Source organism: Gottfriedia sp. NPDC056225 (assembly GCF_042267765.1).
Taxonomy (GTDB): Bacteria; Bacillota; Bacilli; order Bacillales; family Bacillaceae_G; genus Gottfriedia.
Genome location: NZ_JBHJTJ010000002.1, coordinates 230,686 through 276,635, shown reverse-complemented (window position 1 = coordinate 276,635; position 45,950 = coordinate 230,686). Strand labels below are relative to the sequence as shown.

The following is a 45,950-nucleotide window of genomic DNA, read 5'->3' as shown; positions in this document are numbered from 1 at the left end:
ATTTGGAATATATTAACTAGCTTTTTTCTATTTAAATGAATAAAATGATAGATACTATACATAGTTAGGAAGATGAGTTTGAAGAAAGTTATTATGAATGTTAAACATTCAGAGAAGAGAATTGCTGTAATTGAAGATGACCAGCTAGTAGAATGGTTTTCATCAGCAGATAAAAATACGCATGTAGGAAATATATATGTAGGACAAGTTCAGGAAGTAATGCCAAAATTGAATGCCATTTTTGTAAATATAGGCTTAAATAAAAACGGTTTTTTGCGATTTGAAGATACAATTGAAGGTAAGGAATCTGACATAAAGATCGAATCCGTTATTAGACAAAAATTCCACAAAGGTCAATATATTTTAGTTCAAGTCATTAAGGATGCATTTGATGAGAAGGGTCCAAAGTTAACTAATAATATAGAGATTTCAGGTGATTATGTAGTTTATTTTCCACTTACAAAACAAGTAGCAGTTTCAAATAAGATCAAAAAAGAATCAAAACGAAATAAATTATATTCGTTAGGTAGAGAGTATACAAATGAACATGACGGAGTGATTTTTAGATCATCTTGTGAAAATGTAATTACGGATGAAATAATAAGCGAACTGAAAGCTTTTCAATCATTATATGAGTCACTAAAAAGCCAAGATTATAAAAAAATTTCTTGTGTATGGGAAGCAAATTCGCTATTTACAAAATTTTTTAAACTGCATCCTAAAGATACGATAAGTGAATTGATAATAGATGATCTAGTCTCTTACCAAAATTATTTGCCAGCCGAAATACAAGTTACAAGTTATAGAGGGGTCGAAAATATATTCGAGGCATTCAAAATTGAGGATCAAATCGAAAAATCCTTTAAACAAATAGTCTGGTTAAAGAATGGCTCATTTCTAATAATAGAACAAACAGAAGCAATGACAGTTATTGATGTTAATACTGGTAAGTTTGGTGGGAAAAATGATCGGGAAGATACTGTATACAAAACGAATCAGCTTGCTGCGATTGAAATTGCCCGCCAATTAAGACTTCGCGATATCGGCGGAATGATTATTATTGATTTTATAAATATGAAAACTAATGAGAAACAAAAAAGTATTTTTGATCTACTAAAGGAATCGTTCAAAAGTGATCGAGCATATACGAAGTTATTTGGATTTACTGACCTTGGCTTATTTGAGTTGACTCGAAAGAGAACGGCACATTCACATATTGAAGCAACACATCAGAAATGTCCTGTGTGTAACGGAAGTGGACTTGTGAAAAATACAGTACAGACTGTTTTTGAACTAGAAAGAGCACTTTGGGAACTTTCAGCAAACGATGTAGAGGCAATACTTGTTGAATGTAACGAAGAAGTTGCAAATGCGTTGAATGGAGAGCAAAATAATCATATTCAAAGACTAGAAAAAGCAATGTTTCTAAAGATATTTTTAAAGATTAGTTCTTCAAAAACACCATTTTACGAAATTGTTAGAACAGGTACGACCAATGAACTGAAGCTTTATTTAGAAGCAGCTAATAGTTAAAGAAGTTATTGACATTCGATATTCATCATGGTAACATCATAATGTTATTGTTTGTAGCGCACCCGTGCTACAACCGCTCATTGTGGGTATTAAATTGCTTTATAGCATGCCTACTTTTGGCGAGTCTTAGACTATTGAGGAGGTGCAATTATGTACGCAATTATTGAAACTGGTGGTAAACAAATCAAAGTTGAAGAAGGTCAAGTAATCTACATTGAGAAACTTGATACTAACGCAGGTGAAACTGTAACATTCGACAAAGTTTTATTCGTAGGTGGCGAAAACATCAAAGTTGGTAGCCCAACTGTTGAAGGAGCTACTGTAACTGCAAAAGTTGAAAAGAACGGTAAAGCTAAAAAGATTCTTGTATTCAAATACAAATCTAAAAAGAACTACCGTCGTAAGCAAGGTCATCGTCAACCTTACACTAAAGTTGTTATCGAAAAAATCAACGCTTAATTTTAAGTGATGACTAAAATAACAATTGAACGTTTAAAAGATGGACGTATAGGGTCCTTTAAAATAAGTGGACATGCATTTTTTGCTGATTCTGGTACTGACATTGTCTGTGCGGGTATTTCAGCAGTTTCAATCGGAACGATTAATGCATTGGAAGCAATTTGTCATATAGCTTCTGAATTAAATACGGTTATTGATGAAAAGAGAGCAATCTTGAAGTATCAGTTACCAATTGATTTAAATGATGAAAATATGCAAAAAGCGCAGCTTATCCTTGAAGCGATGATCGTATCTTTACAAACTATCGCTGCAAGTTACGGTGACTTTGTCACTATAAACGAGTAAAACAGGAGGTGTAACCATGTTAAAATTAAATCTTCAGTTATTTGCTTCTAAAAAGGGAGTAGGTTCTACAAAAAACGGTCGTGACTCAATGTCAAAACGTCTTGGCGCTAAACGTGCTGATGGACAATTCGTAACTGGTGGTTCAATTCTTTACCGTCAACGCGGCACTAAGATTTATCCAGGTGTAAACGTTGGTCGTGGTGGAGATGACACATTATTTGCGAAGGTTGATGGCGTAGTTAAATTCGAACGTTTAGGCCGTGACCGCAAACAAGTAAGTGTATACCCTGTAGCTCAAGAAGCTTAAGAAACTAACTTAGAAACTCTAACCTTTTAGGTTAGAGTTTTTCTTTACACAAGAAATTTTAATTTCTTAATTTCTAATAAATTGCTTTTCAACTTCAAAAAGAGTTGATCACAGCAACCTCTCAAACAATATGCTCCGAGACTCGGCATTTTACTGGTTAAACACTAGTTTGGGACGTTCAAAATGATTTACCAAAATGCCGAGTCTATTTAATAATTTTACCTTCATAAATACCAAAAATGTAAACCTATAGGAGAAATACAATGCAGGAGAAATGGGACGTTCTAGAGGTATTAAGACATTCACGTCATGATTGGTTAAATCGAATTCAATTAATAAAAGGATATATGGCCACTGGTCAAGCCGAACAATTAGAAGAAACGATGACGAAAATAGTCGCTGATTCTTTAAATGAAGCAAAAATTTGTTCGTTACAAATTCCAGAGTTTGCAGAATTTATTATTACGTATAACTGGAAGCCTCGTACAATTGTGCTAGATTATGAAATTTTAGGTGAACCATGTTCGCTAAAAAATTTGGATCAAGTGATGACAGAATGGATTCAAATTTTTTTAGAAAAGTTAGAATCTTGGGTACATATTTATGAGGAAAATTTTGTTAGTTTAACAATTGAAATAAATGATAAAACAGTTAGTTTCTTTTTTGACTTCAGAGGTAAACTAACAAAGAAAGAAGATATGTTGAAGTGGATTGTTTCATCATCAAATGACAGCTCGAAAATTAGAATGATGTCATATTTTTGTGAAACAGATGAGTGCAGTATCGAATTTAAAATGGAAAAATAAAGAGTGGTGGATTTATGTTTATTGATCAAGTCAAGATATATGTAAAAGGTGGTGACGGCGGAAATGGTATGGTAGCCTTCCGTCGTGAGAAGTATGTTCCAAAAGGTGGCCCAGCTGGTGGTGACGGTGGTAAAGGTGCTAATGTTGTTTTTAGAGTAGATGAAGGATTAAGAACATTAATGGATTTCCGTTATAAACGTCATTTTAAAGCAGACCGTGGTCAACACGGTATGTCAAAAAGTCAACATGGTAAAGGCGCAGATGACATGATTGTAAAGGTACCACCTGGAACAATCGTAACAGACGCTGATACTGGCGAATTAATAGCCGACCTTACAATGGATGGTCAAACAGCTATTATTGCAAGAGGAGGCCGTGGAGGCCGTGGGAATAGTCGATTTGCTACTCCTGCAAATCCAGCTCCAGAAATTGCTGAAAATGGTGAGCCAGGTAAAGAAAGAAACATTCAACTAGAACTGAAAGTTTTAGCTGATGTTGGATTAGTTGGTTTCCCAAGCGTTGGTAAATCAACATTATTATCTGTTGTAAGTTCGGCTAGACCAAAAATCGCTGAATATCATTTTACGACAATTGTTCCGAACTTAGGTGTAGTAGAAACTGAAGATAGCCGCAGTTTCGTAATGGCTGATTTACCAGGATTAATCGAAGGGGCCCATCAAGGTGTAGGACTTGGACATCAATTCCTACGTCATATCGAAAGAACGCGTGTAATTGTTCATGTTATTGATATGTCAGGTCTCGAAGGTAGAGATCCTTATGAAGATTACTTAACAATCAATCAAGAGCTTAAAGAATACAATCTACGTTTAACTGAACGACCTCAAGTAGTCGTTGCAAATAAAATGGATATTCCAGAATCTGAAGAAAACTTAGCTAAATTTAAAGAACAAGTTGGGGATGAGGTTCAAATTTTCCCAATTTCAGCAGTAACACGCCAAGGATTACGTGACTTATTATTTACTGTAGCAGATTTAGTTGAAACAACTCCAGAATTCCCACTTCATGATGAAGAGGAAGACAAACCATTACGTGTTCTTTATAAATACCAAAAAGAAGCACCATCTTTCGAAATTACTCGTGAAAGTGATGGAACGTTTGTCGTTAAAGGTGAAGAACTTGAGAAGGTATTCAAAATGACTAACTTTGAACGTGAAGAATCGATTCGTCGATTTGCTCGTCAAATGCGTGGTATGGGTATCGATGAAGCATTACGTGAGCGCGGTGCGAAAAATGGAGATATCGTTAAAATTTCTGAATATGAATTCGAGTTTATCGATTAATTATTTCAATATTAAAGAGGGTGTCTTAAAAGATACCTTCTTTTTTTTAGTTACAAATAAGAAACTGCAAATGGAATTTTTAGTAACATAGAAAAGTGAAGTATAGTGGAATAGAAAATCGAGCATGAAATATGAGGAAGTGGACTGCAAATAATTGTGGATTTGGTGCAATTAAATGATGATCAATCGCAAATAAACTGTGAACTGCAAACTAAATTGGAAAATCGCAATTAAAATAGGCATAATCGCAAGTATAATTATTGAATCGCAATTAAAACCACAAAATCTGCCTTGTAATCATAAAAAATCAAAAATATTAACTTTAAATTAAAATGCCAAGCAGAAATACCCCCACCCAAGCTACTATTACAATTAAAAAAGGACGCTCGTAGTCAATGACTCTGATTTACAAGACGCCCTATTTTAAATGAACTAAAATTCCTAAAGTGATCAGAACTCGTCGTGCTAAGTAGCAGCTAGGCAATAAGAAGCAGAATTTCCTAAGAACCTGCTACTTAGTACAACTACGCCTAAATGCCTCTAAGGCATATCTACCAAAAAACCTGCATTTTTCAATTGTAAGATCGCACTTTCTATCTGATTTTCACTCTCTGCCTCAATTGTATGAAGATGCGTTCCGTTTGTTAAGTTAGACAGAGGGACGGACCTAGTCTCTGCCATTTTTTGAAGAAATAAGTTAATATCATAACGATTTGTAATTTGTAATTGGGCTGTGATGTATCCGTAGACAGGATGTTCAACCATTACGTCTTTAACAGTTACGCCGTGATCGACTAAAATTTCTAGTTCTCTTTGGGTATCTTCAGATGTATGGTGACAAATAATCACTTTTGTAATTTTGTGAGTTTCTTTATTAGGATGAATATAAATATATCCTTGAGCAGTTGCTAATATAGGCTCATTTTTCGCTTTTAATAGTGTAATATCACCTACAACTACTTGCCGGCTGACATTCGCTCTTTTAGCTAAAGAATTGCCTGATAAGGGTGCCTCAGATTCCTTTAGCCATTGTAGTACTTTGTTTCTTCTTTCTTCTCCTAAAAGTTTCTTATTCATTTTTAAATTCCTCGATTAAAGATTTTGGTTAATAATTAATTTTAATACAGACGAAAATTGCTTTAAATCTTCTTCTGCTGTGAGTTTTCCGATTGAAATTCTGAAAAATTGTTTAGCCTCATGTTGATTTCTTCCTATAGCAAGCATTGTTTCTGAAGGTTTTTGCATACCTATTGCACAAGCACTTCCAGTTGAAATGGCAAATTGATGTCGATTACATTCTAACATAACAAATTGTCCTTCAAGTCCAATGATCCTCATTCCAATTATATTTGGGATACATTCTTCATCTGAGCCTTCAAATTTTACAAGATGTTGAACGTCTTGCAATTGAGATTTTAATAATTTCTTTAATTGGTGATATCTCGCTTGCTCTTCTGATCGATTGTTTATTAAATGACCGGCTGCAGTGACAAATGAAGCGATCGCCGGTACGTTAACTGTACCTGGACGGATTCCGCTCTCATGAGATGTACCAGGATAAATTGGTTGGCACGTAAGTTTAGGATTTAAATAAAGAGCTCCTACACCTTTTGGGCCATATAATTTATGGCTTGAAATACTTAAACTAGAAATTTCTGAATTTGATACATCAATTTCTAGTTTTCCAAATGATTGTACACAGTCACAATGAAGTAAAATATTTGAGCGTTTAAATAAATTAGCGATTTCGTCTATAGGTTGAATTGCACCTATTTCAGAATTTACATGTTGGAAAATGCCTAAAATAGTATCTTCACGAATTGCGTCTGAAATTTGTTCTAATGAAATATTACCATTATTTGTAACTGGTAAATAAGTTATTTCATATCCTTGTTCTTTCAAAACTTGTAAATAATTACTAATTGAAGAATGCTCTAATGTTGTTGTTAAAATATGTTTTCCGACTTTTTTTGTACTTTTGAGCAGTGTTTGGATTGCAATTAAATTTGATTCAGTTCCGCCACTTGTGAAGTATATTGATGCAGGGCTAGCCTTTATAAATTCCGCTAATTGTTTGCGGCAAGCTTCGAGTAGTAGTGATGCATTTGAGCCAATATCATGCAAGCTTCGCTCATTTCCAAAGTAATTTTTAGAGGCAGTTACAAATGTCTCCAGTGCTTCATCACTCATTGGAGTTGTAGCAGCATAGTCTAAATAAATCAATTTGAAGCCTCCTTTTATTTACATTAAAAAAATATTTCTTGTCATTAGTTTAAATATATGTAAATATAGGTGTCAAGACAGCTTTTTAATCTGTATGATAAAAAGTTAAATTGATGTACTGAAAATGGAGGAGGGCAACTATGCGAAATGCAGATGTTGTCATTATTGGCAGTGGAATAGCTGCTTTAATGGCTGCTGAGGAAATTTGTCAGTCTAAAAATGTGATTCTATTCACAAAGAAGAAAGTTTGGGACAGTAATTCTATGCTCGCACAAGGTGGAATTGCTGCAGTCATGTCAGAAGACGATTCATGGGAAATTCATAAACAAGATACACTCATTGCTGGTTGTAATGTAAATAATATAGAAGCTGTAGAAGAGCTTGTTAAAAATGGAACAATGTCTATGAAAGATCTTGTTTCTATTGGTATGGAATTTGATAAAGATGAGACTGGCCAGTTTCATCTCGGTAGAGAAGGAGCGCATCGTAAAAATAGAATTTTACATGCTGGTGGAGATGCTACAGGAAAGCACCTAGTAGAAACGGTTTATGAGCGGATAAAAGATAAAATAACGATCATTGAAGATGAAATGGCAATTGATTTAATGATTCAAGATGGAAAATGCAAAGGCGTCTTTACTCTTAACGAAGCTGGTGAAATAATTTCTTACGTTGCTAGCACGACTTTACTTGCTACAGGTGGTATTGGGGCAATGTATCAATTTAGTTCTAATAATAAGTCCATAACAGGGGATGGAATTGCGATGGCTTATCGAGCTGGATGCGAGATGGCAGATCTTGAATTTATTCAATTCCACCCTACGATGCTTTATATTCACGGGGCATGTAAAGGACTTGTGTCAGAAGCTGTTAGAGGAGAAGGAGCTTACTTAGTCACTAAATCTGGCCGTCGCATTATGAAAGGATTACATCCTTTTGAAGATTTAGCACCTAGAGATGTTGTTAGTAGGGCGATATTTAACGAAATGCAAAATGGAGAAGAAATTTATTTATCAATCGAAATGATTAATGGATTTGAAAAACGTTTCCCGACAATTACATCAAATCTTATTAATAATGGAATTGATTTGAGAAAAGGTTTAATTCCCGTTGTTCCAGGTGCACATTTCCATATGGGTGGAGTAAAGACATCTACAAACGGAGAAACAACAATTCCTGGATTGTATGCGGTGGGTGAAGTGGCTTGTACAGGTGTACACGGTGCAAATCGACTTGCTAGTAACTCCTTATTAGAAGGGATTGTGTTTGGGAAAAAAGTTGCTAAGTTTATTGCTAACCTTCCTACTACTTTTACTAATGCGAATGAACAAAAATACATGATTCCACGACATAGATCCTTACCAACAAAGGACGAAATTAAAGAAAAAATGATGAAATACATCGGTATAGTAAGAAATGAAGTAGATTTAGAGAAGGCAATCTCGTACTTTTCTTATTACTTAGAATCTGAAACATTAGATTCTCGACCAATGAGCAAAGATGAGTTAGAAAGATACAATATGTTAACTACTGGAAAATTAATTGCAGAAGCGGCTTTGGGGAGAAAAGAAAGCATCGGCTCACATTTTATAGAATATATAGATCAACCAGCTACTATTTGAGGAGAGAATATAATGAATACATTAAAAGCTAAAAAAATGATTGAGCAATTTTTATTAGAAGATATCGGAGAAGGCGATTTATCTTCCATTCATATTTTTCCTATGCATGAACGAACAACTGGGAAAGTTCTTGCAAAAGCAGATGGGGTAATTGCTGGAACAGAATTAATCGAGATCACTTATAAACTACTTCATGATAATGTTTCAGTTAATCTACATGTACAAGATGGTGAGTTAGTTAAAGCAGGCCAACTGCTTGCTGAAGTAGAAGGACCAGTTCAAGTTTTATTATCTGGGGAACGAGTTATGCTAAATCTTTTACAAAGAATGAGTGGAATTGCAACACTTACTTCCCAAGCTGTAGAAACACTCAACGATGAAAAAATAAAATTAGTAGATACAAGAAAAACGATGCCTGGTTTACGTTTATTTGATAAATATGCAGTTACTTGTGGTGGAGGAGCAAATCACCGATTCGGTCTTTACGATGCTGTAATGCTAAAAGATAATCATATTGCGTATGCAGGTTCTATAAAAAATGCAGTTGACGCATTGCGAAATAAATTAGGTCACATGGTCAAAATTGAAGTTGAGACTGAAAATAAAGATCAAGTACTTCAAGCAATTGAAGCTGGCGCGGATGTAATTATGTTTGATAATCGAACTCCTGATGAAATTAAAGAATTTGTTAAGCTTGTACCAGAGTCAATTGTAACAGAAGCATCAGGTGGAATAACGTTAGAAAATTTAGCTAGTTTTCAAAATTGTGGTGTAAATGTTATTTCTTTAGGTTGTTTAACACATTCAGCAAAAGCATTAGATATAAGCTTCTATTTATAATAGAAAAGGGATTGGAGTGGGGATAATGAACGTTTTAGATATGATTCAAAAAAATGAGGGATATCAAATTCCTGATGAGTACTATAAATTATCAACAGAGGAAATGGAAAAAAGAGTAAGAGCAATTAAAGAGAGATTAGGTGAAGAACTTTTCATTCCTGGTCATCATTATCAAAAAGAAGAAGTTGTCGTTTTTTCAGATTCAACTGGTGACTCTCTTCAATTAGCACAAGTGGCAGCTAATAATAAAAAAGCAAAATATATTGTTTTCTGTGGTGTTCATTTTATGGCAGAGACAGCAGATATTTTAACTGAAGAAGAACAAGTTGTTATCTTACCGGATATGAGAGCGGGCTGTTCAATGGCAGATATGGCCGATCATCATCAAACTGATCGTGCATGGGTAGAATTACAAAAGCTGTTCGGAGACACAATTTTACCGCTAACATATGTTAATTCAACTGCTGCAATTAAAGCGTTTGTTGGCCGAAATGATGGTGCAACTGTAACATCTTCTAATGCTAAAAAGGTTGTTTCTTGGGCATTTACTCAAAAAGAGCGTATATTATTTTTACCTGATCAACATTTAGGCCGAAATACTGCGTTTGAATTAGGCATACCATTAGAGCATATGGCGATTTGGAATCCGATAAATGACACTTTAGAATATGAGGGTGATATTAATAACATCAAAGTTATCTTATGGAAAGGTCACTGCTCGGTTCATGAGAACTTTACCGTTAAAAATATTGAGAATGTGCGAAAGAATCATCCTGATATGAGAATTATTGTGCATCCTGAGTGCTCTAGAGAAGTAGTAGCAGCAAGTGATGATAATGGATCAACAAAATATATTATTGACCAAATTGAGGCAGCTCCTGCTGGAAGTAAATGGGCGATTGGAACTGAAATGAATTTAGTACAAAGAATAATAAAAAATCATCCAGATAAAGAAATTATTTCTTTAAATCCATTTATGTGTCCTTGCTTAACGATGAATCGAATTGACTTACCACATTTATTATGGTCATTAGAAAATATCGAAAAAGGTACGATTCAAAATATTATTAAAGTAGATAAACAAACTGCTAAAGATGCAATTAAAGCATTAGATAAAATGCTTGAGCTTGCTTAAATAATAATTAGTTTCAATCAAGTAAAGATCATTTAGTTCATTTGAGCTAAATGATCTTTTTTTGCAAATTAAAAAAGTTAAATAAATAGCGGTAAAGAAAAATCGACGTTTTACCAATTGTATGCTTAAGTATTTGGGCAACTAAACCGCTATCTTCGCCTAAAGGCTCGCCAATTGGCGATTTTTCTTTATAAAAAAAGCAAGAAAAAAGTAAATATTTATACGAGCATACTCATGCAATTTACATTTCCTCCTATCATAAATATAAATATTCAGACATACATTGTTGTGAGGTACTAATGTACAATCCAACGTAGAGGCAATTGGTCAGGAGGGGAAAAGGTGAGAATTCACATAGTTCTAAAGGGCGATACCCTTAAGAGCATTGCTCAAAAATATAATATTGACTATGAAGAGTTAGTTAAATTAAATGCCCAACTAAGTAATCCAGATATGATCTATCCTGGCATGAAAATAAAAGTGCCAGAAAGGAGCGAAAAACCAGCTCCTTTAGGTTCTCAAAAGGAGGTAAAGCTTTCTAAAGAACCTAAACAAAGTGTTAATTTGGAGGTAGAAGCAGAACAAACTCAAAATGTAACTCAGCCTGCTGTTGTGCAACCTACAGTTGAACAACCAAAACCTGCTGTCCAACCGAATGCTAAGCCAGCTGAAAATAATTATAATATTAATGTAGAGGTATCAAAGGCAGTAAAACCTGTCATTCAGGTACCGATTCCACCTGCAAAACCGACTGTATCACCTGTGACAAATAATGCGAATCAACAAGTATCTCCTGTTCAAACTGGGAAATCAAATGCGAACATACCGCAAGTTGTTTCGCCAGTGGCAGTTAAAAATCCTATAAATGTAAATAAATCAAATGTGAATACCAAGGGAGGACAAAGCATGTCAGAGAAAAAGAACTACTTCCCAGGATCATTGGTTTCTCCAACAACACCAAATCCGAATTCGCAAGTATCGCCTGTGGAAACAGGAAAACCAAATCAACAAGTGTCACCAGTAGCAACAGGAAAACCAAATCAACAAGTATCGCCTGTAACAATTGGGAAGCCGAATCAACAAGTATCACCAGTAGCAACAGGAAAACCTAATGTTCAAGTATCACCAGTAGCAACAGGAAAGCCTAACCAACAAGTATCACCAATAGCGACTGGAAAACCGAATATGCAAGTATCACCAGCAGCAACAGGAAAACCGAATATGCAAGTATCACCAGCGGCAACAGGAAAGCCAAATGTTCAAGTATCGCCAGTGGCAACAGGAAAACCAAATATGCAAGTATCGCCAGTGGCAACAGGAAAACCAAATATGCAAGTATCACCAGTAGCAACAGGAAAGCCGAATGCGCAAGTTTCACCGGTAGCTACGAATAAAGCTCAAACATTGCCAGCATATATGGGACCAAATGCACCGCAAACATTGCCAGCATATATGGGACCAAATGCACCACAAACATTACCAGCGTATATGGGACCAAATGCACCACAAACATTGCCAGCATATATGGGACCAAATGCGGCACAAACATTACCGGCATATATGGGACCAAATCCAAATGCGGCACAAACATTACCGGCGTATATGGGACCAAATCCAAACGCAGCACAAACATTACCAGCGTATATGGGACCAAATGCACCACAAACATTACCGGCATATATGGGACCGAACGAAAATTTCCCACAAACAATGCCAGCATATATGGGACCAAATGAAAATTTCCCGCAAACACTACCAGCATACATGGGACCAAATGCGCCGCAAACATTACCAGCGTACATGGGACCAAATGCACCGCAAACATTACCAGCATACATGGGGCCAAATTCAAACTATCCATATTATCCAGGTAGAGGAGAAGGAGGAGCATTACCAACATTGCCGAGCTTTGGTTCTATGCCGATGTTGACAGGAGTGACTGGAGAAGCTCCTGGCGCAACAGGTGGGGTACCAGTTCCACCAACAGCTACGCCAATGCCATTACCAGCACCAGTTCCTACACCACTACCAGCGCCAATGCCAATGCCTGCACCGTTCCCAGTAAATAATGCGCAAACATTACCAGCATACATGGGGCCGAATCCGAATTTCCCACAAACAATGCCAGCATATATGGGACCGAATGAAAACTTCCCAGCAACAATGCCAGCATACATGGGACCGAATGAAAACTTCCCAGCAACAATGCCAGCATATATGGGACCAAACGCAAACTTCCCAGCAACAATGCCAGCGTATATGGGACCAAATGAAAACTTCCCAGCAACAATGCCAGCATATATGGGACCAAACGCAAACTTCCCAGCAACAATGCCAGCGTATATGGGACCAAACGCAAACTTCCCAGCAACAATGCCAGCATATATGGGACCAAACGCAAACTTCCCAGCAACAATGCCAGCATATATGGGACCAAACTCGAACTTCCCAGCAACACTACCAGCTATGGACTATCCAAAATTCCAAGGTAATGGGCCAGTTGTTTCACCGTATGCTACTGGACCAAATACACCTATGTATCGTGATTCATCAGAGCCTTATTTTGATCCAAATTCGCAATTATTTACTCCTTATGCTCATAATCAGTCTTCATACGGAGTTCCATATTTTGAGGAAGATGAAAATTAAAAAAGTTACCTTGAAAAGACGATTTATTTTTAATCGTCTTTTTTTACATATTAAGAAGAATCATGGTAGTAGGATATGCCTCTTTTTTTATTTTCCCAATAATTCAGTAGCTAAATACAATGAAGCAGTTTTTTACTTATTATGAGTTTCATCCCATCAATTAACAATTTAAAAACTCCCTAAAAAGGTCATCCTAACTTTGTAATACAATTTTAGTATTACAATTAGCTGTAATTAAAGGGAGGGTTTTATATTGAATAAAAAGGGTCTTATCGTTGCTACAGGTACCGTGTTAACAGCTTTATCATTAGCTGCTTGTGGAACAAACAATAATGCCATGAATGACCACAAAAGAAACGTTGGTTATGAAAAAGTTGATTTCAATAGACCGACTAACCCTTATGCGGTTAATTATCGTTATGAAAACGTTAACTATCCAAATAACAAAGATTATTTCAATAAGAAAAACGTTCACTATGGAAATGATCGAATAAATGAAGGCTTAAGTAGTGAATATTCGAATGATGGTTTAATCCATAATGGAACTTATGGAAGAAATGTCAATTATACGAATAGAAACTACAATATGGATCAAGTACGTTATAATAACGATTTAAATACAGCTCCTGTTGTACCTTATACAAATATTAGTACAAACGCTAATATGACAACTGGTGAGCGAAAGTTTGCAGACCAGATTTCTAAACGAGTAGAACAAATGTCAAATGTAGCCGACGCAAACACGGTTGCTGTTGGTGACCAGGTACTTGTCGCAGTAGATTTAGTAAATGAAAATGTTGATGAGAGCGCAACTCGCTCAAAAATTAAAGACGCATTATCACCATATACAAGTGGTAAAAAAGTCTATATAACTTTCGATGGGACAATTAGAAACAATTTAAATAACGTCCCGAATGCTACAAAGAATGTATTATACGATACAAAAGAAAATGTTAAACATATGTATCGTAATGTAAAAAATGATGTAAAAGATGCGACAAAACCTAACCGTTAATCTACTTACTAAAAGGAAGAAGCTTTTGCTTCTTCTTTTTAGTTCTATTTTGAATTGTTTAACAACTCGATTGATATAGAATAAACATTATGATAAAGTGATTTTTATATTGACCAAAAAACCGTATTGGCCATTGGTTTAAAATAGAATTTGAGGTGAGTTTTTTTGAAAAAGCAAAATATTTTAGAAGCTGCCACAAAGTCATTTACCATATTTGGGTATAAAGCAACGACAATGAGTCAGATTGCAAAACAAGCAAATGTAGGAAAAGGAACGATCTATACTTTTTTCAAAAATAAAGAAGAATTGTTTGATGAAATCATCAATAACTTGATTAATGAAATGAAATTTTTAGCTGAACAATCAATTCGTGATGAAGATTCATTCATTGAAAAGGCTCATAAAGGAATTGAAGTTTTCATTGCATTTCATAATGAACATGAATTAACAATAAAATTACTTCAAGAACAAAAAGAATTTGGAACAATTGCTGTGTATGACGCTTTAAAACGCTTGAATAATTCAATTATATTATACATACAAAAGAAAATTGAAGAAGCAATCACCAAGAAAGAAATCGTTGAATGTGATCCTGAAATAACTGCTATGGTAATGTTTCGACTTTATACAACATTAAAAATTGATTGGGAGAAGGAACATGATGCACTTACTCCTAAAAAAATCACTGAACTATTTAATTTTTATATTTTAAATGGTTTGTCAAAAGGGCTGTAATAGAACTCATTTGGGGAGAAATTTTTTGATCACTAAATTAAATAATAAACACAGTAAGATAGCAAATTTAATTTTAAAGGTACAACTACCGGCATATAAAGTAGAGGCAAAGTTAATTAATTTTGAAGGAATCCCTCAATTAAAAGATAATGCACTGAGCATTATAGACTCAAACGAGATCTTTATTGGTTATATGGATCAGAATGAATTAATGGGATTCTTAGCTTATTCAGAAAACGAGGATGAATATCAAATATGCAGATTGGTCGTACATCCTAATTACTTTAAGCAAGGTATTGCTAAAAAATTAGTAGGTAATTTTTTAAATAATATTGCCAAAACAAAAAAAGTAATCGTTTCAACGGGATCAGAGAATTATCCAGCAATTAACTTATATAAAAATTTTGGCTTTAAATATAAAAACAAAATTGAAGTTGCCCCAGATTTCTTTATCACTCTTTTTGAAATTTGAGTAGCTATTTAATTTTCATATATTTTTAACTATCCTAAAGAATCTTTAGGTTTTTTTTATTAGGTCTGTTAGATATATTGTTGATTTTCTTATGCAGCCAATTGGCAATTTAATTGCATAAGGACTGTAAATTTAAAGTTACCTTTGCTACTCTAATTTAAAAGAGGATTTAAGTAATAGTAATTATTGGGGGATGATTATGTGTCAAAGATATCTAAGTTAAGTATAGAAAAAAAAATACACGAGGGTTATCCTGGTAAAATAGTTTTTGCTAATTTTTTAATTGATGGAATACCATTAATTAATTTCAAGGAATTTAAAGATAAGGAATATGTTTCTTGCTTAGGATGGGGTCCAAAAGAGTTTCAACAAAAACAAATAGATAGATTATTATTAAAAGTAAAATCAGATTTTGATAAGAATAATCGAAATTCAATATATATTTGTCCTTGTTCTGACTTAGGCTGTGGTGCTGTTTCGTTAAAAATTAAACGGAGTTCGAAAGATGACAATATAATTATTTGGTATAAATTAGGTTATGAAAATACTCTTGAAGATTGGAGTAGTAAATTAGAAAATTATTACGGAATAGGACCTTTTTATTTTGATTGGGACCAGTATAAAGAAACTATTGAAAGTTCATTGCTTTTTGGAAAGCCAGATTATTGGCATTCTGATAAGTGGAGATAACTTTTTCCTTATGCAACTAAAGCAGTGCGTTAGTTGCATAATCTTTAAAAATAAAAAAAGAGAGAACTCTAGGAAAAGAGTTTCTCTTAGGTGGCATTTGGCGAAAAAGATAACTTAGTACAATATATTAAATTAAAAAACCAATGTATATTTTTTTCGCCTAATACGAAAATATATAGAACCATCGTATGCTTTAGTTCAATATCGTTGAATAAGGATTTATCACAATACCCCTATATACAATGAACGCCTCGTATATACAAAGATACGAGGCGTTATTATTATTAAAAATATTGTTTTAGCTTGATCAGATCAAAGTCAGTAACGTCCACCTTGAACCGAGTTCTCAGGGCTAACTTCTTCAAGGTGGTTTAAATCCTCTTCAGTAAGCTCTATATTAAGTGCCTCAACATTTTCTTCCAGATATTTTACTCGTTTAGTACCTGGAATTGGCAACGCACCTTTTGTAATTGTCCAAGCGATTGCTAGTTGGGAAACTGTTACGTTCTTTTCGCTTGCAACCTCACTAAGTTTATCAACGATATCAACGTTTTTTTGGAAGTTTTCTCCCTGGAATCGAGGTAAATTTCTGCGGATATCATTAGGTTCAAGATCCTCAAATTTTCTTAATTCTCCTGAAATAAAACCTCTGCTTAAAGGACTGTATGCAACGTGAGTTATCCCAAGTTCTCTAACAGTTGGAAGTATCTCATCTTCAATATCACGGCTCCAAAGCGAGTATTCCGTTTGTAATGCAGCAATTGGATGAACTGCATTTGCACGACGAATGATGTCTGCTCCTGCTTCTGAAAGACCAAGATAACGAACTTTCCCTGCCTTGACTAAATCAGCCATTGCGCCAACTGTTTCTTCAATTGGTACATTCGGATCAACTCGGTGTTGATAATACAAGTCAATATAGTCAAGACCCAAACGTCGAAGGCTCTCATCAATTGCTTTTTTTACGTAATCTGGATGTCCACCAATGAACTCCCAATTAGGTCCGAACGTAAATTTGGTTGCGACAATTGCCTTATCACGTCGACCTACTAATGCTTTACCAAGCAATTCTTCATTATGTCCATTTCCATAAGTGTCGGCACTGTCAAATAAAGTGACACCAAGATCCATCGCACGATGAATCGTTTTAATTGACTCATCGTCATTTATCGTACCGTAAATTCCTGGAGACATTCCCATTAGACCAAGTCCAATCGATGAAACCTCTAAATCACTATTTCCTAATTTTCTAGTTTTCATTTTTGTATCCTCTCTTTCAAATGAGATTAACTTCTATGTAAGAGTATCACACCCTATTTACAAAGTATACAAAAAATATGTTTTTTGTCTATTTTATCTTTATCGTATTACTTGTATATGATTTTTGATATAATACTCACAACGAGGTGGAAACAAGGTGACCGATGAAAATAAAGTAACTGATAAATTCAAACAAAAACAAGGAGACATTATCTTAAAGCTGATGCCTACTATTCGAACTAATGGGTTTCAGACATTAAAAATGGATGAAATTGCGAAAATCGTTGGGATTAGCAGAGCAACATTGTATAAATATTTTCCTACAAAGGAAGATTTATTCCATAGAGTTTCTGACGGTTTCGTGCAGTACATTAAAGATATGACAACAGTTATGCCGAAAGAGGACAATTTATTTGCCTCAAAATTTCAAGAAATTTTTGAGCAGTCTGTTTCACTTGCACTTTTTATCACTGATGATTTTCTAAAAGAACTTCAGAACACATATCCCTTAATGTACGATAAACTATGGGAGATGGTACAATTCCGTGAAAAACAATTACTTAGTTTTTATAACGAAGGAATGGCAAAGGGTGTCTTTAATCAAATCAATGGTAGACTTTTGATATTACAGGATCAGATGTTGTTTTCAATACTTGATCTTAAATATTTAATGAAAAACCAATTAACGATTGAACAAGTTCTTTTCGATTTTTATGAACTAAGGAAATTACAACTGTTTAATTCGGAAAGACTTTCAACCGTAGATGATTCCCTTATAATGCCTAGAATCGAATATTTATCCCAAAAAATATCAAAGGTTTTATACTAATAAAATGAAAATATCATCAAAAAAGTCAGATTCTAAGTTAAAAAGTACCCTATAGAGTAGACACTTGAAAAAGGTCACTTCTATGGGGTACTTTTTATATAATGAAGAAAAATAGAAAATCGGGGAAAATATCATATGTCAAAAAAGCTCTTTTCTAATAAGGAAATAAATATATTAAGTAAAACTCCAAACGTTAAAGCTGTAAGTTCAAAAAGTATTACATACTCAGATGAGTTTAAAAGGATTTTTGTAACTGAAAATAAAAATGGAAAATTGCCGAGACAGATCTTTGAGGAAAATGGATTTGACGTTGAAATCAGTGGTATTACTAGAATTAATAGGGCTGCCAATAGATGGCGTACATCTTATAATGATTCGGGAGTTCTTGGACTTCGTGATTCACGTAAAGACAACTCTGAGAGACCAACTAATAAAGAGCTCACTTTAGAAGAAAAAAACGCTAAATTAGAAGCTCAAATCCAACTGTTAAAAGCTGAAAATGAATTACTAAAAAAGCTAGACATGCTGGAAAGGGGGATGAAGGTAATAGAGTAAAAGTACCTGCTGAACAAAAATTTCTTTTAATTCGCTCAGTGATCGAAAAATTTAAGTTTAAAAATATGATAAATCAAGGCTTACATTATACCAGCCCTACTTTTCAGAAAAAAGTTAAAAAATTAGGGTTAAAACAATCAATGTCTAGGAGAGGAAATCGTTGGGATAACACTCTTCAAGAGTCTTTTTTTGGTCATTTCAAAGATGAGGTAAATATAAAACGGTGTAATACTTTAGAAGAACTAAAGAAGGAAATAAGAAGTTATATGACCTACTATAACAATTGTAGATATCAATGGAATTTAAAGAAGATGAGCCCTGTAGAATACAGAAATCATCTTCTTTGTGTGGCATAACCTTTTTTATCGTCCTTTATAAAGGGTACATTTTAAAAACTGGATGAGCTTATAATGCGAACACATGCTCTGGTTTAACAATCTTTTTTGAATTAAAAGGATTTTCAACTAGTAATATATGTTTTCCTATGTGAGTATCTTATTGCAGAGACCAACTTTACTAATCGGAGGAATCTGTGTGGGATACTATATTACTGTAGAACCAGGTGTAAATATTTATGTAGAGGATGTAAATCCGAAGGGGAATAAAACAATTCTCTTTATACATGGGTGGCCTTTAAACCATAAGCAGTTTGAATATCAGTTTAATGTTCTTCCAGCAATGGGATATCGATGTATAGGCGTTGACTGGAGGGGATACGGTAATTCGGATAAACCTTTTGGTGGCTACAATTTTGACAGATTGGCAGATGATATAAGTATAGTAATAGCGTCGTTGCAGTTAAAAGATTTCACATTAGCAGGACACTCAACTGGAGGAGCAATTTCGATTCGATATATGGCTCGGTATCAAGGTTATGGAGTTTCCAAACTTGTTCTTATAGGCGCTGCATCTCCGACTAGTGTTGAGAAAGAAATTGCAAATAATTTCATTACAGAATCCCTTAATGATCGCCCTAAAATGTTGCAGGGGGTAACAGATCTCTTTTTCTTCCAGAAAATATCCGGCCCATTCTCGGACTGGATATTTCAGTTGGGATTACAAGCAGCTAGTTGGTCGACCACTGCAATCATGAGTACATTAAGAGATGAGAACGTGTACAATGATCTTGATAAAATATTAGTGCCTACACTAATTATTCATGGCATACATGATAAAATCGTTCCGTTTACTAAAGCACAGGAAACAAATAATTTAATAAAAAATTCACAACTTGTACCATTTCAATACAGCGGTCATGGTTCATTTTGGGAAGAACGTGACAAGTTTAACCAGCTATTGATACAATTTATTGACTAATATAACATTTTAGGTAACGAATAATTAAATAGGGGTTGTTCCATCAGCTCCTACGTTTTGTTCAACTAACGCATGCATTAGTTGAACAACTTAATCGGCTATTTAGTCGATTTTTTTAATCAACAAAATGGCAGTTTAGTTGAACAAAAAATTAGATAGTTATGCTATATTAGGCTTAAGTTAGGGGAGAAGTATGGATGATGAATTAATGAAAATTTCCTTTCCAGAACTTTTCTCTAAATTAGCAGTGGCACCTTTATTTATAGTAGTGGTAATTATGGCTATTTTAAATGTAATACTGAATAGAAAAGATAAAGTATGTTTTAATTTCTTTTGATAATAGGAACTTGGGTATACATATGTATATATCCTTTAGCTTTGTTTTTCTATTTCTTTGGGGAATAAGTAGTTGTATATCGAGTAAAAAAAATCTAAATAGATTCTTAGAGGTAAAATATGTTGCATCATTCTTATATTAACTTAATTCTTGCATTAGTATTTTTTATTTTTGGTTGTTTTATATTTTGTTTAATAACTATTAATTTATGGAAGGAATATAAAAGTAATTATTATAATAATAAACTTGGCTTTGTTTTTAAATTTATAGGTGATATTTTTCTGCCACAATCTCTATTTCCACTAAAAGTATTAGCTGTTTTTTTGTTGATACTAACCTCATTAATATTTCTAATTAAATTTTTAGATTGATCTTATAAATTAGTTAGTCTTATGTAATTAGCTGAATAATGATCGACTGCTTCAACGTTCGTTTTTATTGGACTAAATGGCAGTATAGTTGAATAAGAAATGATATAATTTTGATATGAAATTGCTTCTAAGGAGAAATAAATTATGAGCGATTGTTGTATAACAAATAATACGGTATCTGAGAAGATTCAAACTTGTTCGGCTTGTGGTGTAGCTGGTAAAAAGATTAAAAAAATTACACTAAAATCACTGTTAAAACCATCATCCTTAGAGTTATTAAATGCAGATTTAGATCATTATTTTTGTCCAACTGCTTATTGTGAAATCGTTTATTATGATTCGGAACAAAAATCATACGCTACATCTGAAATATAGGTGCCTGTTTTTCAAAAAGAGTCTTCATCTGAAGCTCCTGTTTGCTACTGTTTTGATTGGACAAAAGAAAAAATTCAACAATTTGTTGAAAACAAAGAAACACAGAATCCAATTGAGCACATTCGAGAAAATATAAAGGCAAATCGTTGTGGTTGTGAAGTCAATAATCCTCAAGGTAGTTGTTGTTTAGCGAACGTTACGAAGTTTATTACCCAAATTGGAGGCTAATATGAATTATTGTGATGCGATGAGAGAGAAGATTGGGAATGATCCTTTAATTATTGTCCGACCAAGTGTAGCAATTCTGAATCAAAACGGAGAGATTTTACTTTATCGATACATAGGAGGAATTTGGAATATTCCAGGTGATATCTTACAGTTAAACGAATCAGTTGAAGAATGTCTTAAACGCAACGTCCTTCGTGATATTGGGCTAACAATTAAGAAGTTAACTTTATTTGGTGTTTATTCGGGAACAGAATTAATTAATCGTGTAGAGGAAAGTGGAGATGAGTATCAAACTGTTGCGATTGGTTATTTGTGTACGGAATTTGAAGGACATATAACCCCTGACCAAAATCAAGGAATCGAAGCACAAATTTTTGCTTTAAACGAACTGCCTGAAGATACAAATCCATTTATCAAAATCAAGTTAGAAGAATTAAAAAATCAACTAATAAAATAGAATTTTCTTATACAACTATTAGCTGGTCTAGTTAAACAACAAATAGAGGATGATCACAGGATCATCCTCTATTTTATTTAAATTGCTGTATAGTCGAATAAGCTTAACGTACACATAATTACCTAATTAATTCTAAAAAACCAGAGTAAATAAACCTAATAAAATATTCTTAAATAAGGGGTGCAGTCTAGAACTTCCCTTTGCTTTTTTAAAAATATTTGAACTAACTTCTATACTTATGCATTAAAAGCTTTATTCAATGCTTCCAATCCATCTTTATATATACCATGGAATAAATCGATGACCTCTTCATCACTTACACTCACAGGTGTAAAACTACCTGACCACTCAACAATTGATTTATTTTTATCTGAGTGTTCAAAAACTTGTATAGTTGATAGATAGTTAGTCACTGGGAATGGTGCCTTCATAATCGAGTAGGTATATAAACGCTCTTTTTCATTGAATGCTTCTAGGCGTTCAATAATTGCATTGCCATCTGGGTTCGCTAAACTACGAACACGACCACCTTCACTTAGTTCACTAGTTGGGATATATGGTAACCAATCTGGTAATGCATTAAATCCGCCAATTAAATTCCAAACTTGTGTTGCTGAAGCAGGGATTTCCATAGTAACTTTTGTATTTGTCATTGTAATCACTCCTGTTGTAGTTATTTAAGTGTTAATTCTTGCGTTATTTAACGTCAATTGGTAGTGGAGCATTTTCAGCCACTAATTTTTGTTCGCGCATTTCATGCCAGAATGCAGCTGGAATTACTTCATTTAATGCAGCTTTGTCTTCAGCTATACGTTCTGGTTTACTTGCACCTGGGATTACTGATGCAACTGCTGGATTTGCTAGTGAAAATTGAAGGGCTGCAGCTTTTATACTAATACCATGTCGTTGTGCAATGCCTTTAATTTTCTCAACCTTTGCGATAATTTCAGGAGATGCTTTTTGATATTCGAAGTGAGTTCCACCAGCTAAAATACCTGAGCTGTAAGGACCACCAACGATAATATCAACATTTTGTTTAGCAGCTTCTGGCATTAATCGATGAAGTGCACGATCATGATCAAGAAGTGTATAACGTCCAGCCAATAAACTAACATCAGGTTTGTGTTCACCTAATTCTAATGCAATTTCGATAGGTTCTACTTTATTTACGCCAAGTCCCCAAGCTTTAATAACACCTTCTTCTCGTAATTGAGAAAGGACGCGGAATGCTCCAGTACGAGCAATTTCAAACTGCGCTAACCACTCGTCACCATAAAAGTCTTGAGCAATATCATGAACATAGACAATGTCTAAACGATCAGTTTTCAAACGATTTAAACTATCTTCGATTGATCGTAATGTTGCGTCAGCACTATAATCGTTCACGAGCTTATTCTTACGTCCGAATTCAAATAGACCGCCTTTTTCTCCTAAGTCACGTGCAGTAGGATCTTCTAGTTCATCAAGAATTAAACGACCAATTTTCGTACTTAGTACAAATTCATCACGATTGTATTTTGATAATGCTTCTCCTAAACGGATTTCAGCAAGACCAGCACCATAAAATGGAGCAGAGTCAAAGTAACGTATGCCATTATTCCATGCAGCATCAACCGTTGCGATTGCTTCTTCTTCTGGGATGTTACGGAACATATTTCCTAATGGAGCAGTACCAAAACCTAATTTTCCTTGAAACAAGTTTTTCTCTTTCATGAAAATCCTCCTATATATACAGGTCTTCATGAATAACATGAAGATAAGTAATTAATTTTTTTAAAGAAAAGAGCCTCGCTTATAATTTGATGTTTATAAGTAACCTCTTCTCTACAATTGCTATTATTAAATAAAGTAAAAATAAAAAAAAGAACGTACTTTTAAGTACGATAGAAACCTATAGGTACCTTAGGTACCTATAGGTACCTTAGGTACCTATAGGTAACATAAGAACCAAACATATATAAATGTAAAAATAGAGAGTTAAAATATAATTTGAAGTTGATAGAGACGAACCAATAAATATGGATTCGTCTTATTAAGTTATTTTTGTTTACTTTTTTATTTTTTAACTGTTTTAGTTTTTAATCTCAGCTTAAATCTGGTGAGAGAACAACTCACGTACAGTAGCTAGAAATGAATCAAGTGCAGGGGAAATCCACTTATCTTTATGCCAAATCATTTGTGTGACAGCTTTCAATTCTGAGATATCCATCGGAAGGGCTACTAATTGACCATTATATCCAATCTCAATTGGGATCGTTTTTTTATCCAGCTAAATGGCGAGATAGTTGCTTAAGGATTCAATACCAATAATAGGTATTTTCCAACAAAAGGCCAAAATGTGTTATCGTTAAAATATGATTTTTTAGAGTAGAAACATGAGAAAGGTGTGCGAAGTGTGAGCAAAAGATTAATTTTGATTTTATTTACAGTGATTTTACTATCTGTATTTGCAGGTTGCGGAAAAATCACTGAACAGACTTCGGCAAAAAAAGTGCAATCAATAACGAGCACGGCTTCTAAGACTGTTGAAGCGAATAAGAATACATCTGCCGATGACACAGAGAAACCAAAGAGTGATAGTGAACCGAACAAAAGTGTTCCTGCTTCTAGCACTTCAAAGGCAACAAGTAAAACGAACGGATTTGATTATAGCAAATATACCCTAATTGTAGTAAATGGCGGGGATATGTCAGGATATAGACAGCCGAATGTCAAAGTAGATGTCGGATATGGAAAAAGGGAATATTGGGCGTATACAAATGAATACGGTCAGTTAATTCGTGTTGAGGCGAAAAAGATAACACTTCAAAATTCGAATACTGATCATGTTTTGTCATCAGGTAGATATTACTCTGATGAAGCAGATGTTCCTGGTACAGAGAGTCCAATCTTGGATAAAGGGCATGTAATTGCTGACTCGCTTGGGGGAGTATCAAACGCATATAACATTACACCTCAGGATAGCAATCTGAACAGGCATGGCGATCAAGCTTATATGGAAAAAGTGATTCGAGATGCAGGAGGTTGTACTGATTTTGTAGCAGTAATTCAATATCCAAATAATAAAACGCAAATTCCTAACCATTATAAATTCACATACAAAATTCAGGGCAGATCCATTAAAGATGAATTTGACAATGTGAACCCAGATAAAGTGAACAAAAATTTAGGGAAAACGACAGGTACGAGCAGTACGCCACCGAAAACAAACAATGTGCCTGCAAACAAAACAAAAAATAGTAATGAAGATATTAGTAAAGTGGATACAAATCATAATGGAAGAGTTACGATCGCTGAAGCCAAAGCTGCTGGCTTTAAAATGCCTATTACGCGCGATTCATGGCTCTATAAATATATGGATGATCGAGATGGTGATGGTTTAGTAGGCGAATAAATAGCGTTATACTAATGCTATTTTTATTCCCTCGATAATTTGTTTTCAGTGTTTTGATCTTATCAATTTATTAATATAGCATCATTGATATTTTAGAAATATAGAGTTTCTAATGTAACAAACGCATGCTTTAGTTAAAAAAGTTTACCCAAAGGTTGTCTCGTTAGACAGCCTTTTTTTAGTTCAGAAATCAACATTTAAATTTAACCGAGCCTTTTAGTAAGAAAAAAATATAAAACACTTGGATAAAGTAAAAATGAATGGTCAAACTAAAAAAGCTTGTATGATTTTGTCTAAAGGAGTGGATGTTTGTGAAAAAGTTTATTTTAATGTTTGTTTGTTTAATAGCACTACTACTATTTCCGGCACAAACTGAAACATTGGCAGCACATCATAGTATTCATCGTCAAAGTACGACTAACAAGGGAATTACAATCATTTTACATAAGGTGTATATAAACGGTGAAGTGATTGAAGAAATTTATATTAATCAACATAAAACACTGGGACAAGTAAAAAAAGAATTTAAAGGTTGGAAAGTCATAGAAGAAAATGATGATCAAATTGTATTGATGAAAAAAATAAATGATCTTTCTCCTACGTTGAAGTCGAAAGGTTATTTAGGAATCAATTCAAGTGGGATGTTAAACTTATATATTGGAACGCCAAGTGGGAATAATATTATTGAATCTTTTTTTCAAATTGATACGAATAAATTAGAAGTAAATAAACAAAAGGAACTTGAAAAAGGGATAAAAATTTCGACTAAAAATCATTACGTTTATCTATTACATTACTTAAAAGAGTATGAAAGAATTATAAATTAAAATTTGGTAAGTCATAAAAGAACCACAAGAGATTTTTCTTGTGGTTCTTTGACGCTGTTGAAAAGGAGAACTTAAACGACCCATTCTTTCCGTAAGATTGAATAAGCATATGTATCATGAACTGAGGTACCTTGAATTAAATACTCTCTTAATAAACCTTCATTAGTGAATCCAATTTTTTCAAGAAGCTTTTGTGAAGGTAGATTTTCTGGATAGACGATAGCTCCTATTCGATTTAGTTGTAGCATATCAAATCCATAATTTAATAAAGCTTTTACAGCTTCAGTTGCATACCCTTTTCGCCAATAATCTGGGTGGATCTCATAGCCAACTTCAGCTCTTTTGTTACGTTCTTGATAAGCATTAAATCCACATGTTCCGATTAATTTGTTTGTCTCTTTTTCAATAATCCCCCAGCGGATGCCACTACGTGTTTCATACATTTCTCTAAAAAAATGAATTAGGTCAATAACTTGACTACTATTTGTTAGTGCATCTAATCCATAATATTTCGTAACATCTTCTCTAGATAAAATTGTAAACAATCGATTTGTATCAGTAATGTTAACTTCTCTTAAATAAAGTCGCTCAGTTAAAATGTTCGGAAATAAGTTCAAATAGTTGCCTCCTTATCTTATTCTTATGAAATGGCAATTTATATGGATAATCACTTTAACTATTTCGATCGTAAATTCCTATGTATAAAATTTTTATTTTCGACACCCGACTATTTTTTTCCTTCTTCTATATATGGTACAATGGAATACATGTAAAAAGGGGAGAAAACCATGTACGAATACGTAATTGGAAAGATAGAATGGGTTGGACCGGAATATATAGTAATTGATCATAATGGAATGGGTTATCAATTATTTACACCTAATCCATATGTTTTTAGACCTTCAAATGAAATCTTAAAAGTTTATACACATCTTTACGTAAGAGAAGATGTTATGATGTTATATGGTTTTAAAACGCTTGATGAACGAACTTTATTTCAAAAATTATTAAGTGTGTCTGGAATCGGACCAAAAGGTGCTTTGGCGATTGTAGCAACAGGTGAGCCAAATCAAATTGTTCAAGCAATTGAAGAAGAGGACGAAGCATTTTTAACAAAATTCCCAGGCGTTGGTAAAAAGACAGCAAGACAAATGATTCTAGACCTAAAAGGAAAGCTTGAGAAAGTTTTTGGAACGGTACAAGTAGATTTATTTACTGATATAGATGCGATGGAAGAAAAAGAAAATGCAGCATCTTCATTAGATGATGCCATTGAAGCTTTAAAAGCATTAGGGTATGCAGAGAAAGAAGTTAAAAAGATCGTACCATTATTGAAAAATGAACCACTTTCTACTGATGAATATATTAAAAAAGCTCTTCAATTACTATTGCAAGCTAAGAGGTGATGAAAATGGATGATCGAATTTTATCAAGTGAAAGTAATCGTGAAGATTTTGATCAAGAACTATCACTTAGGCCTCAAACATTAAAAGAATATATAGGGCAAGATAAAGTTAAAAAGAATTTGCAAGTCTTTATTGAAGCTGCAAAAATGCGTAACGAATCTTTAGATCACGTTTTATTATACGGTCCTCCTGGTTTAGGTAAAACTACTTTAGCAGCAATTATTGCGAATGAATTAGGTGTGGGCTTTAAAACTACTTCTGGACCAGCGATTGAGCGTCCTGGAGATTTAGCAGCAATTTTGACGTCACTACAACCTGGTGATGTGTTATTTATTGATGAAATACACCGATTACCTCGTACAGTGGAAGAAGTACTTTATCCAGCGATGGAAGATTTTTTCTTTGATATCGTTATTGGTAAGGATGCAACTGCAAGGTCAGTAAGGATTGATTTACCACCTTTTACACTAATCGGTGCAACAACTAGAGCAGGTTTGCTTTCTTCACCACTTAGAGATCGTTTTGGTGTATTAAATCGATTAGAGTTTTATACAGTTGAACAGCTTGCATTAATCGTTAGAAGAACGGCTGAGTTATTTGGAATGGAAATCGAGAAGGAAGCTGCTTTAGAAATCGCTAGAAGGTCTAGAGGTACACCTCGAATTGCAAACCGTTTATTGCGAAGAGTTAGAGACTTTGCTCAAGTCCAGGGCAGTGGAATTATTACATTTGAAATAGCTAAAGATTCTTTAATTCAAATGCAAGTAGATGAAGCGGGTCTAGATCATATCGACCATAAACTGTTACTTGCGATTATTGAAAGATTCCGAGGTGGTCCTGTTGGAGTTGATACGATTGCGGCTTCGATCGGAGAAGAATCACAAACAATTGAAGATGTGTACGAACCTTATTTGCTTCAAATCGGATTCCTTCAACGAACTCCTAGAGGAAGAATTGTAACTGATTTAACGTATAAACATTTTGGTTTGCAGGTACCTGAGCAATGACTGATTTATCAAAAGTGTTAATAACGCTAGGTGTTATATTGTTATTAGTTGGATTGTTTATGAAATTTGTAGGTAAACTTCCAGGTGATATCTTTATTAAAAAAGGAAATGTATCATTTTATTTCCCAATTGTTACTTGTATTATCATAAGTGTATTACTATCACTTATTTTTTCATTTTTTGGGAAAAAATGATAATACATGATTTTGGAAAAGATAGGGTTTAAGGGAATAGGAAATACGAAGGGCAAGAATTAGAAAGGGAGAATTTTAAAAGATTCTCCCTTACACCCTTGTCCTTGAAATATACGAGGTGTTTAGAAATGGATGTAAATTTATTTGATTTTGATTTGCCTGAGGAGCTGATTGCTCAAACTCCTTTATTAGATCGAGAAGCATCAAGACTAATGGTATTACATAAAGACTCGGGGAATGTAGAGCATAAACAATTTCCTGATGTGTTAGATTATTTACAAGAAGGAGATTGCTTAGTTTTAAATGAAACGAAAGTAATGCCTGCTAGATTATTTGGTGTAAAAGAAGATACAGGAGCTCAAATAGAAGTATTATTACTTCAGCAAGAAGAGCAAGATGTGTGGGAAACACTAGTAAAGCCAGCTAAAAGAGTAAAAGTAGGTACAATCATTTTATTTGGAGATGGCAGATTAAAAGCAGAATGTGTAGGCAGTAGTGATCAAGGTGGAAGAAAGTTAAAATTCCAATACGATGGAATTTTTTATGAAATTCTAGATCAATTAGGCGAAATGCCACTACCTCCTTATATTAAAGAAAAGTTAGAAGATAAAGACCGCTACCAAACAGTTTTTGCAAAAGAAATTGGTTCAGCTGCAGCTCCAACAGCAGGTTTACATTTTACGAAGGAGCTTTTAGCAAAAGTTCAAGAAAAAGGCGTAAAATTAGCATTTATTACTTTGCATGTAGGTTTAGGTACATTTAGACCTGTAAGTGTAGAATCAATTGAAGAACATGATATGCATTCAGAATATTACTATATGTCTGATGAAACGGCTAAACTATTAAATGATACAAAAGCAAACGGTGGTAGAATCATTACTGTTGGGACAACTTCTACCCGTACAGTTGAGACCATTGCAACGGCAAATGAAGGCAAGTTTGAAGGAAGCAGTGGTTGGACGTCTATCTTCATTTACCCTGGATATAAGTTTATGGGGATTGATGGAATGATTACGAACTTCCATTTACCAAAATCAACTCTTATTATGCTAATTAGTGCTTTAGCTGGTAGAGAAGCAGTTTTATCTGCTTATAATGAAGCAGTAGACCAAAAGTATCGCTTTTTTAGTTTTGGCGATGCAATGTTAATACTTTAAGACGTGAAAGGAATCGAAAAATGACAGCAATTCGTTATGAACATATTAAAACTTGTAAGCAAACAGGTGCGCGATTAGGAATCGTTCACACACCACATGGTTCTTTTGAAACACCGACTTTTATGCCTGTTGGTACTTTAGCTACAGTTAAAACAATGTCACCTGAAGATTTAAAAGCTATGGGGGCAGGAATTATTTTAAGTAATACTTACCATTTATGGTTAAGACCAGGTCATGAAATTATTAAAAAAGCTGGTGGCCTACATAAATTTATGAACTGGGATCGAGCAATTTTAACGGATTCTGGTGGCTTCCAAGTATTTAGCTTAAGTCAATTCCGAAAAATTGAAGAAGAGGGAGTACATTTTAGAAATCACTTAAATGGTGATAAATTATTCCTTTCTCCTGAAAAAGCGATGGAAATCCAAAATGCTTTAGGTTCAGATATTATGATGGCGTTCGATGAATGTCCACCATACCCTGCTGAGTATGATTATATGAAGCGTTCTGTTGAAAGAACTAGTAGATGGGCAGAGCGTTGTTTAAATTCTCACCAAAGACCAGAAGATCAAGGATTATTTGGTATTGTACAAGGTGGAGAATATGAAGAACTTCGTAAGCAATCTGCAAGAGATTTAGTTTCATTAGATTTCCCAGGCTATGCAATTGGTGGATTATCAGTTGGAGAGCCAAAGGATGTAATGAATCGAGTACTAGAGTTTACAACTCCTTTACTACCAACGAATAAACCAAGATATTTAATGGGCGTTGGCTCACCTGACTCTTTAATTGATGGTGCAATTCGAGGCGTAGATATGTTCGACTGCGTACTACCAACACGTATAGCACGTAATGGCACATGTATGACTAGTGAAGGAAGATTAGTTATTAAAAATGCAAAATATGCAGAAGACTATTCACCACTTGATCCAAATTGTGATTGTTATACTTGTAAAAACTATACAAGATCATATATTCGTCACTTAATTCGATGTGAAGAAACGTTTGGAATGCGATTGACTACTTATCATAACTTACATTTTCTGTTACAATTAATGGAACAAGTTCGTCAAGCAATTCGCGAAGACCGTTTAGGTGATTTCCGAGAAGAATTTTTTGAACAATACGGTTTTAATAAGCCGAACGCTAGGAACTTTTAAAATTTACATATTGAAAGGAAGATATTAATGAACTTAGGATCTTTAGGTGGAATTTTACCATTAATATTAATGTTCGTAATTTTCTACTTCTTACTAATTCGTCCACAACAAAAGCGTCAAAAACAAACAGCTTCTATGCAAGCTGGAATTGCTAAAGGCGATATGGTTGTAACAATCGGTGGATTACACGGTTTAGTTGATGCTGTTAACGAAGAAAATAATACAATTACATTAAAGACTACTGATGGTTCACGCATGGTATTTGAAAAAAATGCAATTCGTGAAACTCGTGCACAAGCCGCTAAATAATTGTATCGTAAGAAACGCTAGTTCCATTTTGGGAACTAGCGTTTTGTTTTTTATATGAGGAAGTAGCAAGAATGCTTACTAATCGTCGAGTTTTATTTATTATAGGATTTATTACTTGCAGCATTTACACCAAAAATTGACCCTAACATGCAGATCGCAATGAAAATGGCATGGTACATCAATTGCTCTTTAGAAAAAGTTCGATCATAACCAAGAAATTGTACAAAAAATACAAATACAGAGTATGCTCCACTTGTTAGAAACCCAAGAATCCAACCTTTTTCTTTCCCTTTTGCTCCTGTAACAAAACCACCTATTAGCATTACGATAAATGATAAGACAAGAGTTGTTGTATTGACACTTGTTTCTGTAAGTGAAGTTAGTCTAAGTAATAATGATAAAATTAAGCTAATTGATAATACTAATAATAAAATAGTTAAAAAGCCAAAAGAGACAGCCGTTGCTGTTTTTTTCATTGATATTCCCCCTTGTACACTCTTTTATACAAGCATATTCATAAGATGAATTTTTAGAATACTTATAGAGCAATTACAAATAGTAAAATTATGAACAAATTTCTACTATTTTTTATATGTAAAGTCTTTACTACTTCTAAATAAGCAAGAATGTAAAAAGATAAATAATTAAAATTCAGCAAAGTTTTGGATGTGAGGGTTAGTAAAATGGAATTAGGTTCTATGACGATTCGTACCATTTTAATCTATTTAATTATTGCGTTTTTCTTTCGAATAATGGGTAAGAGAGAAATTGGAGAGCTAAGTTTATTAGATTTAGTTGTTTATATTTTATTAACTGAAATAGCTGCAATTGGAATTGAAAACCATAATGATCCAATCATAAAAGTGATTTATCCGATGTTTTTAATTGTTGCGATACAAATAATTTTTTCGCTCATATCACTAAAAAGTGTTTTATTTAGAAAAATTTTGGATGGAAATCCTGTATTGATTATCAGTAAAGGAAAAGTATTAGAAAAAGAAATGAAAAAGCAAAGGTACACATTTGATGATTTATTACTTCAACTAAGAGAAAAAGATATTGGAGATGTAAGAGATGTCGATTATGCAATCCTTGAACCAACAGGGAAGTTGTCCATCTTTAAAAAGGAATTAAATGGAGATGGCTATGATAGTACACTTACATTTCCACTAATATTAGATGGTATTGTCCAAGATGATAATTTAAAACTTTACAATAAAAATAAGCTTTGGTTGCTTCAGGAGCTAAAAAAACAAGGTATTGAAGACTTTAACCAAGTATCGTATTGCAGTTTAAGGAGAGATGAAATATTCCTTGATAAGAAGGATGGATAGAGTGAAAAAAAGGAAGTGAGGGGAGTAGTATTCCTATTCCCTGTAACTTCCGTTCTTTCCCTTTAATATCTATCTAGTGATTAGCTTTTTAAAGAATGGGATTCGAATGATTTCGTCTTTTTTGACAAGATTAAATAAAAATATTAATAGGATATACATTAATGTCACAATTGAGATGCTTGCCAATGTTTGTACTAATAGTGAGGATGAAAAGACTACATATTCTTTGATGAATTTGCCGATATAAATACAGACTCCTAAAATAATTAAACAATAAAGATAGTCTTTAACGAAAATTGAAAAGTTAATTGCTTTTAAAACAGTAAAATAATGAAGAACTGTTATTGTTACAATACTAATATTCATTGCTAAGGCAACTCCATTAATACCGAACTTAGGATTTGTAGCTAGGAATAAAATACTAGCGATCTTTACGACTGAACCTACAAAGCTATTGATCATAGCTGAATTAGCAAGATTTAGAGCTTGTAATACTGCTTGCAGTGGACCTTGAAAATAATAAAAAATAAAGCATGGTGCTAAAAGTAAGATGAAATGTGTGGCTTGGTCACTTTTATACATTAGCGTTAAAATTGGTGAAGCAAAGACATATAAAACAACGACTGACCATCCACCGGCAATCATTGAGTAACGCAGAGCTTGCTGTAGTCTTCTTTCAACAGTTACGCGATCCTTTTTAGCCATTGCTTCACTAATTGCAGGTACTAGTGAAGTAGATAGTGCATAAGTAATAAACGCTGGTAAAAGTAATAAAGGTAATGCGTATCCAGAGAGTAATCCATATTGTTTTGTAGCAACTACTGCTGTTACACCAGCAATCGCTAAACTTTGTGAAACTACAATTGGTTCCAAAAACATTGATATAGAGCCGATTAGTCGACTTCCAGTTGTAGGGAGTGCAATACTTAATAAGTCACTTAGGGTTTTTCTTCCGTCTTTAATATTGTTTTTAAATCCTGTAATGAACTTTGCATTTTTTTCCTTTTTAAATACATAAAGCATATAAATTAAGGATGCCAATTCCCCTAAAACTGAAGATATGATCGCGCCACTTGCAGCAAATTCAACACCATATGGTAAAAAAGTTTTAGTACAAACAGCAACTAGTACGATACGTACAACTTGTTCAATAACTTGAGAAAAGGAAGAAGGACGCATGTTTTGTACACCTTGAAAATAACCACGTAAAACGGAAGAAATTGCGATAATCGGTACAACTGGTGCGATGGCAATTAATGGGTACATAGTCCTTGAGTCGGTTAATAGATTTTTTGCAATAAAAGGAGCTAAGAAGATCATAGCTGTTGTAAAAATAATACTTAATATGCCAGTGATTGTCATTGAAACAGCTAAAATCTTTTTTATCTTATCTTGTCTATTTTGGGCAACTGCTTCTGCAATTAATTTAGAGATGGCAATTGGTAATCCAAGCTGCGTAAGTGTCATAACTAAAAATAGTGTCGGGACTGCCATCATAAATAATCCTACGCCCTCTTCACCCATGATTCTTGCGACAACAATTCGATTAAAAAATCCTAATATTCTTGTGATGAGCCCTGCAATAAGTAAAAAAAACGTTCCTCTTAAAAACGTTTGCTTCGTCATTATTTTTACCACCTTCTCAAACAGCCTAGAATGATTTACAATTATATATATGCTAGAAATATAGGCAAGCATGACAAGTTAGTTCAACAACTAGGAAATGAATATCAAGGTCTAACATCATTTTTCTAAAAATACAGAAAATTAGGGGGGAAGAGTATGTCGACATTTCATCAACAAGCTGCAGAATTTAAACCTACGCTTCAGGTAGTAATTGAAAGTAAATTGGATGAATTTAGAATGCTTGGATTTGATACTGTCAGTGAGGATGAATTATGGGAATGCCTCGAAAAAACCTTATGGCGAAAAAAAGAGGAAGAACCAAAGCTTTTTCAACTGGTGGAAGACATACTCTCTTTAACTGTTAACGATTATATGAATTATGTTCGAATCGAAGCATTTAAATCTCCTACATGGCAGTTTGGGGAGTCAGTTTAGCCATTAATTGACAATGAAAAAATTGCATTTGTATAATAAAAGAATGAAAACATACCATTTTCGTACTAGAACTTGAACTCGTTAGAGGAGGAAATTCACAACATGGTTAAGCGTAACAGAATTGTTGCCTTTTTCTTAATTATTGCTGTATTAGCAGCAGTAATCGGAACAACTGTGTTTGGTACTGCGAAAAATATCAAGCTTGGTCTGGATTTACAGGGCGGCTTCGAAGTACTATACAAAGTTAAGCCAATTAAAAAGGGTGACAAAATTAACAAAAATGTTTTAGTAAGTACAGCAAAAGCCCTTGAGAAGCGTGTAAACGTATTAGGGGTAAGTGAACCAAACATCCAAATCGAAGGAAAAGATCGTATTCGTGTACAATTGGCTGGTGTCAAAAATCAAGCTAAAGCACGTGATATTCTTTCGACAGAAGCGAATTTAACAATTCGTGACGTAAATGATAAGGTTCTTATGACTGGAGCAGATTTAAAAGAAGGCGCTTCAAAGCAAACATTTGACCAAATGGGTAAACCTAGTGTATCGATAACATTTAAAGATGCAAGTAAGGTTAAAGATGTTACAAGTAAAGTGCTAAAAATGGGTTCTCCAAATAATATGATGGTTATTTGGCTAGATTTCAATGAAGGAAAAGACTCTTTCAAAAAGGAATCAGCAAAAGCAAAACCTAAGTTCTTATCTGCAGCAAGTGTAAATCAAGTATTTACTGATGATTCACTTTCTATTGTAGGATCAACTTTTACAGTTGAAAGTGCAAAAGAACTTTCAGATTTATTAAATGCTGGTGCTCTTCCAGTACATCTTGAAGAAATGTATTCAACATCAATCGGTGCAAAATTTGGAACAGATGCATTGCATGAAACAATTTTTGCTGGAGTTATTGGTGTAGCAGTAATTTTCTTATTTATGCTATTCTTCTATCGCTTACCAGGCTTAATCGCAAGCATCATGTTAATGGCGTACACTTACGTAACATTACTTGTATTTGATGGCATGAACGCGGTATTAACACTGCCGGGTATTGCTGCATTAATACTTGGTGTTGGTATTGCGGTTGACAACAACATTATTACCTTTGAGAGATTGAAAGACGAGCTTAAACTAGGGAAATCAGTTGCATCAGCATATCGAGCTGGTAACCAGCGTTCATTTGGTACTATTTTTGATGCTAACATTACAACTCTACTTGCAGCTGTTGTATTATTCATTTTTGGTACAAGCTCAGTAAAAGGTTTCGCAACAAGTTTAATTGTCAGTATTTTAGTAAGTTTCTTAACTGCAGTATTCGGAACTCGCTTATTACTTTCTTTACTAGTTCAAAGTCGTTACTTAAATAATAAGAAAACTTGGTTTGGTATTAAACAAAGTGAAATTCTTGGTTTGAATCATAACTTGGCACATCCACCAACAAAATATGATAAAGTCGATTTTGTTAGTATCGGTCGTAAATTCGTTTATTTTTCAATTGTTACAGTAATTGTCGGCGTAATTATCCTTTCTGTATTCCGATTAAATTTAGGAATTGATTTTGCAAGTGGTACACGAGTAACATTTGAATCAAAATCAGCTGTTACAAAACAAGTTGTAAATACTGAATTATCAAAAATGAACTTAAAACCTGAAAGTATTACAGTTTCTACAAATGATGCAAAAACTGGTTCAGTTGTATTTAAAGGCGTATTAACTAAAGATCAAATTAACGATTTGAAAAAAGATTTTACGACTAAATTTGGAATTGAACCAAACGTAAGTACAGTTGATCCAGTCGTTGGACGAGAATTAGCAGCTAATGCAATTAAAGCACTAATCATTGCTTCTGCAGGTATTATTCTTTATGTATCGTTACGTTTCCAATTCTCTTATGCAATTGCTTCAGTAATTGCCTTATTACATGATGCGTTCTTCATTGTAGTAATATTTAGCGTGTTTAGATTAGAAGTAGATATAACTTTCATCGCTGCGGTACTGACAATTGTTGGTTATTCAATAAATGACTCAATTGTTACATTTGACCGAGTTCGTGAAAATATGAAGCTTAAGAAGAAAATTCGTACTAGAGAAGAATTGAAAGATATTGTAAATGAATCGATTCGTCAAACTTTAGGCCGTTCAGTAAAAACAGTTCTTACAGTAGTATTAGCTGTTCTTGCACTACTTTTATTCGGAAGTCATGCAATTCTTAACTTCTCAATTGCATTACTTGTAGGTTTAGTAGTTGGAACATATTCTTCAATCTTTATCGCATCACAAATTTGGCTAGGTATTAAAGGTCGTCAACTTGATAAAAATCAAGTTATTGATGTTGAAGAAGCTAAATAATTTCTAACTAGAGGGTGTCCCAAAAGTAAAATTTGGGACATCCCTTTTTATTTGTGTTAGAAAGAGGAGGAAGTTATAAGGTGAAGTTCAAATAATGCTTTGGCATATGAAATAAGCGAGTGGAATGTGTGAATTAGAGATCAACGAATGAAGTAGATTTTTACTATGATAATAAAACAACAATAAAATCCCCCGAATAATAGCTTCTAGACTGAAGCATAAATTGATTACATAATGCCTTCGCATATTCACAATAAAATCAACCATTTTTCAATTTGAACTTCTTAATTAGCGATAGCTCTTTTTTTCATCCTAACAAAATAAAATGAAGTAAATATTGAAGTTATTTTTGTATTAGTTTCATTCCGAATTGAAGATACTAATAGAATGTGTGTAATAAAAAATTAATTTGTTTTGCGAGTAATCGACTAGATCTAGAACAAAGGAAGTAGGTAAAGTATATGGAACAAGATGAGCGTTATAAGGAAGCCAAGAAAGGAGCTTATATTGGAATATATGGAAATTTACTTCTGGCAATTGTTAAACTGATCATTGGGTATATCGGAAATAGTAAAGCATTATTGGCTGATGCAGTTCACTCTGCATCCGATGTAGCAGGTTCAATAGCGGTTTTATTTGGATTAAGAGCAGCTAAGATGCCACCCGATGAGGATCATCCCTATGGACATGGAAAAGCTGAATCAATCGCTGCAATTATTGTAGCTGTTCTTTTATTTATCGTTGGAATCGAAATAACGAAATCCTCAATTACAGCTTTTTTTAAACCTGTCCATTCTCCTGAACTAATCGCTTTAGTAGCTGCATTTATCTCGATATTCTTAAAAGAATGGATGTTTCGCTATAAATATGCTTTAGGAAAAAGATTGAATAGTGCTGCGATTATTGCGAATGCTTATGAACATCGTTCAGACGTATATTCATCCGCTGCTGCTATGGTTGGAATCGGAATTGCAATTCTTGGCACTAAAATTAATATGCCTATCCTTTTGTATGCAGATCCGGCGGCCGGGCTTGTTGTAGCAATAATGATCCTGAAAATGGCATGGGATATTGGGGCAGAGTCAATACATACTACGATGGATCATGTACTTCATGAGGAAGACATAGAACCATATAAAGAAATTGTGAGAAAAGTAGAAGGGGTTAGAGAAATAAATACTCTTTATGCAAGAGAGCACGGCTATTATGTCATTATCGATATAAAAGTATCTGTAGATCCATATATAACTGTTGAGGAAGGGCATAGAATCGGCAAAAATGTTAAAGAAAAACTAATGGAAGACAAAGATGTTGAAAACGTATTTGTCCATATTAATCCATATAATGATAAAAATAACTCTTTCATCCAATAAGTTTACTTTAGTATAATAGTACAGTTAGGGGTGAGAGTATTGTTAAAGTCAAAAGCACGTTGGAAACCGAAATTATCGAATCAACAAGAAGAGCAAATATTAAGTAAAGAATTACAGATTTCCCCTCTATTAGCTAAACTACTTGTTACTCGCGGGTTTAATACAGTTGAAACAGCAAGTAAGTTTTTATATGAAGATCAAATGAGCTTTCATGACCCGTTTTTATTAGAGGGTATGGATATTGCAATAGACAGAGTATTTCAAGCGATTGAAGAAAATGAAAAAATATTAATTTTTGGCGATTATGACGCAGATGGTGTTAGTAGTACATCAGTATTGTATTTAACATTAATTGAACTAGAAGCAAAAGTAGATTTCTATATACCAAATCGTTTTACTGAAGGGTATGGCCCTAACAAGAATGCATTTAAATGGGCGAAAGAACAAGGCTACTCATTGATTATTACTGTAGATACAGGTATATCTGCAGCTGAGGAAGTTAGTTTTGCAAATGAACTTGGAATAGATGTCATTATCACAGACCACCATGAACCACCAGAGGACCTTCCAAAGGCTATCGCGATCATTCATCCAAAACTTAGTCCAAGCTATCCTTTTAAAGAATTAGCTGGTGTAGGAGTTGTATTTAAATTCGCTTCTGCATTATTAGGAAGAGAACCGGAAGAGTATTTAGAACTTGTTTCAATCGGTACAGTAGCCGATTTAGTGCCATTAGTTGATGAAAATCGACTAATTGTAAAAAAAGGTGTAAGACAATTAAAGCAAACTAGACGTGAAGGCTTAAGAGCACTTTTAGAAATTAGTGGTACTTCTAATGATTCAATTAATGAAGAAACAATTGGTTTCGCAATTGGACCAAGAATTAATGCAGTTGGCCGACTTGGTGATGCTAAGCCTGCAGTAGATCTAGTTCTAGAAACAAATAGAGAACTAGCTAAAACTAGAGCAGAACAAATTGAAGTTTTAAATAAAGAACGGCAAGAGTTAGTTTCAAGTATGACTGAAGAGGCGATTAAACAAGTAAATGGGCTTGATTCCTCATGTTCAAACAAAGTGATTATTGTAGCAAAAGAAGGCTGGAATGCAGGTGTAGTTGGGATTGTTGCTTCAAAATTAGTAGATCGTTTTTACAAGCCTGTAATTGTTCTAAGCATAGATCGCGAAAAAGGAATTGCCAAAGGTTCAGCAAGAAGTATTGAAGGTTTTTCTCTCTTTGAAAATTTATCAAAGTGTAAAGATATTTTACCTCATTTTGGAGGTCATACTCTTGCTGCTGGGATGACACTAGCGATTGAGGATGTTGAACAATTAAGACATCGTTTAAATGAATTTGCTGACCAAACTATGACGGATGAAGATTTTATTCCATTAAAAGAAGTTGATTTAATCTGCCAAGCTAGCGAAGTTTCAATCTCATTTATTAATGAATTAAATATGTTAGCGCCTTTTGGTATGCATAATCCAAAACCTGTTTTAGAAATAAGCGAAGTAGATGCTTTAAATATTAAACAAATCGGTAATGAAGGTGCACATCTTAAATTTCAATTAAAAGATGATGTAACGTCCCTCGACGCTGTTGGGTTTGGATTTGGACATGTTGCAAATGAAATTGCTACTGGATCAAAAGTGTCTTGCTTAGGAATGGCTTCAATTAATGAATGGAATGGCAAACGTAAGCCACAACTAATGATTCAGGATATTAAAGTAAATCATTGGCAGTTATTTGACTTAAGAGGTCAAGAGCCACATCGATTAACTCTACCTTCAAACGAAGAAAAATTAATATTTTTACATCAAGCATCAAGTGATTATGAAAACTTAAAGACGAAATATCCTGTTTCGACGTTTATTTCTTATGAAGATGTACTAAACTTAAATACTAATATACAAAATAATTATATTATCTTACTTGATTTGCCTAGTTCTGAAAATCATTTAAAAGAGGTTTTTCAAAATGGTTTGTCGGAGCGCATCTACTTAGTATTTAATCAAGAAGAACTACATTTCTTCTCTCCAATTCCTAGTAGAGAAAGCTTTAAAAAATTCTATTCAATCTTAGCAAACACCAATCCATTTGACATGAACATGTATGAAGTGGCATTATGTCGTAAGATGGGATGGAAAAAAGAACAAGTCGATTTTATGACAAAGGTGTTTTTTGATTTAGAATTTGTTACAATAGAGGATGGAAAAATTCGTTTGTTGCCACAAACTGAGAAGAAAGATCTATCTTTATCGAATACGTACGCAAAAAAATTAGTTAGTATTGAACTAGAACGTTTATTTCTGTACTCAAAATGTGATGAATTAACTACATTTTTTCAAAATATGAAAAGTCATTTTTCCGAAAATGGGGAGGCACTTATTTAATGAATTTAAAAGATTATATTACGATTGTACCGGACTGGCCAAAAGAAGGCGTTCAGTTTAAAGATATTTCATCATTAATGAATGATGGTAAAGCTTATAAAGAAGCAACTGATCAAATCGTAGCTTATGCGAAAGAAAAAGACGTAGATTTAGTAGTTGGACCAGAAGCTCGTGGATTTATTGTTGGTTGTCCAATTTCTTACGCTTTAGAAATCGGTTTTGCTCCTGTACGTAAACCAGGTAAATTACCTCGTGAAGTAATTAGCTATAACTACGATTTAGAATATGGTACAAACACGTTAACAATGCACAAAGATGCGATTAAGCCAGGTCAACGTATACTAATCACTGATGACTTATTAGCTACTGGTGGTACGATTGAAGCGACAATTAATCTAGTTGAAGAACTAGGTGGAATTGTTGTTGGTATTGCTTTCTTAATTGAGCTTTCTTACTTAGAAGGTCGTAAAAAATTAGATGGTTATGATATATTTACACTAATGACTTATTAATTTTTAACATATTATAATGTTAACCTATAGGGTACTCTGAATCATCAGAGTGCTCTTTTTCTATAACGAATCTGCAAAAAAAAATGAAATTTGACGACTCCTGCTTTACAAAAAACGAAATTTTCATGATAATAAAAGAAATAATGATTTAAGGTGATTAAATGGCTACTGAGCAAGTTTTGACAGCAGAACAGGTTTTAGAGCAAGCGACCCATTATTTAAAAGAAGATGATGTGGCGTTTATTAAACGTGCTTATGAATATGCTCGTGACGCACATAGTGAGCAATTTCGTAAGTCTGGAGAACCCTATATCATCCACCCGGTTCAAGTAGCAGGTATCCTCGTTGGCTTGGAGATGGATGCTACAACCATTAGTGCTGGGTTTCTGCATGATGTAGTAGAGGATACTGAAGTATCCAAAGAAGACTTAGAGAACCAATTCGGCAAAGAAGTTTCTATGCTTGTAGATGGTGTTACAAAATTAGGTAAAATTAAGTTTAAATCGAAGGAAGAACAGCAAGCTGAAAACCATCGTAAAATGTTTGTAGCGATGGCACAGGACTTGAGAGTAATATTAATCAAATTAGCCGATCGCCTTCATAATATGAGAACGTTAAAGCATTTACCTCAAGAAAAACGCATGCGAATTGCAAATGAAACTTTAGAAATATTTGCACCTTTAGCACATCGATTAGGGATTAGTAAAGTAAAATGGGAGCTTGAAGATACAGCCCTACGCTACTTAAACCCACAACAATACTATCGAATTGTTAACTTGATGAAGCGCAAAAGAGCAGAGCGTGAGCAATATTTAGAAGAGGTTATTAACGAAATCTCAACACAACTTGAAGATGTCGAAATTAAAACAGACATTTCTGGACGTCCAAAGCATATATATAGCATTTATCATAAAATGGCTAAGCAAAATAAACAATTTAACGAGATCTATGACTTATTAGCTGTACGTGTAATCGTTAATAGTATTAAAGATTGTTACGCTGTTTTAGGCGTTATTCATACATGTTGGAAACCAATGCCAGGTCGTTTTAAAGATTATATTGCAATGCCTAAAGCAAACTTATATCAATCGCTTCATACGACTGTTATTGGGCCAAAAGGTGAACCACTAGAAGTTCAAATTCGAACAACAGAAATGCACCAGATTGCTGAATACGGGGTTGCAGCCCACTGGGCATACAAAGATGATAACGCAAATTTTCCAACACAAAAAACATTAGAAAATAAATTAAGTTGGTTCCGTGAAATTATCGAATGGCAAGATAATTCTACAAATGCGGAAGAATTCATGGAATCAGTTAAAATGGATTTATTCTCAGATATGGTTTTCGTATTTACGCCAAAAGGTGATGTTTATGAATTACCACTTGGATCTGTACCAATCGATTTTGCTTACCGAATTCACTCCGAAATCGGAAATAAAACAATTGGTTCAAAAGTAAATGGTAAAATGGTACCACTTGATTATAAGCTTAAAACAGGTGATATCGTTGAAATCATGACATCAAAACATTCATATGGGCCAAGCCAAGACTGGTTGAAGGTCGCTCAGTCTTCACACGCAAAAAATAAAATACGCCAATATTTTAAAAAGCAAAGAAGAGAAGAGAATGTTGAAAAAGGCAAAGAACTAGTTGAAAAAGAAATTAAAGCGTTAGAATGTGATTTAAAAGAAGTTTTAACGTCAGAAAATTTAAAACGTGTAGCTGAGAAATTCAACTTCTCAAATGCAGAAGATATGTATGCGGCAGTTGGATATAATGGAATTACTGCAACGCAGATTGCTCACCGTTTAACAGATAAATTCCGTAAGCGAACTGAAGTAGAATTGGAAGACCGTCTAAAAGAACTTTCTTCGGATCTTAAAAAAGCTCCTTCACGCCGTAAAGACGCTGGTATTTCTGTAAAAGGTGTAGACAATCTATTAATTCGTCTATCTAAATGCTGTAATCCAGTACCTGGAGATGATATTGTTGGTTATATCACAAAAGGTAGAGGGATTTCAGTTCACAGAAGTGACTGTGTAAATATGTTAAACGACAGCGAAGAAGATCGTTTTATTGAAGTAGACTGGGAAGAAAGTCCAACATTTGAACGTGATTATAATGTCGATATAGAAATATTCGGTTATGATCGTCGCGGACTATTAAATGAGGTTCTTTCTGTTGTCAACGAAACAAAAACGAATATCTCTTCAGTTACAGGAAAGAATGATCGAAATAAAATGGCAACCATTACAATGAGTCTGTCCATTCGAAATATAAACCACCTTCAAAAAGTAGTGGATAAGGTTAAACAAATTCCAGACATATACTCTGTGAGACGAATTTTCCACTAATAGGAGGTGCCTCTTGAAAGTATTATTACAACGTACAAAAGAAGCAAAAGTAGTAGTTGATGGACGTGTAGTCGGGGAAATACCTAAAGGATTATTATTGCTTGTTGGTATTACACATGAAGACACAGTTGAAGACGTTAAATATTGTGCTGACAAAGCAGTTAACCTGAGAATCTTTGAAGATGAACTTGGAAAAATGAATTTATCATTAAAAGATGTTGGAGGCCAGATCCTATCAGTTTCTCAATTCACGTTATATGGTGATACGAGAAAAGGAAGACGTCCAAGCTTCACGGATGCAGCTAAGCCAGAAATTGCAAACGAACTATACGAATTTTTTAATTCATATTTACGCGAGCAAGGATACGAAGTACAGACTGGTATTTTTGGTGCAGATATGGACGTAACATTTACAAACTGGGGACCAATTACAATAATGATTGAAAGTAAATAAAATTTATTACCTCCTTTTTCATTAAAAAGGGGGATATTTTTTGTACAAATTAATTTTTAAAATAATAACTTCTTATTGCGAATATACTAAAAGTACACGGGTTCTGATAAAGAATTCACAGGAGGGTACTATATGGACATAATTACAATCGTCTTGATCCTCATCGCTGGTGTAATTTTGTTTACAATCCTCAAAAGCTTCTTTAAAGCACTCTTATTTGTTATTTTAATCATTCTAGTATATTACGGATTAATGTACTTCATAGACGGCTCAGTTGAGAGCATACAATCTACTATAAGAGCTTTTTATTAGACCATGGTGTGTGCCATGGTTTTTTTTGTTGGTGTGGGAATGTGGAACAAAAAATAGAGAATCATAAATAAAAATGGGGGAGCGGAAATAAAAGAATTAGCAGCAAATAAAAATAATGAAACTGCAAATAAAATTACCGAAAATGCAAATAAAATCATCAAATCTGCTAATAAGTCGGTCCAAAACTGCAAATAAAACTTAATAACCACTAATTTCATCCAATTATACTAATTATTTGATTCATTTTTGAAACGATATATTAAGAAATACTCAATTTTTATAAAGTTTTACTCATTTTCACCTAAGCCGATAGAACTGAAGCTACTTTAATTGTTTAATCCAATAAATAATTGGACATCCTATATAACAACATACTTGGAAGGAGACTGCATCATGAGAATAAATAATCGTAATAGTCTAGGATCAGGTAGAAAAGGTGTCTTTAATATGGATTTTCATGAGTTTCAAAATAGGGGGCAAGAAACTAATTCACTAGAGATGGCGAGTGAGTTTGGCCTTACTTTAAGAGAAGTGCGTGAATTGAAAAGACAGCTAGAACGTTCGTAAAAAATTTTTAACTGTCCTTGACATTTATTGTATCCGAACGTAAGATATAAAATAACATATTGATACATAATAACAATCCAAAGACGGAGAAAAGTAGGATAGGATCTCTTGGAGAGAGAGGGAGTGCCGTGGCTGAGAGCATTTCCACAAGTAGACTATTTGAAAGACACTCCCGAGGCTTTATTCTGAACGATTTCTAGTAAGAATAAACGTGAATCGGCGTTAACGATGAAAGTGGGAGAACATTTATTGTTCTTCAATTAGGGTGGCACCACGGGCTTATAACTCTCGTCCCTACTGATATTTATTTCAGTAGGCACGGGAGTTTTTTGTATTTATAATGAGGTTTTTTATTTAGGAGGATTTACAATGTCAATTAATATTCCAAGAGGTACTCAGGATATTTTACCTGGTACTGTTGAAAAGTGGCAGTATATTGAAAAATTTGCAAAAGATTTATGTAATCGATACAACTATAGTGAAATTCGTACGCCAATGTTTGAGCATACTGAGTTATTCCTACGTGGTGTTGGTGATACAACGGATATCGTTCAAAAAGAAATGTATACTTTTACGGATCGTGGAGATCGTCAATTAACATTACGTCCAGAAGGAACGGCATCAATTGCTCGTTCTTATGTTGAACATAAAATGTACGGAAATAGTAGCCAACCTACAAAATTGTATTATATTGGTCCTATGTTCCGTTATGAGCGTCCACAAGCAGGTCGTTATCGTCAATTCGTACAGTTTGGTATCGAAGCTTTAGGTAGTAATGATCCTTCAATCGATGCGGAAGTATTAGCACTTTCAATGGATTTATATCGTGGACTTGGATTGAAAAATGTTAAGTTAGTAATTAATAGTTTAGGTGATTTAGAAAGCCGTAAAGCACATCGTGAAGCGCTTGTGAATCATTTTAAACCAGTGGCAC

Annotated in this window: 45 protein-coding genes, 2 pseudogenes and 2 other annotated features (1 of these 49 running past the window's edge); of the genes and pseudogenes, 39 read left to right on the top strand and 8 right to left on the bottom strand. The window is 34.0% G+C overall.

Annotated features, from left to right (window positions below; genetic code table 11):
- Window positions 1-78 precede the first annotated feature (78 nt).
- The 6 genes from ACFCYN_RS03475 (at window position 79) to obgE (ending at window position 4,751) form a co-directional block, all read left to right on the top strand.
- Window positions 79-1,533 (top strand): Rne/Rng family ribonuclease, encoded by a 1,455-nt coding sequence (locus ACFCYN_RS03475; protein WP_375947511.1) that lies wholly within the window; start codon window positions 79-81, stop codon window positions 1,531-1,533.
- A gap of 61 nt (window positions 1,534-1,594) precedes the next feature.
- Window positions 1,595-1,670: a sequence feature (ribosomal protein L21 leader region), on the top strand.
- 13 nt (window positions 1,671-1,683) lie between these two features.
- Window positions 1,684-1,992: a 50S ribosomal protein L21 gene (gene rplU / locus ACFCYN_RS03470; protein ID WP_098120236.1), complete on the top strand. Its 309-nt coding sequence runs from the start codon at window positions 1,684-1,686 to the stop codon at window positions 1,990-1,992.
- A gap of 9 nt (window positions 1,993-2,001) precedes the next feature.
- Complete coding sequence (locus tag ACFCYN_RS03465) at window positions 2,002-2,337, top strand: ribosomal-processing cysteine protease Prp (protein WP_098120235.1); 336 nt, start codon at window positions 2,002-2,004, stop codon at window positions 2,335-2,337.
- A gap of 16 nt (window positions 2,338-2,353) precedes the next feature.
- Complete coding sequence (rpmA, locus tag ACFCYN_RS03460; protein WP_025672162.1) at window positions 2,354-2,644, top strand: 50S ribosomal protein L27; 291 nt, start codon at window positions 2,354-2,356, stop codon at window positions 2,642-2,644.
- A 263-nt stretch (window positions 2,645-2,907) separates the two neighbouring features.
- Entirely contained in the window at window positions 2,908-3,450 is a 543-nt protein-coding gene (locus ACFCYN_RS03455; protein WP_375947508.1) for a Spo0B C-terminal domain-containing protein, read from the top strand.
- Window positions 3,451-3,464: 14 nt separating this feature from the next.
- Window positions 3,465-4,751, top strand: coding sequence for a GTPase ObgE (gene obgE, locus ACFCYN_RS03450; RefSeq protein ID WP_098120233.1), 1,287 nt, complete (start codon window positions 3,465-3,467; stop codon window positions 4,749-4,751).
- 540 nt (window positions 4,752-5,291) lie between these two features.
- On the opposite strand, the gene ACFCYN_RS03445 is transcribed toward obgE, so the two are convergent.
- Window positions 5,292-5,828, bottom strand: coding sequence for a transcription repressor NadR (locus tag ACFCYN_RS03445; RefSeq protein WP_375947505.1), 537 nt, complete (start codon window positions 5,826-5,828; stop codon window positions 5,292-5,294).
- Window positions 5,829-5,843: 15 nt separating this feature from the next.
- Window positions 5,844-6,974, bottom strand: coding sequence for an IscS subfamily cysteine desulfurase (locus ACFCYN_RS03440; protein WP_375947503.1), 1,131 nt, complete (start codon window positions 6,972-6,974; stop codon window positions 5,844-5,846).
- Window positions 6,975-7,114: 140 nt separating this feature from the next.
- Here ACFCYN_RS03440 and nadB point away from each other — a divergent pair, with 140 nt between their 5' ends.
- The 8 genes from nadB (at window position 7,115) to ACFCYN_RS03400 (ending at window position 16,132) form a co-directional block, all read left to right on the top strand.
- Window positions 7,115-8,596 carry an L-aspartate oxidase gene (gene nadB / locus ACFCYN_RS03435; RefSeq protein ID WP_375947501.1) on the top strand — a complete coding sequence of 494 codons (1,482 nt, stop codon included), beginning with the start codon at window positions 7,115-7,117 and terminating at the stop codon, window positions 8,594-8,596.
- A gap of 12 nt (window positions 8,597-8,608) precedes the next feature.
- Entirely contained in the window at window positions 8,609-9,436 is an 828-nt protein-coding gene (gene nadC, locus ACFCYN_RS03430) for a carboxylating nicotinate-nucleotide diphosphorylase (protein ID WP_375947499.1), read from the top strand.
- A gap of 25 nt (window positions 9,437-9,461) precedes the next feature.
- Entirely contained in the window at window positions 9,462-10,571 is a 1,110-nt protein-coding gene (nadA, locus tag ACFCYN_RS03425) for a quinolinate synthase NadA (protein ID WP_375947497.1), read from the top strand.
- Between the two features lie 342 nt (window positions 10,572-10,913).
- The gene (locus ACFCYN_RS03420; RefSeq protein WP_375947495.1) at window positions 10,914-13,220 is read left to right on the top strand and encodes a LysM peptidoglycan-binding domain-containing protein; all 2,307 of its coding nucleotides are present in this window, start codon (window positions 10,914-10,916) and stop codon (window positions 13,218-13,220) included.
- Between the two features lie 253 nt (window positions 13,221-13,473).
- Window positions 13,474-14,235 (top strand): YhcN/YlaJ family sporulation lipoprotein, encoded by a 762-nt coding sequence (locus tag ACFCYN_RS03415; RefSeq protein WP_172447377.1) that lies wholly within the window; start codon window positions 13,474-13,476, stop codon window positions 14,233-14,235.
- A gap of 165 nt (window positions 14,236-14,400) precedes the next feature.
- Entirely contained in the window at window positions 14,401-14,970 is a 570-nt protein-coding gene (locus ACFCYN_RS03410) for a TetR/AcrR family transcriptional regulator (RefSeq protein WP_375947492.1), read from the top strand.
- Window positions 14,971-14,995: 25 nt separating this feature from the next.
- A complete protein-coding gene (locus tag ACFCYN_RS03405) occupies window positions 14,996-15,442 on the top strand; it encodes a GNAT family N-acetyltransferase (protein WP_375947491.1) in 447 nt (148 codons plus the stop codon).
- Window positions 15,443-15,643: 201 nt separating this feature from the next.
- Window positions 15,644-16,132: a hypothetical protein gene (locus ACFCYN_RS03400; RefSeq protein WP_375947489.1), complete on the top strand. Its 489-nt coding sequence runs from the start codon at window positions 15,644-15,646 to the stop codon at window positions 16,130-16,132.
- Window positions 16,133-16,450: 318 nt separating this feature from the next.
- Here ACFCYN_RS03400 and ACFCYN_RS03395 read toward each other — a convergent pair whose 3' ends face one another.
- Complete coding sequence (locus ACFCYN_RS03395) at window positions 16,451-17,392, bottom strand: aldo/keto reductase (RefSeq protein ID WP_375947488.1); 942 nt, start codon at window positions 17,390-17,392, stop codon at window positions 16,451-16,453.
- A 157-nt stretch (window positions 17,393-17,549) separates the two neighbouring features.
- Between ACFCYN_RS03395 and ACFCYN_RS03390 the strand changes: the two genes are divergently transcribed.
- The 6 genes and pseudogenes from ACFCYN_RS03390 to ACFCYN_RS03365 all read left to right on the top strand — a co-directional run bounded on the left by ACFCYN_RS03390 (window position 17,550) and on the right by ACFCYN_RS03365 (window position 21,861).
- On the top strand, window positions 17,550-18,221 hold the full coding sequence (locus ACFCYN_RS03390; RefSeq protein WP_375947487.1) for a TetR/AcrR family transcriptional regulator: 672 nt from the start codon (window positions 17,550-17,552) through the stop codon (window positions 18,219-18,221).
- A gap of 135 nt (window positions 18,222-18,356) precedes the next feature.
- A pseudogene (locus ACFCYN_RS03385) lies at window positions 18,357-19,132 on the top strand (IS3 family transposase).
- A 178-nt stretch (window positions 19,133-19,310) separates the two neighbouring features.
- Window positions 19,311-20,093, top strand: a complete 783-nt coding sequence (locus ACFCYN_RS03380) for an alpha/beta fold hydrolase (RefSeq protein WP_375947485.1) — start codon at window positions 19,311-19,313, stop codon at window positions 20,091-20,093.
- Window positions 20,094-20,286: 193 nt separating this feature from the next.
- On the top strand, window positions 20,287-20,430 hold the full coding sequence (locus ACFCYN_RS03375; RefSeq protein ID WP_172447384.1) for a hypothetical protein: 144 nt from the start codon (window positions 20,287-20,289) through the stop codon (window positions 20,428-20,430).
- Between the two features lie 515 nt (window positions 20,431-20,945).
- Window positions 20,946-21,404: pseudogene (locus ACFCYN_RS03370) on the top strand (putative iron-sulfur cluster-binding metallochaperone).
- A gap of 1 nt (window position 21,405) precedes the next feature.
- Window positions 21,406-21,861, top strand: a complete 456-nt coding sequence (locus ACFCYN_RS03365; protein ID WP_375947483.1) for an NUDIX domain-containing protein — start codon at window positions 21,406-21,408, stop codon at window positions 21,859-21,861.
- 236 nt (window positions 21,862-22,097) lie between these two features.
- On the opposite strand, the gene ACFCYN_RS03360 is transcribed toward ACFCYN_RS03365, so the two are convergent.
- Both ACFCYN_RS03360 and ACFCYN_RS03355 read right to left on the bottom strand, forming a co-directional pair.
- Window positions 22,098-22,514: an SRPBCC family protein gene (locus tag ACFCYN_RS03360; protein WP_172447387.1), complete on the bottom strand. Its 417-nt coding sequence runs from the start codon at window positions 22,512-22,514 to the stop codon at window positions 22,098-22,100.
- Window positions 22,515-22,557: 43 nt separating this feature from the next.
- Complete coding sequence (locus ACFCYN_RS03355; RefSeq protein WP_375947481.1) at window positions 22,558-23,574, bottom strand: aldo/keto reductase; 1,017 nt, start codon at window positions 23,572-23,574, stop codon at window positions 22,558-22,560.
- 673 nt (window positions 23,575-24,247) lie between these two features.
- Between ACFCYN_RS03355 and ACFCYN_RS03350 the strand changes: the two genes are divergently transcribed.
- Both ACFCYN_RS03350 and ACFCYN_RS03345 read left to right on the top strand, forming a co-directional pair.
- Window positions 24,248-25,255: a DNA/RNA non-specific endonuclease gene (locus ACFCYN_RS03350; protein WP_483867237.1), complete on the top strand. Its 1,008-nt coding sequence runs from the start codon at window positions 24,248-24,250 to the stop codon at window positions 25,253-25,255.
- A gap of 311 nt (window positions 25,256-25,566) precedes the next feature.
- Window positions 25,567-26,082 (top strand): BofC C-terminal domain-containing protein, encoded by a 516-nt coding sequence (locus tag ACFCYN_RS03345; protein WP_172447390.1) that lies wholly within the window; start codon window positions 25,567-25,569, stop codon window positions 26,080-26,082.
- Window positions 26,083-26,153: 71 nt separating this feature from the next.
- Here the strand turns inward: ACFCYN_RS03345 and ACFCYN_RS03340 are convergent, their stop codons facing one another.
- Complete coding sequence (locus tag ACFCYN_RS03340; RefSeq protein WP_172447391.1) at window positions 26,154-26,699, bottom strand: GNAT family N-acetyltransferase; 546 nt, start codon at window positions 26,697-26,699, stop codon at window positions 26,154-26,156.
- Between the two features lie 171 nt (window positions 26,700-26,870).
- On the opposite strand from ACFCYN_RS03340, the gene ruvA reads away from it, so the two are divergent.
- From ruvA to yajC, 6 genes are all read left to right on the top strand, one after another.
- Complete coding sequence (gene ruvA, locus ACFCYN_RS03335) at window positions 26,871-27,488, top strand: Holliday junction branch migration protein RuvA (RefSeq protein ID WP_098121390.1); 618 nt, start codon at window positions 26,871-26,873, stop codon at window positions 27,486-27,488.
- A 5-nt stretch (window positions 27,489-27,493) separates the two neighbouring features.
- Entirely contained in the window at window positions 27,494-28,495 is a 1,002-nt protein-coding gene (ruvB, locus tag ACFCYN_RS03330) for a Holliday junction branch migration DNA helicase RuvB (protein WP_172447392.1), read from the top strand.
- Window positions 28,492-28,689 (top strand): DUF2905 domain-containing protein, encoded by a 198-nt coding sequence (locus ACFCYN_RS03325; protein WP_172447393.1) that lies wholly within the window; start codon window positions 28,492-28,494, stop codon window positions 28,687-28,689. The genes ruvB and ACFCYN_RS03325 overlap by 4 nt, the downstream gene beginning before the upstream one ends.
- Before the next feature lie 128 nt (window positions 28,690-28,817).
- Window positions 28,818-29,846 (top strand): tRNA preQ1(34) S-adenosylmethionine ribosyltransferase-isomerase QueA, encoded by a 1,029-nt coding sequence (gene queA, locus ACFCYN_RS03320; protein ID WP_375947477.1) that lies wholly within the window; start codon window positions 28,818-28,820, stop codon window positions 29,844-29,846.
- A 20-nt stretch (window positions 29,847-29,866) separates the two neighbouring features.
- Window positions 29,867-31,006 carry a tRNA guanosine(34) transglycosylase Tgt gene (tgt, locus tag ACFCYN_RS03315; protein ID WP_098172714.1) on the top strand — a complete coding sequence of 380 codons (1,140 nt, stop codon included), beginning with the start codon at window positions 29,867-29,869 and terminating at the stop codon, window positions 31,004-31,006.
- Between the two features lie 27 nt (window positions 31,007-31,033).
- Complete coding sequence (gene yajC, locus ACFCYN_RS03310) at window positions 31,034-31,315, top strand: preprotein translocase subunit YajC (protein WP_172447395.1); 282 nt, start codon at window positions 31,034-31,036, stop codon at window positions 31,313-31,315.
- A gap of 92 nt (window positions 31,316-31,407) precedes the next feature.
- Here the strand turns inward: yajC and ACFCYN_RS03305 are convergent, their stop codons facing one another.
- Window positions 31,408-31,791, bottom strand: coding sequence for a TIGR04086 family membrane protein (locus tag ACFCYN_RS03305; RefSeq protein WP_172447396.1), 384 nt, complete (start codon window positions 31,789-31,791; stop codon window positions 31,408-31,410).
- Window positions 31,792-31,998: 207 nt separating this feature from the next.
- On the opposite strand from ACFCYN_RS03305, the gene ACFCYN_RS03300 reads away from it, so the two are divergent.
- Window positions 31,999-32,649: a DUF421 domain-containing protein gene (locus ACFCYN_RS03300; RefSeq protein WP_172447397.1), complete on the top strand. Its 651-nt coding sequence runs from the start codon at window positions 31,999-32,001 to the stop codon at window positions 32,647-32,649.
- Between the two features lie 69 nt (window positions 32,650-32,718).
- On the opposite strand, the gene spoVB is transcribed toward ACFCYN_RS03300, so the two are convergent.
- Window positions 32,719-34,275 carry a stage V sporulation protein B gene (gene spoVB, locus ACFCYN_RS03295; RefSeq protein ID WP_172447398.1) on the bottom strand — a complete coding sequence of 519 codons (1,557 nt, stop codon included), beginning with the start codon at window positions 34,273-34,275 and terminating at the stop codon, window positions 32,719-32,721.
- Between the two features lie 156 nt (window positions 34,276-34,431).
- Here spoVB and ACFCYN_RS03290 point away from each other — a divergent pair, with 156 nt between their 5' ends.
- From ACFCYN_RS03290 to hisS, 10 genes are all read left to right on the top strand, one after another.
- Window positions 34,432-34,710, top strand: coding sequence for a post-transcriptional regulator (locus ACFCYN_RS03290; protein WP_172447399.1), 279 nt, complete (start codon window positions 34,432-34,434; stop codon window positions 34,708-34,710).
- Between the two features lie 102 nt (window positions 34,711-34,812).
- On the top strand, window positions 34,813-37,050 hold the full coding sequence (gene secDF / locus ACFCYN_RS03285; protein WP_172447400.1) for a protein translocase subunit SecDF: 2,238 nt from the start codon (window positions 34,813-34,815) through the stop codon (window positions 37,048-37,050).
- Window positions 37,051-37,511: 461 nt separating this feature from the next.
- Complete coding sequence (locus ACFCYN_RS03280) at window positions 37,512-38,423, top strand: cation diffusion facilitator family transporter (RefSeq protein WP_098121401.1); 912 nt, start codon at window positions 37,512-37,514, stop codon at window positions 38,421-38,423.
- Between the two features lie 39 nt (window positions 38,424-38,462).
- Window positions 38,463-40,814, top strand: coding sequence for a single-stranded-DNA-specific exonuclease RecJ (recJ, locus tag ACFCYN_RS03275; RefSeq protein ID WP_375947471.1), 2,352 nt, complete (start codon window positions 38,463-38,465; stop codon window positions 40,812-40,814).
- The gene (locus ACFCYN_RS03270) at window positions 40,814-41,326 is read left to right on the top strand and encodes an adenine phosphoribosyltransferase (RefSeq protein WP_172447402.1); all 513 of its coding nucleotides are present in this window, start codon (window positions 40,814-40,816) and stop codon (window positions 41,324-41,326) included. The genes recJ and ACFCYN_RS03270 overlap by 1 nt, the downstream gene beginning before the upstream one ends.
- 161 nt (window positions 41,327-41,487) lie before the next feature.
- The gene (locus ACFCYN_RS03265; protein ID WP_172447403.1) at window positions 41,488-43,683 is read left to right on the top strand and encodes a RelA/SpoT family protein; all 2,196 of its coding nucleotides are present in this window, start codon (window positions 41,488-41,490) and stop codon (window positions 43,681-43,683) included.
- Between the two features lie 13 nt (window positions 43,684-43,696).
- Window positions 43,697-44,137 (top strand): D-aminoacyl-tRNA deacylase, encoded by a 441-nt coding sequence (dtd, locus tag ACFCYN_RS03260; RefSeq protein ID WP_172447404.1) that lies wholly within the window; start codon window positions 43,697-43,699, stop codon window positions 44,135-44,137.
- 132 nt (window positions 44,138-44,269) lie between these two features.
- The gene (locus ACFCYN_RS03255; RefSeq protein ID WP_098121406.1) at window positions 44,270-44,449 is read left to right on the top strand and encodes a hypothetical protein; all 180 of its coding nucleotides are present in this window, start codon (window positions 44,270-44,272) and stop codon (window positions 44,447-44,449) included.
- Between the two features lie 393 nt (window positions 44,450-44,842).
- Window positions 44,843-45,016 (top strand): hypothetical protein, encoded by a 174-nt coding sequence (locus ACFCYN_RS03250; protein ID WP_172447405.1) that lies wholly within the window; start codon window positions 44,843-44,845, stop codon window positions 45,014-45,016.
- Window positions 45,017-45,087: 71 nt separating this feature from the next.
- Window positions 45,088-45,315 (top strand) — a binding site (T-box leader).
- Between the two features lie 70 nt (window positions 45,316-45,385).
- Window positions 45,386-45,950, top strand: partial view of a histidine--tRNA ligase gene (gene hisS / locus ACFCYN_RS03245; protein WP_375947467.1) — the start only. The gene runs 701 nt beyond the window's last position; the window shows 565 of its 1,266 coding nt (coding positions 1-565); the start codon lies at window positions 45,386-45,388; its stop codon lies beyond the right edge, outside the window.

Bases quoted from the DNA above. Each gene is read 5' to 3' on its own strand.
- rplU (WP_098120236.1), top strand. From the start codon at position 1,684: ATGTACGCAATTATTGAAACTGGTGGTAAACAAATCAAAGTTGAAGAA.
- ACFCYN_RS03465 (WP_098120235.1), top strand. From the start codon at position 2,002: ATGACTAAAATAACAATTGAACGTTTAAAAGATGGACGTATAGGGTCC.
- rpmA (WP_025672162.1), top strand. From the start codon at position 2,354: ATGTTAAAATTAAATCTTCAGTTATTTGCTTCTAAAAAGGGAGTAGGT.
- ACFCYN_RS03455 (WP_375947508.1), top strand. From the start codon at position 2,908: ATGCAGGAGAAATGGGACGTTCTAGAGGTATTAAGACATTCACGTCAT.
- obgE (WP_098120233.1), top strand. From the start codon at position 3,465: ATGTTTATTGATCAAGTCAAGATATATGTAAAAGGTGGTGACGGCGGA.
- ACFCYN_RS03445 (WP_375947505.1), bottom strand. From the start codon at position 5,828: ATGAATAAGAAACTTTTAGGAGAAGAAAGAAGAAACAAAGTACTACAA.
- nadB (WP_375947501.1), top strand. From the start codon at position 7,115: ATGCGAAATGCAGATGTTGTCATTATTGGCAGTGGAATAGCTGCTTTA.
- nadC (WP_375947499.1), top strand. From the start codon at position 8,609: ATGAATACATTAAAAGCTAAAAAAATGATTGAGCAATTTTTATTAGAA.
- nadA (WP_375947497.1), top strand. From the start codon at position 9,462: ATGAACGTTTTAGATATGATTCAAAAAAATGAGGGATATCAAATTCCT.
- ACFCYN_RS03395 (WP_375947488.1), bottom strand. From the start codon at position 17,392: ATGAAAACTAGAAAATTAGGAAATAGTGATTTAGAGGTTTCATCGATT.
- ACFCYN_RS03375 (WP_172447384.1), top strand. From the start codon at position 20,287: ATGGATGATGAATTAATGAAAATTTCCTTTCCAGAACTTTTCTCTAAA.
- ACFCYN_RS03365 (WP_375947483.1), top strand. From the start codon at position 21,406: ATGAATTATTGTGATGCGATGAGAGAGAAGATTGGGAATGATCCTTTA.
- ACFCYN_RS03360 (WP_172447387.1), bottom strand. From the start codon at position 22,514: ATGACAAATACAAAAGTTACTATGGAAATCCCTGCTTCAGCAACACAA.
- ACFCYN_RS03355 (WP_375947481.1), bottom strand. From the start codon at position 23,574: ATGAAAGAGAAAAACTTGTTTCAAGGAAAATTAGGTTTTGGTACTGCT.
- ruvA (WP_098121390.1), top strand. From the start codon at position 26,871: ATGTACGAATACGTAATTGGAAAGATAGAATGGGTTGGACCGGAATAT.
- ruvB (WP_172447392.1), top strand. From the start codon at position 27,494: ATGGATGATCGAATTTTATCAAGTGAAAGTAATCGTGAAGATTTTGAT.
- ACFCYN_RS03325 (WP_172447393.1), top strand. From the start codon at position 28,492: ATGACTGATTTATCAAAAGTGTTAATAACGCTAGGTGTTATATTGTTA.
- queA (WP_375947477.1), top strand. From the start codon at position 28,818: ATGGATGTAAATTTATTTGATTTTGATTTGCCTGAGGAGCTGATTGCT.
- tgt (WP_098172714.1), top strand. From the start codon at position 29,867: ATGACAGCAATTCGTTATGAACATATTAAAACTTGTAAGCAAACAGGT.
- yajC (WP_172447395.1), top strand. From the start codon at position 31,034: ATGAACTTAGGATCTTTAGGTGGAATTTTACCATTAATATTAATGTTC.
- ACFCYN_RS03305 (WP_172447396.1), bottom strand. From the start codon at position 31,791: ATGAAAAAAACAGCAACGGCTGTCTCTTTTGGCTTTTTAACTATTTTA.
- ACFCYN_RS03300 (WP_172447397.1), top strand. From the start codon at position 31,999: ATGGAATTAGGTTCTATGACGATTCGTACCATTTTAATCTATTTAATT.
- spoVB (WP_172447398.1), bottom strand. From the start codon at position 34,275: ATGACGAAGCAAACGTTTTTAAGAGGAACGTTTTTTTTACTTATTGCA.
- ACFCYN_RS03290 (WP_172447399.1), top strand. From the start codon at position 34,432: ATGTCGACATTTCATCAACAAGCTGCAGAATTTAAACCTACGCTTCAG.
- secDF (WP_172447400.1), top strand. From the start codon at position 34,813: ATGGTTAAGCGTAACAGAATTGTTGCCTTTTTCTTAATTATTGCTGTA.
- ACFCYN_RS03280 (WP_098121401.1), top strand. From the start codon at position 37,512: ATGGAACAAGATGAGCGTTATAAGGAAGCCAAGAAAGGAGCTTATATT.
- ACFCYN_RS03270 (WP_172447402.1), top strand. From the start codon at position 40,814: ATGAATTTAAAAGATTATATTACGATTGTACCGGACTGGCCAAAAGAA.
- ACFCYN_RS03265 (WP_172447403.1), top strand. From the start codon at position 41,488: ATGGCTACTGAGCAAGTTTTGACAGCAGAACAGGTTTTAGAGCAAGCG.
- ACFCYN_RS03255 (WP_098121406.1), top strand. From the start codon at position 44,270: ATGGACATAATTACAATCGTCTTGATCCTCATCGCTGGTGTAATTTTG.
- ACFCYN_RS03250 (WP_172447405.1), top strand. From the start codon at position 44,843: ATGAGAATAAATAATCGTAATAGTCTAGGATCAGGTAGAAAAGGTGTC.